General features: G+C 63.6%; 52 protein-coding genes and 2 pseudogenes (2 of these 54 only partly in view). 30 read left to right on the forward strand and 24 right to left on the reverse strand.

The genetic code is table 11. The features are described 5' to 3' along the window. Together AD664_RS23440 and AD664_RS23445 are read right to left on the reverse strand one after the other, a co-directional pair. Positions 1-646 carry the 5' portion of an MFS transporter gene (locus AD664_RS23440; protein ID WP_053150261.1) on the reverse strand. It extends 497 nt beyond the left edge of the window, so 646 of the gene's 1,143 nt are visible here — the first part of the coding sequence; it begins with the start codon at positions 644-646; the stop codon falls past the left edge of the window. 274 nt (positions 647-920) lie between these two features. Continuing rightward, a complete protein-coding gene (locus tag AD664_RS23445) occupies positions 921-2,414 on the reverse strand; it encodes an aldehyde dehydrogenase (RefSeq protein WP_042728986.1) in 1,494 nt (497 codons plus the stop codon). A gap of 239 nt (positions 2,415-2,653) precedes the next feature. On the opposite strand from AD664_RS23445, the gene AD664_RS23450 reads away from it, so the two are divergent. Further along, positions 2,654-3,016: a cupin domain-containing protein gene (locus AD664_RS23450; RefSeq protein ID WP_042728985.1), complete on the forward strand. Its 363-nt coding sequence runs from the start codon at positions 2,654-2,656 to the stop codon at positions 3,014-3,016. Positions 3,017-3,181: 165 nt separating this feature from the next. Beyond that, a complete protein-coding gene (locus AD664_RS23455) occupies positions 3,182-3,400 on the forward strand; it encodes an I78 family peptidase inhibitor (protein ID WP_053150266.1) in 219 nt (72 codons plus the stop codon). A gap of 81 nt (positions 3,401-3,481) precedes the next feature. Here AD664_RS23455 and rpmG read toward each other — a convergent pair whose 3' ends face one another. Then, positions 3,482-3,637, reverse strand: a complete 156-nt coding sequence (rpmG, locus tag AD664_RS23460) for a 50S ribosomal protein L33 (protein WP_003177274.1) — start codon at positions 3,635-3,637, stop codon at positions 3,482-3,484. Between the two features lie 11 nt (positions 3,638-3,648). Then, positions 3,649-3,882 (reverse strand): 50S ribosomal protein L28, encoded by a 234-nt coding sequence (rpmB, locus tag AD664_RS23465; protein ID WP_007921114.1) that lies wholly within the window; start codon positions 3,880-3,882, stop codon positions 3,649-3,651. Between the two features lie 437 nt (positions 3,883-4,319). Between rpmB and AD664_RS23470 the strand changes: the two genes are divergently transcribed. Continuing rightward, positions 4,320-5,906: an ABC transporter substrate-binding protein gene (locus AD664_RS23470; protein ID WP_053150269.1), complete on the forward strand. Its 1,587-nt coding sequence runs from the start codon at positions 4,320-4,322 to the stop codon at positions 5,904-5,906. A 138-nt stretch (positions 5,907-6,044) separates the two neighbouring features. On the opposite strand, the gene radC is transcribed toward AD664_RS23470, so the two are convergent. After that, complete coding sequence (gene radC / locus AD664_RS23475; RefSeq protein WP_053150271.1) at positions 6,045-6,719, reverse strand: DNA repair protein RadC; 675 nt, start codon at positions 6,717-6,719, stop codon at positions 6,045-6,047. A 146-nt stretch (positions 6,720-6,865) separates the two neighbouring features. Here radC and coaBC point away from each other — a divergent pair, with 146 nt between their 5' ends. The 4 genes and pseudogenes from coaBC (at position 6,866) to argB (ending at position 11,123) form a co-directional block, all read left to right on the forward strand. Next, positions 6,866-8,074, forward strand: a complete 1,209-nt coding sequence (gene coaBC / locus AD664_RS23480) for a bifunctional phosphopantothenoylcysteine decarboxylase/phosphopantothenate--cysteine ligase CoaBC (protein WP_047735761.1) — start codon at positions 6,866-6,868, stop codon at positions 8,072-8,074. 6 nt (positions 8,075-8,080) lie between these two features. Then, complete coding sequence (gene dut / locus AD664_RS23485; protein ID WP_047735760.1) at positions 8,081-8,536, forward strand: dUTP diphosphatase; 456 nt, start codon at positions 8,081-8,083, stop codon at positions 8,534-8,536. Between the two features lie 251 nt (positions 8,537-8,787). Then, positions 8,788-10,191, forward strand: a pseudogene (locus AD664_RS23490) (phosphomannomutase/phosphoglucomutase); the annotation flags it as partial. 26 nt (positions 10,192-10,217) lie between these two features. Further along, positions 10,218-11,123 (forward strand): acetylglutamate kinase, encoded by a 906-nt coding sequence (argB, locus tag AD664_RS23495; protein ID WP_053150277.1) that lies wholly within the window; start codon positions 10,218-10,220, stop codon positions 11,121-11,123. Between the two features lie 146 nt (positions 11,124-11,269). On the opposite strand, the gene pyrE is transcribed toward argB, so the two are convergent. Then, on the reverse strand, positions 11,270-11,914 hold the full coding sequence (gene pyrE / locus AD664_RS23500) for an orotate phosphoribosyltransferase (RefSeq protein WP_047735758.1): 645 nt from the start codon (positions 11,912-11,914) through the stop codon (positions 11,270-11,272). An 82-nt stretch (positions 11,915-11,996) separates the two neighbouring features. Between pyrE and AD664_RS23505 the strand changes: the two genes are divergently transcribed. After that, on the forward strand, positions 11,997-12,776 hold the full coding sequence (locus tag AD664_RS23505; protein ID WP_042731262.1) for an exodeoxyribonuclease III: 780 nt from the start codon (positions 11,997-11,999) through the stop codon (positions 12,774-12,776). A 180-nt stretch (positions 12,777-12,956) separates the two neighbouring features. Here the strand turns inward: AD664_RS23505 and AD664_RS23510 are convergent, their stop codons facing one another. Together AD664_RS23510 and rph are read right to left on the reverse strand one after the other, a co-directional pair. After that, complete coding sequence (locus AD664_RS23510; RefSeq protein ID WP_053150280.1) at positions 12,957-13,325, reverse strand: DUF4870 domain-containing protein; 369 nt, start codon at positions 13,323-13,325, stop codon at positions 12,957-12,959. Positions 13,326-13,355: 30 nt separating this feature from the next. Beyond that, entirely contained in the window at positions 13,356-14,078 is a 723-nt protein-coding gene (gene rph, locus AD664_RS23515; protein ID WP_042731264.1) for a ribonuclease PH, read from the reverse strand. Positions 14,079-14,327: 249 nt separating this feature from the next. On the opposite strand from rph, the gene AD664_RS23520 reads away from it, so the two are divergent. From AD664_RS23520 to AD664_RS23545, 6 genes are all read left to right on the forward strand, one after another. Next, on the forward strand, positions 14,328-15,191 hold the full coding sequence (locus AD664_RS23520) for a YicC/YloC family endoribonuclease (RefSeq protein WP_053150284.1): 864 nt from the start codon (positions 14,328-14,330) through the stop codon (positions 15,189-15,191). A gap of 12 nt (positions 15,192-15,203) precedes the next feature. Then, positions 15,204-15,824: a guanylate kinase gene (gene gmk, locus AD664_RS23525; protein ID WP_047735756.1), complete on the forward strand. Its 621-nt coding sequence runs from the start codon at positions 15,204-15,206 to the stop codon at positions 15,822-15,824. A 166-nt stretch (positions 15,825-15,990) separates the two neighbouring features. Next, complete coding sequence (gene rpoZ / locus AD664_RS23530) at positions 15,991-16,254, forward strand: DNA-directed RNA polymerase subunit omega (RefSeq protein WP_003177259.1); 264 nt, start codon at positions 15,991-15,993, stop codon at positions 16,252-16,254. Positions 16,255-16,311: 57 nt separating this feature from the next. Next, positions 16,312-18,417: a bifunctional GTP diphosphokinase/guanosine-3',5'-bis pyrophosphate 3'-pyrophosphohydrolase gene (spoT, locus tag AD664_RS23535; protein WP_042731267.1), complete on the forward strand. Its 2,106-nt coding sequence runs from the start codon at positions 16,312-16,314 to the stop codon at positions 18,415-18,417. Between the two features lie 24 nt (positions 18,418-18,441). Then, on the forward strand, positions 18,442-18,822 hold the full coding sequence (locus tag AD664_RS23540; RefSeq protein ID WP_014340863.1) for a RidA family protein: 381 nt from the start codon (positions 18,442-18,444) through the stop codon (positions 18,820-18,822). A 55-nt stretch (positions 18,823-18,877) separates the two neighbouring features. Further along, positions 18,878-19,618 (forward strand): hypothetical protein, encoded by a 741-nt coding sequence (locus AD664_RS23545; RefSeq protein ID WP_053150287.1) that lies wholly within the window; start codon positions 18,878-18,880, stop codon positions 19,616-19,618. 132 nt (positions 19,619-19,750) lie between these two features. Here the strand turns inward: AD664_RS23545 and AD664_RS23550 are convergent, their stop codons facing one another. Continuing rightward, the gene (locus tag AD664_RS23550; protein WP_053150290.1) at positions 19,751-20,608 is read right to left on the reverse strand and encodes an NAD-dependent epimerase/dehydratase family protein; all 858 of its coding nucleotides are present in this window, start codon (positions 20,606-20,608) and stop codon (positions 19,751-19,753) included. A gap of 186 nt (positions 20,609-20,794) precedes the next feature. On the opposite strand from AD664_RS23550, the gene exbB reads away from it, so the two are divergent. The 6 genes from exbB to AD664_RS23580 all read left to right on the forward strand — a co-directional run bounded on the left by exbB (position 20,795) and on the right by AD664_RS23580 (position 27,774). Continuing rightward, entirely contained in the window at positions 20,795-21,790 is a 996-nt protein-coding gene (gene exbB / locus AD664_RS23555; protein WP_053150293.1) for a tonB-system energizer ExbB, read from the forward strand. A gap of 6 nt (positions 21,791-21,796) precedes the next feature. Beyond that, on the forward strand, positions 21,797-22,225 hold the full coding sequence (gene exbD / locus AD664_RS23560) for a TonB system transport protein ExbD (protein WP_042731271.1): 429 nt from the start codon (positions 21,797-21,799) through the stop codon (positions 22,223-22,225). Further along, the gene (locus AD664_RS23565) at positions 22,222-22,980 is read left to right on the forward strand and encodes an energy transducer TonB (RefSeq protein WP_042731272.1); all 759 of its coding nucleotides are present in this window, start codon (positions 22,222-22,224) and stop codon (positions 22,978-22,980) included. The genes exbD and AD664_RS23565 overlap by 4 nt, the downstream gene beginning before the upstream one ends. A 313-nt stretch (positions 22,981-23,293) precedes the next feature. Next, positions 23,294-24,214 (forward strand): hydrogen peroxide-inducible genes activator, encoded by a 921-nt coding sequence (locus tag AD664_RS23570; protein ID WP_042732563.1) that lies wholly within the window; start codon positions 23,294-23,296, stop codon positions 24,212-24,214. Positions 24,215-24,222: 8 nt separating this feature from the next. After that, complete coding sequence (gene recG / locus AD664_RS23575; RefSeq protein WP_053150680.1) at positions 24,223-26,298, forward strand: ATP-dependent DNA helicase RecG; 2,076 nt, start codon at positions 24,223-24,225, stop codon at positions 26,296-26,298. Between the two features lie 78 nt (positions 26,299-26,376). Next, positions 26,377-27,774: an aminoacyl-tRNA deacylase and HDOD domain-containing protein gene (locus AD664_RS23580; protein ID WP_042732564.1), complete on the forward strand. Its 1,398-nt coding sequence runs from the start codon at positions 26,377-26,379 to the stop codon at positions 27,772-27,774. A gap of 130 nt (positions 27,775-27,904) precedes the next feature. On the opposite strand, the gene AD664_RS23585 is transcribed toward AD664_RS23580, so the two are convergent. The 3 genes from AD664_RS23585 to AD664_RS23595 form a co-directional block, all read right to left on the reverse strand. Beyond that, positions 27,905-28,207: a delta-60 repeat domain-containing protein gene (locus tag AD664_RS23585; protein ID WP_083454244.1), complete on the reverse strand. Its 303-nt coding sequence runs from the start codon at positions 28,205-28,207 to the stop codon at positions 27,905-27,907. A 60-nt stretch (positions 28,208-28,267) separates the two neighbouring features. Beyond that, positions 28,268-29,263, reverse strand: a complete 996-nt coding sequence (locus AD664_RS23590; RefSeq protein WP_053150299.1) for a delta-60 repeat domain-containing protein — start codon at positions 29,261-29,263, stop codon at positions 28,268-28,270. A 127-nt stretch (positions 29,264-29,390) separates the two neighbouring features. Continuing rightward, positions 29,391-29,774, reverse strand: coding sequence for a hypothetical protein (locus AD664_RS23595; protein WP_053150305.1), 384 nt, complete (start codon positions 29,772-29,774; stop codon positions 29,391-29,393). A 499-nt stretch (positions 29,775-30,273) separates the two neighbouring features. On the opposite strand from AD664_RS23595, the pseudogene AD664_RS23600 reads away from it, so the two are divergent. Further along, positions 30,274-30,653, forward strand: a pseudogene (locus AD664_RS23600) (DUF6124 family protein). 590 nt (positions 30,654-31,243) lie between these two features. Here the strand turns inward: AD664_RS23600 and tagQ are convergent. The 12 genes from tagQ to tagH form a co-directional block, all read right to left on the reverse strand. After that, entirely contained in the window at positions 31,244-32,188 is a 945-nt protein-coding gene (tagQ, locus tag AD664_RS23605; protein ID WP_053150308.1) for a type VI secretion system-associated lipoprotein TagQ, read from the reverse strand. A gap of 85 nt (positions 32,189-32,273) precedes the next feature. Continuing rightward, complete coding sequence (locus AD664_RS23610) at positions 32,274-34,019, reverse strand: SUMF1/EgtB/PvdO family nonheme iron enzyme (RefSeq protein WP_053150311.1); 1,746 nt, start codon at positions 34,017-34,019, stop codon at positions 32,274-32,276. Continuing rightward, positions 34,012-35,208: a hypothetical protein gene (locus AD664_RS23615; RefSeq protein ID WP_053150313.1), complete on the reverse strand. Its 1,197-nt coding sequence runs from the start codon at positions 35,206-35,208 to the stop codon at positions 34,012-34,014. Before AD664_RS23615 ends, AD664_RS23610 begins: the two co-directional genes overlap by 8 nt. Continuing rightward, on the reverse strand, positions 35,208-35,924 hold the full coding sequence (locus tag AD664_RS23620) for an ABC transporter ATP-binding protein (protein ID WP_053150316.1): 717 nt from the start codon (positions 35,922-35,924) through the stop codon (positions 35,208-35,210). Before AD664_RS23620 ends, AD664_RS23615 begins: the two co-directional genes overlap by 1 nt. Further along, entirely contained in the window at positions 35,924-39,019 is a 3,096-nt protein-coding gene (locus AD664_RS23625; protein ID WP_053150319.1) for a serine/threonine-protein kinase, read from the reverse strand. Before AD664_RS23625 ends, AD664_RS23620 begins: the two co-directional genes overlap by 1 nt. Further along, positions 39,016-39,747, reverse strand: coding sequence for a PP2C family serine/threonine-protein phosphatase (locus tag AD664_RS23630; RefSeq protein ID WP_042731534.1), 732 nt, complete (start codon positions 39,745-39,747; stop codon positions 39,016-39,018). The genes AD664_RS23625 and AD664_RS23630 overlap by 4 nt, the downstream gene beginning before the upstream one ends. Continuing rightward, on the reverse strand, positions 39,748-40,401 hold the full coding sequence (gene tagF / locus AD664_RS23635) for a type VI secretion system-associated protein TagF (protein WP_053150321.1): 654 nt from the start codon (positions 40,399-40,401) through the stop codon (positions 39,748-39,750). It abuts the gene before it with no gap. Then, positions 40,398-43,898, reverse strand: a complete 3,501-nt coding sequence (tssM, locus tag AD664_RS23640; RefSeq protein ID WP_053150324.1) for a type VI secretion system membrane subunit TssM — start codon at positions 43,896-43,898, stop codon at positions 40,398-40,400. Before tssM ends, tagF begins: the two co-directional genes overlap by 4 nt. Beyond that, positions 43,895-45,199, reverse strand: coding sequence for a DotU family type VI secretion system protein (locus AD664_RS23645; RefSeq protein WP_053150327.1), 1,305 nt, complete (start codon positions 45,197-45,199; stop codon positions 43,895-43,897). The genes tssM and AD664_RS23645 overlap by 4 nt, the downstream gene beginning before the upstream one ends. Positions 45,200-45,205: 6 nt before the next feature. After that, entirely contained in the window at positions 45,206-46,540 is a 1,335-nt protein-coding gene (gene tssK / locus AD664_RS23650) for a type VI secretion system baseplate subunit TssK (RefSeq protein ID WP_053150330.1), read from the reverse strand. A gap of 15 nt (positions 46,541-46,555) precedes the next feature. Continuing rightward, the gene (tssJ, locus tag AD664_RS23655) at positions 46,556-47,062 is read right to left on the reverse strand and encodes a type VI secretion system lipoprotein TssJ (RefSeq protein ID WP_053150333.1); all 507 of its coding nucleotides are present in this window, start codon (positions 47,060-47,062) and stop codon (positions 46,556-46,558) included. A 68-nt stretch (positions 47,063-47,130) separates the two neighbouring features. Next, complete coding sequence (gene tagH, locus AD664_RS23660) at positions 47,131-48,603, reverse strand: type VI secretion system-associated FHA domain protein TagH (RefSeq protein WP_053150335.1); 1,473 nt, start codon at positions 48,601-48,603, stop codon at positions 47,131-47,133. A 416-nt stretch (positions 48,604-49,019) separates the two neighbouring features. Here tagH and tssA point away from each other — a divergent pair, with 416 nt between their 5' ends. From tssA to tssG, 9 genes are all read left to right on the forward strand, one after another. Next, entirely contained in the window at positions 49,020-50,060 is a 1,041-nt protein-coding gene (tssA, locus tag AD664_RS23665) for a type VI secretion system protein TssA (RefSeq protein ID WP_053150338.1), read from the forward strand. Between the two features lie 80 nt (positions 50,061-50,140). Next, positions 50,141-50,647 carry a type VI secretion system contractile sheath small subunit gene (gene tssB, locus AD664_RS23670; protein WP_003177230.1) on the forward strand — a complete coding sequence of 169 codons (507 nt, stop codon included), beginning with the start codon at positions 50,141-50,143 and terminating at the stop codon, positions 50,645-50,647. A 2-nt stretch (positions 50,648-50,649) separates the two neighbouring features. Further along, complete coding sequence (gene tssC, locus AD664_RS23675) at positions 50,650-52,146, forward strand: type VI secretion system contractile sheath large subunit (RefSeq protein WP_047735743.1); 1,497 nt, start codon at positions 50,650-50,652, stop codon at positions 52,144-52,146. Between the two features lie 208 nt (positions 52,147-52,354). Next, entirely contained in the window at positions 52,355-52,843 is a 489-nt protein-coding gene (locus tag AD664_RS23680) for a type VI secretion system tube protein Hcp (protein WP_053150341.1), read from the forward strand. A gap of 81 nt (positions 52,844-52,924) precedes the next feature. Continuing rightward, positions 52,925-53,380 carry a T6SS effector amidase Tae4 family protein gene (locus AD664_RS23685; protein WP_024776799.1) on the forward strand — a complete coding sequence of 152 codons (456 nt, stop codon included), beginning with the start codon at positions 52,925-52,927 and terminating at the stop codon, positions 53,378-53,380. Beyond that, positions 53,380-53,805: a hypothetical protein gene (locus tag AD664_RS23690; protein WP_053150344.1), complete on the forward strand. Its 426-nt coding sequence runs from the start codon at positions 53,380-53,382 to the stop codon at positions 53,803-53,805. Before AD664_RS23685 ends, AD664_RS23690 begins: the two co-directional genes overlap by 1 nt. Further along, positions 53,799-54,311, forward strand: coding sequence for a type VI secretion system baseplate subunit TssE (gene tssE / locus AD664_RS23695; RefSeq protein WP_053150347.1), 513 nt, complete (start codon positions 53,799-53,801; stop codon positions 54,309-54,311). Before AD664_RS23690 ends, tssE begins: the two co-directional genes overlap by 7 nt. Beyond that, the gene (gene tssF, locus AD664_RS23700) at positions 54,308-56,167 is read left to right on the forward strand and encodes a type VI secretion system baseplate subunit TssF (RefSeq protein WP_047735741.1); all 1,860 of its coding nucleotides are present in this window, start codon (positions 54,308-54,310) and stop codon (positions 56,165-56,167) included. The genes tssE and tssF overlap by 4 nt, the downstream gene beginning before the upstream one ends. Next, positions 56,131-56,893: the 5' portion of a type VI secretion system baseplate subunit TssG gene (gene tssG / locus AD664_RS23705; protein ID WP_042731850.1), read on the forward strand. 290 nt of this gene lie beyond the right edge of the window; the window shows 763 of its 1,053 coding nt (coding positions 1-763); its start codon is at positions 56,131-56,133; the stop codon falls past the right edge of the window. The genes tssF and tssG overlap by 37 nt, the downstream gene beginning before the upstream one ends.

Consider the following 56,893-nt stretch of genomic DNA (forward strand, 5'->3'; position numbering starts at 1 on the left):
TCATCGCTTCGAAGGCGGCGAACAACGACACCGCCCAGCCAATCGCCGGCAAGCTTCGGCAGAACGCCCACAGGTCGCCCAACGTGACACTGCCGGCCTCGCTGCTGGGCGCGCCGCTGCGCCCCAGCAGCAACAGCGGTGCAACCAAGAGCAGGCCGACGCCCACCCAGAAGCCATAATCGTGATCGGTCCCCAGTACGCCGAGCAGCAGCGGCCCGGACAACTGGCTCAAGGCATAGCTGCAGCCGTACAACGCCACCAGCCGTCCGCGCCATTGTTCAACGACCAGTTGGTTGATCCAGCTCTCACCGAGGATGAAGACCAGGGTCAGCACCACGCCAATCAACAGGCGCAGCACCAGCCAGACCGGATAACTGGGCATCAGCGCCAGCAAGCCGATCGACAGCGCGCCGCCCCACAGGCACAGGCGCATCAACGCTGCAGTGCCAAAGCGCGCGGCCAGCCGGCTCGACACCTTGGCCCCCAGCAACACGCCCACCGCCGGCATGGCGGCCATGACGCCGATGGCGAATGAACCATAGCCCCAGCCTTCCAGGCGCAACGACACCAGCGGCATGCTGACGCCCAAGGCCAGGCCGACGCTCAGGACAGACGCCAACACGGCGAAGTAAGTCGCCCAACGCATTTCCACGCTCCTGTGGAGGGTTATCGCTGCAGGTATCACTCAAAATATTGTGGGAGCGGGCTTGCTCGCGAAGGCGGAATGTCAAACAACTAGCTGTTGAATGTTAAACCGCTTTCGCGAGCAAGCCCGCTCCCACAGGGGATGTGTCTACCGCAAATCTTGCGTTCATCCTCGACCAATGTGGGAGCGGGCTCGCTAGCGAAAGCGGGGTGTCAGTCAACTTAGCCGTTGATGTTAACCGCCTTCGCGAGCAAGCCCGCTCCCACAAAAGGGGTCAGAGCTTGATCCAGGTCGCCTTCAGCTCGGTGTATTTGTCGAAGGCATGCAGCGATTTATCACGACCGTTGCCCGACTGCTTGAAGCCACCGAACGGTGCAGTCATGTCGCCGCCATCGTACTGGTTGACCCAGACGCTGCCAGCGCGCAGGGCCTTGGCGGTCAGGTGTGCCTTGGAAATGTCCTTGGTCCACACCGCTGCCGCCAGGCCATACGGCGTGTCGTTGGCAATCTGGATCGCTTCTTCGGCAGTGTCGAAGGCAATGACCGACAGCACCGGGCCGAAGATTTCTTCCTGGGCGATTTTCATCGCGTTGCTCACGCCGTCGAAAATCGTCGGCTCGACGTAGGTGCCGCCGGTTTCCTCGAGGATCCGCTTGCCGCCCGCCACCAGCTTGGCGCCGTCACTGTGACCGGCCTCGATGTAGGACAGCACGGTGTTCATTTGTTGGGTATCCACCAGGGCGCCGACGTTGGTGGCCGGATCCAGCGGATTACCTGGCTTCCAACCCTTGAGGGCCTCGATCACCAGCGGCAGGAAGGTGTCCTTGATGGAACGCTCTACCAGCAGGCGCGAACCGGCGGTGCAGACTTCACCCTGGTTGAAGGCGATGGCGCTGGCGGCGGATTCGGCGGCGGCCTGCAGGTCGGGGGCGTCGGCGAACACGATGTTCGGGCTCTTGCCACCGGCTTCCAGCCAGATGCGCTTCATGTTGGATTCGCCGGCGTACACCATCAACTGCTTGGCGATTTTGGTGGAGCCGGTGAACACCAGCGTGTCCACGTCCATGTGCAGGCCCAAGGCCTTGCCGACGGTATGCCCGTAGCCGGGCAGCACGTTCAGCACGCCCTTCGGAATACCGGCCTCGACCGCCAGGGCAGCGATACGCAGGGCCGTCAGCGGGGATTTTTCCGACGGTTTGAGCACCACCGAGTTACCGGTGGAGAGGGCCGGACCGAGCTTCCAGCAGGCCATCATCAACGGGAAGTTCCACGGCACGATAGCGCCCACGACCCCGACCGGCTCGCGTGTCACCAGGCCCAGTTGATCGTGGGGCGTCGCCGCCACTTCGTCGTACAGCTTGTCGATGGCCTCGCCGCTCCAGCTCAACGCCTGGGCCGCGCCAGGTACGTCGATGTACAGCGAATCGCTGATCGGCTTGCCCATGTCGAGGGTTTCCAGCAGGGCCAACTCTTCGGCGTTCTGCTTGAGCAGGCTGGCGAAACGAATCATGGTGGCTTTGCGCTTGCTGGGGGCCAGGCGCGACCAGACGCCGGAATTGAAGGTTGCGCGGGCGTTTTCCACGGCACGCTGGGCGTCGGCCACATCGCATGCGGCAACCTTGCCCAAGAGGCGGCCATCGACCGGGCTGAGGCAATCAAAGGTTTCGCCGGACACTGCATCCGTGTATTCACCGTTGATGAAAGCGCGGCCTTCGATCTTCAGGTCGCGGGCGCGTTGCTCCCAGTCGGCACGAGTCAGGGTGGTCATACGAGTGTCCTCCTCTTATTAAGTCAGAACGCCGCGCAACGCAGCGCTCAAAGAATTCTGCCCGGCCAGCCTGTTCGGCGCTGTTTTCGGCAGAGGGCACCCGCCACCCTAAACCAGCGGCCGGTGAAGTTTCAATATATTTGACATAGCGGTGGCAAACCGCCTTGCGATGTTCGTTTTAATAAACATAGACTCTGACTCTTCCAGCCATTCGTGCCGTCATTCACGGGGTTTACCGCATGAGCATCCAGGACATCGTCGATTTCAGCCACGCCACCACTGCCGCCGACCGCTACCGTCCGGACCCGGCCAAGGTACTCAAGGGCGATCCCGAACAGGCGGTGTACAACCACTACAACAGCCCGTGTGGCCAAATGAATGCCGGGGTCTGGGAAGGCGCCGTGGGCCAGTGGACAGTCAACTACACCGAGCATGAATACTGCGAAATCGTCCAGGGTGTTTCCGTGCTGCGGGACAACGATGGGAACGCCAAGACCCTGCGCGCAGGCGACCGCTTCGTGATCCCGGCGGGCTTCAAAGGCACCTGGGAAGTGCTGGAGCCGTGCCGCAAGATTTATGTGGTGTTCGAACAGAAGGCTTGAGCCCGCGCCGAAAAGGACGCTGACACTCTTTCGCTGGTCAATCACCCGTCAGGCAACCGAGACTGCCTGCGGCGCCACGAACACTATCGTCGCACCGGGTTCGCACAGGATGTGCAACCAGGCCGGCAAATGAGCGCCCTAACTGACTAATCGCAAGGAGGCAACATGCCCGTCTTACCCGATCAATGCGATCTCGCCATCGCCCAGTACACCATCGGCCAGAAATGCACCCCTGAGTTGCTTGAGGAGGTTCGCGCCCTGGCCAATGGAGCGCCCGTCCGTGCTACGGGTCCGAAATACGCGACGACTTATGACCTGCGCCCCCGGCGCATCAATCTGCAAACCAACGCCGACAGAATCATCATCGGCGTGAGCTGCGGCTGATCCACGCCGCCACCCACCAAGCGGCAACAAAAAAGGCCCGTATCTCGCGATACGGGCCTTTTTTGTAAGAAGGAAAATCAATTACTTGATTTTGCCTTCCTTGTAGATCACGTGCTTGCGAACAACCGGATCATATTTCTTGATCTCGATTTTGTCCGGGGTAGTACGCTTGTTCTTGTCGGTAGTGTAGAAGTGACCAGTACCGGCGCTCGAGATCAAACGAATCAATTCACGCATGATTAGCTCCCTTAAACCTTGCCATCGCGGCGAAGTTCGGCCAGCACGACATCAATGCCGCGCTTGTCGATGATACGCATGCCTTTGGCAGATACGCGCAGACGTACAAAACGTTTCTCGGACTCAACCCAGAAGCGGTGATGCTGCAGGTTCGGCAGGAAACGACGACGGGTTTTGTTGTTTGCGTGGGAAATGTTATTCCCAGTCACCGGACCCTTACCGGTAACTTGACAGACTCTCGACATGCCTCAGCCCTCTAAAACCACATGCCCAACCCGGCATGGGTTGGCCGCTTAATCTCTCAGTCATTTGGCGCCAGGCGCCGCGTTTCTTTAAGGGTCTTACCGGCTACACCTACAGTGAAGGAACCGGGCCCCTAGAAAAGAGCGCTGCTTTATACCAGAAAGACCACGGTGCAACAACAACCGATGTGATTTGTCTTTGCGGCAGAACACCACCCAACCGTCCGGGACGGCTGGGGCAAAGGCCGGCGCAGCCCGTGACCGCTCGTCGCTGCGCGCAGGTTTTTTTCACCTACGCCAGGTTTGAGCCCCTCACGCACCGCCACAGGGTGCCGGAAAATGCAAAAAGGGGATAGTCATTTGCCAGCGAGCCCACTAGGGTAGGCCTTTTCCAGACTGCACTCGCAGATGGGCCTTCGACTTGCACAAGGAAACTGCTCATGCGCCTCGCTGCCCTACCATTGTTGCTCGCCCCTCTGTTGATCAGCCCATTGGCCCAGGCGGCCGCCCTGAGTGTTTGTACCGAGGCGAGCCCGGAAGGGTTCGACGTGGTCCAGTACAACTCGCTGACAACCACCAACGCCTCTGCCGACGTGCTGATGAACCGCCTGGTGGACTTCGACACCGCCAACGGCAAGGTCGTCCCCAGCCTTGCCAAGAGCTGGGAGATCTCGACCGACGGGCTGACCTACGTGTTCAAGCTGCGCCCGCAGGTCAAGTTCCACCACACCGACTACTTCACGCCGCGTCGCGACCTGACCGCCGAGGATGTGAAATTCAGCTTCGAGCGCATGCTCGACCCGGCGAACCCCTGGCACAAGGTGGCCCAGAGCGGCTTCCCCCACGCCCAGTCCATGCAACTGCCCACGCTGATCAAGAAAATCGACGCGCTGGACCCGCTGACCGTGCGCTTTACCCTCGACCATGCCGATTCGACGTTCCTGGCAACGTTGAGCATGGGCTTCGCTTCTATCTATTCGGCTGAATACGCCGACCAACTGATGAAGGCCGGCACCCCGGAAAAGCTCAACAACCAGCCGGTCGGCACGGGCCCGTTCATTTTCAACCGGTTCCAGAAGGACGCGACGATCCGCTACAAGGCCAACGACGCTTATTTCGACGGCAAGCCGCAAGTGGACCCGCTGATCTTCGCCATCACGCCGGATGCCAACGTGCGCTTGCAGAAACTGCGTCGCAATGAATGCCAGATCGCCCTGTCGCCCAAGCCACTGGACGTGCAGGCCGCGCGCCAGGAACCGACGCTGGCCGTGACCCAGACCGACGCCTTCATGACGGCCTTCGTGGCGATCAACAGCCAGCACCCGCCATTGGACAAACCTGAGGTGCGCCAGGCCATCAACCTGGCGTTCGACAAGGCCAGCTACCTCAAGACCGTCTTCGAAGGCACTGCGCAGGCCGCCAACGGGCCCTATCCACCCAACACCTGGAGCTACGCCAAAAACCTGCCCGGCTACGCCCACGACCCCGCCAAGGCTCGCGAACTGCTGGCCAAGGCCGGTTTGAAGGAAGGCTTCCAGACCACCCTCTGGACCCGCCCTTCCGGCAGCCTGCTGAACCCGAACCCGAGCCTTGGCGCCCAGTTGCTGCAATCGGACCTGGCGGAAATCGGCATCCAGGCTGAAATCCGGGTGATCGAATGGGGCGAGTTGATCCGTCGCGCCAAGGCCGGCGAACACGATCTGCTGTTCATGGGCTGGGCGGGCGACAACGGCGACCCGGACAACTTCCTCACGCCGCAGTTTTCCTGCGCGGCGGTCAAGTCCGGCACCAACTTCGCGCGCTACTGCAACCCCGACCTGGACAAGCTGATCAGCGCCGGCAAGACCACCGGCGAGCAAGGCGTGCGCGCCAAGCTCTACGAGCAGGCCCAGGCACAGATCCAGCAACAGGCCCTCTGGCTGCCCCTGGCTCACCCGACGGCCTTCGCCCTCACCCGCAAGGAAGTGCAGGGTTATTCGGTCAGCCCGTTCGGTCGCCAGGACTACGCCAAGGTCACCCTCAAGTAACCCCAGCCCACAGCGCCCTCCGGTGGGAGCGAGCTTGCTCGCGATAGCGGTGTGTCAGTCAAAGTCGATGTGACAGACCTGTCGCCATCGCGAGCAAGCTCGCTCCCACAAAAAAGGTTTCGTATCGTCAGATCGCGGCTACATCCACCCGTACTCCACCATCGACAGCGGCTCCCCATCGCCAACGATGAAATGATCGAGCACCCGCACGTCAATCAACTCCAGCGCTTGCTGAAGGCGCCCGGTGAGCAGCCGGTCGGCCTGGCTCGGCTCGGTATCGCCGGAAGGATGGTTGTGACACAGGATCAGCGCCGCGGCATTGTGAGCCAGGGCGCGCTTGACCACTTGCCGGGGATAGACGCTGGCGCTGTCGATCGAGCCGCGAAACAGCGCCTCATAGGCCAACACCCGATGCCGGGAATCCAGAAACAGGCAGCCGAATACTTCATGGGGTTCATGGCGCAACACGGCCTTGAGGTAGTCGCGTACAACCAGCGGGCTCTCCAGCACCGACTCTCGTCGCAGGTCCTGGGCCAGATGTCGGCGCCCCATTTCCAGGACTGCTTGCAACTGCGCGAACTTGGCCGGCCCCAGGCCCAGTTGCATGCTGAATGTACGCAGGTCGGCGTCCAGTAAACCGCGCAGGCAACCGAATTGATGCAGCAGGTGTCGAGCCAGGTCTACCGCACTCTTCCCGCAAACCCCGGTTCGCAAGAAGATCGCCAACAGCTCGGCATCCGAAAGACTCGCCGAACCCAATTGCAACAACTTCTCCCGCGGGCGCTCGGCCGCCGGCCAATCTCGAATACTCATAGGACCTCCTGGTCTGTGGCGCACCGCTGTTCCATAGCGGTCGCTGTGATATCGTAGCCCATCTTTTTTGCAGGCGATTTTCACCCTGGCAGGCTGTTGCCGAAGGGTTCGCACTGCACTGACCACTGAAATCGAAAGGCAGGCCTATGCAGCGGCTGTATCGGAAACGCATCGTTCTGGGCGTCGGCGGCGGCATTGCTGCCTACAAGAGCGCCGAGCTGGTTCGCCGACTCATCGACCAGGGCGCGGAAGTACGGGTCGTCATGACCCGCGGCGGCAGTGAATTCATCACCCCGCTGACCATGCAGGCACTGTCCGGCCACCCGGTTCACCTGGACCTGCTCGACCCCGCGGCCGAGGCAGCCATGGGCCATATCGAACTGGCCAAGTGGGCCGACCTGGTGCTGATCGCCCCGGCGACCGCCGACCTTATCGCCCGCCTGGCCCAGGGCATCGCCGACGACTTGCTCACCACCCTGGTGCTCGCCACCGACGCCGTGGTGGCCGTCGCCCCGGCCATGAACCAGGCCATGTGGCGCGATCCGGCCACCCAGGCCAACCTGCAATTGCTCGAAAGCCGTGCCCTGAAGGTCTTCGGCCCGGCCTCCGGCAGCCAGGCCTGCGGCGATGTCGGCATGGGCCGTATGCTGGAAGCCACCGACCTGGCCCAATGCGCCGCCGACTGCTTCCAGCGCCAGGCCCTGACCGGCAAACACGTGCTGATCACCGCCGGCCCGACCCAGGAAAACATCGACCCGGTGCGCTACATCACCAACCACAGCTCCGGGAAAATGGGCTTCGCCCTGGCCGAAGCCGCAGTGGAAGCCGGCGCCCGGGTGACCTTGATCACTGGCCCTGTGCACCTGCCCACGCCGGACCGGGTTACGCGCATCGACGTTGTCAGCGCCCGGGACATGCTCGCGGCCTGCGAAGCCGCCATCCCCTGCGACCTGTTCATCGCCTCGGCAGCGGTCGCGGACTACCGCCCCGAAGTCGTCGCCCCACAGAAATTGAAGAAAGACCCTACGAGTGGTGACGGCCTGCTGCTGCAGATGGTGCGCAACCCGGACATCCTTGCCAGTATCGCCACCCGCCCCGACCGGCCGTTCAGTGTCGGCTTCGCCGCCGAAACCGAACACCTGCTCGATTACGCCGCGCGCAAGCTCAAGGACAAGAACCTCGACTTGATCGTCGCCAACGACGTCGCCAACCCGAGCATCGGCTTCAACAGCGAGGAAAACGCCTGCAGCGTGATCGATCGCCAGTTGCACGCCACCCTTTTCGCCCAGACCAGCAAGGGCAAGATTGCCCGCCAGCTGATCACCTTCATCGCCGAACGTCTGAACCAGGTTTAAATCTCCATGCACGCTCTACAAGCCAAGATCCTCGACCCACGCATCGGCAACGAATTCCCGTTGCCGCAATACGCCACGCCCGGCTCCGCCGGCCTCGACCTGCGGGCGATGCTCAAGCAGGACACCCTCCTGGAACCGGGCCAGACCCTGCTGATCCCGACCGGCCTGTCGGTGTACATCGGCGACCCGAACCTGGCCGCGCTGATCCTGCCGCGCTCGGGCCTGGGCCACAAACACGGCATCGTGCTGGGCAACCTGGTGGGCCTGATCGACTCCGACTACCAGGGCGAGCTGATGGTGTCGTGCTGGAACCGTGGCCAGACGGCCTTCAACATCGCCGTGGGCGAACGCATTGCGCAACTGGTGCTGGTACCAGTGGTGCAGGCTCATTTCGAACTGGTCACGGAATTCGACGAGAGCCAGCGCGGCGCCGGCGGTTTCGGCCACTCCGGCAGCCACTGATCCCGCGGTTCGTGGCCGGGCGTGCTGCCCGGCCCGTTTATTAAGCTTCTGTTTCAGGGCGAAAAATGCGCAATGGCTTTCTGCTAGGTTTCCCATCCGGAATCAATGTATTAGGCGACCGAGGTCGGGATAACGCTGTCTCATGGCATTTTCCCACCACGAACTCTCTGTCAAAAACGCCGTCATACCCTTCAGCTTGAGCCTGCCGACGCCCATCGTCGGCCTGTCCAGTCACCCCCTGATAGAGCGCCCCGCCCATGAACACCCCAGCTGCAATCGCCCCGATCTTCCCTGACAGCATCTTCCGCGCCTACGACATCCGTGGCGTGGTACCGGAAACCCTCACCGCCGAAACCGCCTACTGGATCGGCCGCGCCATTGGCTCCCAGAGCCTGGCCCAGGGCGAACCGAACGTGTGCGTCGGCCGCGACGGCCGCCTGTCCGGCCCCGAGTTGGTCGCGCAATTGATCAAGGGTATTGCCGACAGTGGCTGCCACGTCAGCGACGTGGGCCTGGTGCCGACGCCGGCGCTGTACTACGCCGCCAACGTCCTGGCCGGCAAGTCCGGCGTGATGCTCACTGGCAGCCACAACCCGTCGAACTACAACGGCTTCAAGATCGTCATCGCTGGCGACACCCTGGCCAACGAGCAGATCCAGGCCCTGCACACCCGCCTCAAGACCAACGACCTGAGCAGCGGCAAAGGCAGCGTGACCCAGGTCGACATCCTTGGGCGCTACAACGATGAGATCGTCAAGGACGTGAAGCTCGCCCGCCGCCTGAAAGTAGTGGTCGACTGCGGCAACGGCGCCGCCGGCGTGATTGCCCCGCAACTGATCGAAGCCCTGAACTGCGAGGTCATTCCGCTGTTCTGCGAGGTGGATGGCAACTTCCCCAACCATCACCCGGACCCGGGCAAACTGGAAAACCTGCAAGACCTGATCGCCAAGGTCAAGGAAACCAACGCTGACCTGGGCCTGGCCTTCGACGGCGATGGCGACCGCGTCGGCGTGGTCACCAACACCGGCAACGTCGTGTTCCCCGACCGCCTGCTGATGCTGTTCGCCAAGGATGTCGTGGCGCGCAACCCGGATGCCGAGATCATTTTCGACGTGAAGTGCACCCGTCGCCTGGTGCCACTGATCAAGGAGTACGGCGGTCGCCCGCTGATGTGGAAGACCGGTCACTCGTTGATCAAGAAGAAAATGAAACAGAGCGGCGCCCTGCTGGCCGGGGAAATGAGTGGCCACATTTTCTTCAAGGAACGCTGGTTCGGTTTCGACGACGGCATCTACAGCGCCGCGCGCCTGCTGGAGATCCTCAGCAAGGAGTCATCCAGCGCCGAAGACCTGTTCGCGACCTTCCCGAACGATATTTCTACGCCGGAAATCAATATCCATGTGACCGAAGAGACCAAATTCAGCATCATTGATGCACTGCACGACGCTCAATGGGGCGAAGGCGCCGAACTGACCACCATCGACGGTGTGCGGGTCGACTATCCCCAGGGTTGGGGCCTGGTGCGCGCGTCCAACACCACGCCGGTGCTGGTCCTGCGCTTCGAGGCCGACAACGAAGCCGAACTGCAGCGCATCAAGGATGTGTTCCACACCCAACTCAAACGTGTTGCACCTAATCTTCAACTACCGTTCTGATTTTTGAAGCACCACCGGAGCCCTGAATGACCCTCGAACGCGAAGCCGCCGCCAATACCGCCAAGGTCCTGTCCGAAGCGTTGCCTTACATCCGACGCTATGTCGGCAAGACCCTGGTGATCAAATACGGCGGCAACGCGATGGAAAGCGAGGAGCTGAAAACCGGCTTCGCCCGCGACATCGTGCTGATGAAGGCCGTGGGCATCAACCCGGTGGTGGTGCATGGCGGTGGCCCGCAGATCGGCGACCTGCTCAAGCGCCTGGCGATCGAAAGCCATTTCATCGACGGCATGCGCGTCACCGACGCGCAGACCATGGATGTGGTGGAAATGGTCCTGGGTGGCCAGGTCAACAAGGACATCGTCAACCTGATCAACCGCCATGGCGGCAGCGCCATCGGCCTGACCGGCAAGGACGCCGAACTGATCCGGGCGAAGAAGCTCACCGTCACCCGCCAGACCCCGGAGATGACCCAGCCGGAAATCATCGACATCGGCCAGGTGGGCGAAGTGGTGGGCATCAACACCGACCTGCTGAACCTGCTGGTCAAGGGCGACTTCATCCCGGTCATCGCGCCTATCGGCGTGGGGGCCAACGGTGAGTCTTACAACATCAACGCCGACCTGGTGGCCGGCAAGGTGGCCGAGGCACTGAAAGCCGAGAAGCTGATGCTGCTGACCAACATCGCCGGCCTGATGGACAAGTCGGGCAAGGTCCTGACCGGGTTGTCGACCCAACAGGTCGACGACCTCATCGCCGACGGCACCATCTACGGCGGCATGCTGCCGAAGATCCGCTGCGCGCTGGAAGCGGTACAGGGCGGCGTTGGCAGCTCGCTGATCATCGATGGCCGGGTACCGAATGCCATTTTGCTGGAAATCTTCACCGATACCGGCGTGGGCACCTTGATCAGCAATCGCAAGCGGTCGTAAGCGACACCCAAAAAAAAGACCCCGCTAAGCGGGGTCTTTTTTTATGCCATTTTTCAGGTGGGTACGTTGTGGCATTCAAATGAGTGCTGGTGTGGCGAGGGAGCTTGCTCCCTCGCCACAAGAAAAGCACCCTACCAAAGGAGCTATCAAACACCGAACTGCGCCCGATAAGCCTCGACCGCCGGCAAATGCTGCTTGAGCTGGGGGTCATCAGCCAAGAATTCCAGCACCTGGGTCAGCGAGACAATGCTGATCACCGGAATGCCAAAGTCGCGCTCTACCTCCTGGATCGCCGACAACTCACCGTTGCCACGCTCCTGGCGGTTCAGCGCGATCAGCACGCCGGCGGCCTTGGCGCCGTCCTGAGAAGCGATGATCTGCATCACCTCGCGAATAGCGGTGCCGGCGGTGATCACGTCGTCAATGATCAGGACGTCGCCGGTCAGCGGCGCGCCCACCAGGCTGCCGCCTTCACCGTGGGCCTTGGCTTCCTTGCGGTTGAAACACCAGGGCAGGTCGCGCTCGTGATGCTCGGCCAGGGCGACGGCCGTGGTGGCGGCCAGCGGGATGCCTTTGTAGGCCGGGCCGAACAGGACGTCGAACGCAATACCGCTCTCGACGATGGCCGCTGCATAGAAACGCCCCAGCTGCGCCAGGGCCGAACCGCTGTTGAACAGGCCGGCGTTGAAGAAGTACGGGCTGGTGCGTCCGGACTTGAGGGTGAACTCACCGAAGCGCAAAACCCCGCGATCGATGGCAAAACGAATGAAATCGCGCTGATACGCCTGCATGAAAAAAGCCTCAAATACCGCGGATTTAGCTAAATAGGTACACGCCGTGTATCATACACGCACGTGATTTTTGGGGCCATTTATGCGGATCATCAGTGTGAACGTCAATGGTATTCAGGCTGCAGTGGAGCGTGGTTTGCTCAGTTGGCTGCAAGCACAGAATGCCGACGTCATCTGCCTGCAGGACACCCGCGCCTCCGCCTTTGAACTGGACGATGCAGCCTTCCAACTGGATGGTTACTTCCTTTATGCCTGCGATGCCGAAGTCCCCGCCCAGGGTGGCGTGGCTTTGTACTCGCGGCTGCAACCGAAGGCTGTCATCAACGGTCTCGGTTTCGAGACGGCGGACCGCTACGGGCGCTACCTGCAAGCCGATTTCGACAAGGTCAGCATCGCGACCTTACTGCTCCCTTCGGGGCAGAACGGCGATGAAGATTTGAATCAGAAATTCAAGTTGATGGACGATTTCGCCCGTTACCTTGATAAACAGCGACGCAAACGTCGCGAGTACATCTATTGTGGCTCGCTGTACGTGGCGCAACAGAAGCTGGATATCAAGAACTGGCGCGACAGCCAGCAATCTCCTGGCTTCCTGGCGCCCGAACGGGCCTGGATGGACGAGATCATTGGCAACATGGGCTACGTCGATGCCCTGCGCGAAGTCAGCCGCGAAGGCGACCAGTACAGCTGGTGGCCGGACAGCGAACAGGCCGAGATGCTCAACCTCGGCTGGCGTTTCGACTACCAGTTGCTGACGCCTGGCCTGCGCCGCTTCGTACGCAGCGCTCGCCTGCCGCGCCAGCCTCGGTTCTCGCAGCACGCGCCACTGATCGTGGACTACGACTGGACGCTGACGATCTGAGTGTCGTTTCGCAGCCACAAAAAAACCGACAGGCAATGTCGGTTTTTTTGTGGCCACTGCAAAATCTACTGTGGGAGCGAGCTTGCTCGCGATGACGGTGGATCAGCCAGCATCAATATTGAATGAACAGCCGCGATCGCGAGCAAGCTCGCTCTCACGAGGCAAGGCGCCAGCTGATCGTTATTTGACCAGTCGCCAGGTAAACGGATACCGATACGGCTGCCCTTCATTGGCCTTGACCCCAGCGATGATGGTCAACACCAACGCACCAATGGCCACCAGACCGAACAGGAAGAAGCCAATCACCACGATCATCAGCAGCAGGCTGATCGCCGAAGCGATCGCCACGGTGATCTGGAAGTTGAGCGCTTCTTTGCCCTGGGCATCGATGAACGGGTCGGACTCGCGCTTGAGCTGCCAGAGCACCAGCGGCCCGATCAGCGTACCGAACGGGATCCAGATCCCCAGCAAGGCGGACAGGTGACAAAACATTGCCCATTGACGCGCCTCTTTACTCGGCTGGGGCAGCAGGATTGGCTCATCACTCATGTCGCTCTCCTTGTCTGAAGCATGAATCGGTCAGTCAGCCAGGGCGGCCTTCTGCAATTCGAAGATCTGACTCATGCCGTTCTTCGCCAGTTCCAGCATAGCGTTCAATTCTTCCGGCTGGAACGGCGCGCCTTCGGCGGTGCCCTGCACTTCGATGAAGCCGCCGGCGCTGGTCATGACCACGTTCAGGTCGGTCTCGGCAGCGGAGTCTTCCAGGTAGTCCAGGTCCAGGACCGGCTCGCCCTGGTACATGCCCACGGACACCGCGGCGATCATCTGCTTGAGCGGGTCGCCGCCCTTGAGGCCACCGCGCTTCTTGATCACTTTCAAGGCATCGACCAACGCAACCATCGCGCCGGTGATGGACGCGGTGCGGGTGCCGCCGTCAGCCTGGATCACGTCGCAATCGACGTACAAGGTAACGTCGCCCAGCTTGGACATGTCCAGCGCGGCGCGCAGCGAACGGCCGATCAGGCGCTGGATTTCCAGGGTGCGCCCGCCCTGCTTGCCACGGCTGGCTTCGCGCTGGTTCCGCTCGCCGGTGGCCCGCGGCAGCATGCCGTACTCGGCGGTCAGCCAACCCTGGCCCTGGCCCTTGAGGAACCGCGGCACGCCGTTCTCGACGCTGACGGTGCAGATCACCTTGGTATCACCAAATTCGACCAGTACAGAGCCCTCGGCGTGTTTGGTGTAGTTGCGGGTAATGCGGATCGAGCGGAGCTGATCGGCAGCGCGACCACTTGGACGTTTCATAGGGAACACCTGTACTGAGGACGGAAAACTGCCGGCATTATAAAGCCGTGTGCCGCGCGAGGGCAGTTCTAAAAAGCCGGCGCGACGAGTGCAGCCTCTCAAACGCCCGGCCGACGGGCTGCAGCGCTTTGTCACAGGCACGGTTTGGGGGCACACGCTTCACTGCGCTACAATCCTGCGCCTTTGCTGCCCGCCGGGCTCAATCCACAGATTCTCAGGTCGTGTCGGCCTGCAATGCGAGGAACCTCCATGGTGCACAGCATGACCGCCTTCGCCCGCGTCGAAAAAGCCGGGGCTCAAGGCACGCTGAGCTGGGAACTGCGCTCGGTCAACAGTCGCTACCTGGAACCGCACCTGCGCCTGCCCGAATCCTTCCGCGACCTGGAAGGCGGCGTGCGTGAAGCGCTGCGCCAGGGCCTGTCACGGGGCAAGCTGGAATGCACCCTGCGCTTTACCGAAGAAAGCACCGGCAAACCCTTGCAGGTGGATCGCGAACGCGCCGCGCAACTGGTGGCTGCCGCCGAAACCGTTGCCAGCCTGATCAGCAACCCCGCCGCCCTGAACCCGCTGGAAGTACTGGCCTGGCCCGGCGTGCTGGTGGGTGACGCCAGCGATCCGCAGGCACTGAACGCCGAGGCCCTGGCGCTGTTCAACCAAGGTCTGAAGGAACTCAAGGCCGGGCGTGAGCGCGAAGGCGCGGAACTGGCCCGGCTGATCAACGAGCGCCTCACTGCCATAGAAGAAGACGTCAGCACCCTGCGCGAACTGGTTCCGCAGATGCTCGCCACCCAGCGCCAGAAAGTCCTCGACCGCTTTGCCGACATGAAGGCCGAGCTGGACCCGCAGCGCCTGGAACAGGAAATGGTCATGCTCGCGCAAAAAAGCGACGTGGCCGAAGAACTGGATCGCCTGAGCACCCACATCATCGAAGTCCGCCGGGTGCTCAAGTCCGGTGGCGCGGCCGGTCGCCGCCTGGACTTCCTGATGCAGGAACTCAACCGCGAAGCCAACACACTGGGCTCCAAGGCCTTCGACCCGCGCAGCACCCAGGCTGCGGTCAACCTCAAGGTGTTGATCGAGCAGATGCGCGAACAAGTACAGAACATTGAGTAAGGCTAACCCGACATGACCCACAGCACCGGCACCCTGTACATCATTTCCGCGCCTTCGGGCGCCGGCAAGACCAGCCTGGTCAAGGCCCTGATAGACGCCGAGCCGCAGATCCGCGTCTCCGTGTCCCACACCACCCGCGCCATGCGCCCGGGCGAAGTGAACGGGGTGAACTATCACTTCGTCGACCGCGAAGAGTTCGTGAGAATGGCCGAGCACGGCGACTTCCTCGAGCGCGCCGAAGTCTTCGGCAACCTGTACGGCACCTCGCAGAGCTACCTGCAGCAGACCCTGGACGAAGGCCACGACCTGATCCTGGAAATCGACTGGCAAGGCGCCGAGCAGGTGCGCAAGCTCATGCCCCAGGCCCGCTCGATCTTCATCCTGCCGCCAAGCCAGCAAGCCTTGCGCCAGCGCCTGACCAACCGTGGCCAGGACAGCGACGAGATCATCGAAGGGCGGATGCGTGAAGCGGTCAGCGAAATGAGCCACTACGTCGACTACGATTACCTGATCATCAACGACGATTTTGCCCACGCGCTGGACGACCTGAAGGCGATTTTCCGCGCCAGCCAGCTGCAACAGAAACGCCAGCAGCAGCGTTTCGGTAAACTGCTGGCCGAACTGCTGGGCTGAGAAGCCCTTCCCAAAACCGCTGCGACAGCTTTACATTGGTACTCGCAGCGCGCCGAGGGCTTGCTCAAAAAATCAGCGCTTCCCTAAACGCTGGTGTTTTTTTAAACTGTCGAGTCCGCTCGCCCAACCGGGCAGCGCGCATATTGCATTCGCTCCGAGGAATACCATGGCCCGCGTAACCGTTGAAGACTGCCTAGAACACGTGGAAAACCGCTTTGAGCTGGTCATGCTCTCTACCAAGCGTGCCCGTCAACTGGCCACCGGCGGCAAAGAGCCATTGGTCCAGTGGGAAAACGACAAGCCTACCGTGGTAGCGCTGCGTGAAATCGCCGAAGGCCTGATGAGCTACGAGTTCATCGCCAACGCTGAAATCGTCGAGGACGAACCGCTGTTCGCAGCGTTCGAGGACGAGTCCAACGAGGCGGTCTAAGCCTATGCCTGGTCGACGTAGCACGGCGCGGGGTCACAGCAGACGGCAGGAGTCATCATGCCGAGCATAGACGCCCTCGCCGATCGCTTATCGGCCTACCTCGGCACGGACCAGGTCAACCTGGTCCGCCGAGCCTATTTCTACGCCGAACAAGCCCACGACGGCCAGCGCCGCCGCAGCGGCGAGGCGTACGTCACGCACCCGCTTGCCGTGGCGAACATCCTGGCCGACATGCACATGGACCATCAGAGCCTGATGGCGGCCATGCTCCATGACGTGATCGAAGACACCGGTATCGCCAAGGAAGCGCTGCAGGCGCAGTTTGGCGAAACCGTGGCCGAGCTGGTCGACGGGGTCAGCAAGCTGACCCAGATGAACTTCGAGACCAAGGCCGAGGCCCAGGCCGAGAACTTCCAGAAAATGGCCATGGCCATGGCCCGCGACATTCGCGTGATCCTGGTCAAGCTCGCCGACCGCCTGCACAACATGCGTACGCTGGAAGTATTGTCCGGCGAAAAACGCCGCCGCATCGCCAAGGAAACCCTCGAGATCTATGCGCCCATCGCCAATCGCCTGGGCATGCACGCCATCCGTATCGAGTTCGAAGACCTGGGCTTCAAGGCCATGCACCCGATGCGTTCGGCGCGGATCAACCAGGCCGTCAAGCGCGCCCGGGGCAACCGCAAGGAAATCGTCAACAAGATCGAAGAGTCCCTGAGCCATTGCCTGGCCATCGACGGCATCGAAGGCGACGTCAGCGGTCGGCAGAAACACCTCTACGGCATCTACAAGAAAATGCGCGGCAAGCGCCGGGCCTTCAACGAGATCATGGACGTCTACGCGTTCCGGATCATCGTCGACAAGGTCGACACCTGCTATCGCGTATTGGGCGCCGTGCACAATTTGTACAAGCCGTTGCCGGGGCGCTTCAAGGACTACATCGCGATCCCCAAGGCCAACGGCTACCAGTCGCTGCACACCACGCTGTTCGGCATGCACGGCGTACCCATCGAGATCCAGATCCGCACCCGCGAAATGGAAGAGATGGCCAACAACGGCATCGCGGCCCACTGGCTGTACAAGTCCAGCGGTGACGAACAGCCCAAGAGCACCCACGCCCGGGCCCGGCAATGGGTCAAGGGTGTGCTGGAAATGCAGCAGCGCGCCGGCAACTCCCTGGAATTCATCGAGAGCGTCAAGATCGACCTGTTCCCCGACGAGGTCTATGTCTTCACGCCCAAGGGCCGGATCATGGAGCTGCCCAAGGGCTCCACGGCCGTGGACTTTGCCTACGCAGTGCACACCGACGTCGGCAACAGTTGCATCGCCTGCCGGATCAACCGCCGCCTGGCCCCGTTGTCCGAACCGCTGCAAAGCGGCTCCACGGTGGAAATCGTCAGCGCCCCCGGCGCCCGGCCAAACCCGGCGTGGCTCAACTTCGTCGTCACCGGCAAGGCACGCACGCACATCCGCCACGCCTTGAAACTGCAACGCCGCTCCGAATCGATCAACCTCGGCGAACGCCTGCTGAACAAGGTACTGAACGGCTTCGACAGCTCGCTGGACAAGATCCCGACCGAGCGCGTGCAGGTGATGCTCCACGAATACCGCCTCGAACTGATCGAAGACCTGCTCGAAGACATCGGCCTGGGCAACCGCATGGCCTACGTCGTCGCCCGCCGCCTGCTCGGCGAAGGCGAACAGTTGCCAAGCCCCGAAGGCCCGCTGGCGATTCGCGGCACCGAAGGCCTGGTGCTCAGCTACGCCAAATGCTGCACACCGATCCCGGGCGACCCGATTGTCGGCCACTTGTCCGCCGGCAAGGGAATGGTGGTGCACCTGGACAACTGCCGCAACATCAGCGAAATCCGCCACAACCCGGAAAAATGCATCCAGCTCTCCTGGGCCAAGGATGTCACCGGCGAATTCAACGTCGAGCTGCGGGTCGAGCTGGAGCACCAGCGCGGCCTGATCGCCTTGCTGGCCAGCAGCGTCAACGCCGCCGACGGCAATATCGAGAAAATCAGCATGGACGAGCGCGATGGCCGCATCAGCGTCGTCCAACTGGTGGTCAGCGTCCACGACCGCGTGCACCTGGCCCGCGTGATCAAGAAACTGCGCGCCCTGACCGGCGTCATCCGCATCACCCGGATGCGCGCGTAGCCTGTTCATTACAAGGAGTCATTCATGACCAAGACCGTTATCACCAGCGACAAGGCCCCGGCCGCCATCGGCACTTACTCCCAGGCGATCAAGGCGGGCAACACCGTGTACATGTCGGGCCAGATCCCCCTGGACCCGAAAACCATGGAGTTGGTGGAAGGCTTCGAAGCCCAGACCGTGCAGGTCTTCGAAAACCTCAAGGCCGTGGCCGAGGCCGCTGGCGGTTCATTCAAGGACATCGTCAAGCTGAACATCTTCCTCACCGACCTGAGCCACTTCGCCAAGGTCAACGAGATCATGGGCAAGTACTTCGACCAGCCCTACCCTGCCCGCGCGGCCATCGGCGTGGCAGCCCTGCCGAAGGGCGCCCAGGTTGAGATGGACGCGATCCTGGTCATCGAGTAATCAGGCCGGCGCAGCGTCCCCCGCTGCGCCGTTTTCGTCTTGAAAGGATTCCACCATGCGCAATGCGCTTGCTCTTTCGCTGGTCGCCCTGTTCCTGGGCGGCTGCGCCAGCGACCCTGCCGACCGTGACATCAGCGGCACCTGGATCAACCAGGCCGCCATCGACGCTGCCGCCAAGGGCGGCCCGCTTCGCGAAGCGCTACAGGCTTATGGCCCGAACCTGGAATGGGACATCAACACCCGGGCCGGCCAGGCACGCTACACCAACGGTTTTGAAAACGTCGAAGGCAAGTTGCTGGGCGAAGAAGACGGGGCTTGGAAAGTCGACTTCTACGGCAGTTCCGCCAGCGAACTGAAACGCGATGGCGACCAGTTGAACCAGGCCGCCAACGAGAACGAACCGCAGCAGGTATTCGACCGCGCACAAGTCCAGGTACCGGACGGTGCCCCCATCGGCGCCAGCTTCGAGCGGGCGCTGTACGCCGCCTACCTCGGCGGCACCTGGCACATCGTCAACGGACCCGGCCAAGGCGCGACCGTGCAGTTCCAAGCCGATGGCCAGGTCAGCGGCCTGCCGGGCGCCGATCGCTACGCCCTGTGCCTGGCGGGCGATTGCGCCTCCATGAGCGGCGGCAACGACAACATCTGGCTGCAACAGAACGGCCAGGGCAACACCTGGATCTTCGCCCGCGACGGCAAGAAACTGGAAATCTTCCAGACCATCAACGCCGCGCTGGCCGATGAAATGCCGTCGTTCACGCCCGGTGACCGGCGCTGGGTGCTGGAAAAGCAGTAGCCCGACCCAGCAGCAACAACCCTGTGGGAGCGGGCTTGCTCGCGAAGGCGGCATGACAGTCAACGAAGACGGTCGATGCCAGGCCCCTTCGCGAGCAAGCCCGCTCCCACAGTTATTCTGGGGGTATGGAATTCAGCAGCGCCCTTCCAGGATCGCCGCATACCCCTGGCGAAAACTCGGATACTGCGGCGTCCAACCCAACGCCTTCGCCCGGGCATTGCTGCAGCGCTTGCTGCCGGCACGCCGTACGCTGGCGTCTTCGGCCCATTGGGTGACGCCCATGTACTCACGCAACCAGCCCACCACCTCGGCCAGCGGCGCCGGAGCGTCGTCGACCCCGATATAGCAGTCGTCCAGCCTTTTGCCCTGGCGATCGGCTTCCAGCAGGAATGCCAGCAAACCCGCTGCATCGTCGGCGTGGATGCGATTGGCGTACAAAGGAGGGTCGACGACAACGCGATAGCCTTGGCGCACCTGGCTCAACAGCCACTCACGGCCCGGGCCGTAGATGCCGGTCAGGCGCACGCGACTGGCGGGAATGCCGCTGCCCAGCGCCACTTGCTCGGCTTCAAGCATCAGCCGGCCGGAATACCCCCCCGCCTCGGTGGGCGAGTTTTCGTCGACCCACTCGCCCTTCTGCTGCCCATAGACACTGCTGCTGGAAACAAACAGCAGGCGCCGTGGTTGCTGGCCGTGCTGCTTCAACCACCCCAGCACATGCTCAAGCCCCTCGATGTAGGCCGCTCGATAGCCGGCCTCGTCATGGTCGGTGGCCGCGGCACTGTACACCAGGTAATCCAGCGGCCCGGTGGGCCAGTCGGCCGGGCACTGCGCGCTGAACAGATCACCGGCCACCCCGTTCACCCCGGCGGGCAGGTGCGCGACCGTACGTCGCAGGCCATGGACCTGCCAGTTTTCGGCCACCAGCCGGCGAGCCAACCGGCCGCCGATATCGCCGCAGCCGGCGATCAAAACAGAAGGCGCGGACATCAACATCTCCTTTAGTAAAGCCGCAGACTAGCCTCGCAAAGGGATGAGCGGCTAGCAATGAAGGAAAAAAAGATACTCTATTACTTTTGTTAACAAGAATTACTTGCAATAATGCACGCCACTTTTGTTCTCGGCCCCACGAGGCCTGGAAGAACATCCATTTTTTTCCTCTCAGGTCCGGCCAGCATGAAACACGCCCTATTACCCGCTTCGCCAACCAACCGACCTCGCGCCTGGCGCGCCATGGCAGCCCTGCTGCTCGGCCTGCTGCTGGCACCTGCCGCCGCCTTCGCCGATCAGGCCGCCCCTGCGACCGTCAATGAGCCCGCGGCCAATACCCAGGCAGACGTGCCGAGAAACCCCGACGGCAGCGTCGACACTTCATCCCTGCCGCCTGAAGTGCAAAAGGCTCTGGCTGGGCTCGGTGAAGCCGCCAAGCAGATGGAAGAAGAGCAAAAGGCCGACAACTCCCTGGGCATGGCCCATGACCTGTCGCCCTGGGGCATGTACAAGAACGCCGACATCATCGTCAAGATCGTGATGATCGGCCTGGCCATCGCCTCGATCATCACCTGGACCATCTGGATCGCCAAAGGCTTCGAGCTGCTGGGCGCCAAGCGCCGCTTGCGGGGCGAGATCGCCGCGCTGAAAAAGGCCACCACCCTCAAGGAAGCCAGCGCCACCGCCGCCAAGGAAGGGACGCTGGCCAACCTGCTGGTCCATGACGCGCTCGAAGAGATGCGCCTGTCGGCCAACAGCCGCGAGAAGGAAGGCATCAAGGAACGCGTGAGCTTCCGCCTGGAGCGCCTGGTCGCCGCCTGCGGTCGTAACATGAGCAGCGGCACCGGCGTGCTCGCCACCATCGGCTCCACCGCACCGTTCGTCGGCCTGTTCGGCACCGTGTGGGGCATCATGAACAGCTTCATCGGCATCGCCAAGACCCAGACCACCAACCTCGCCGTCGTGGCCCCCGGCATCGCCGAGGCTCTGCTGGCGACCGCCCTGGGCCTGGTCGCGGCAATCCCGGCCGTGGTCATCTACAACGTCTTCGCCCGCTCCATCGCCGGCTACAAGGCCCAGGTCTCCGACGCCTCGGCCGAAGTCCTGCTGCTGGTCAGCCGCGACCTCGACCACCTGCCACCCGAGCGTGGTTCGCAACCGCACATGGTGAAAGTGGGGTAATCGGCCATGGGCCTGCATTTGAAAGAAGGCGCAGACGACGATCTGGCCGAGAACCACGAAATCAACGTCACGCCGTTCATCGACGTGATGCTGGTCCTGCTGATCATCTTCATGGTGGCCGCTCCGCTCGCCACCGTGGACATCAAGGTCGACCTGCCGGCCTCCACGGCCAAGCCATCGCCGCGTCCGGAAAAACCGGTGTTCCTCAGCGTCAAGGCCGACCAGCGCCTGTTCCTCGGCGAAGACGAGGTCAAGACCGAGAACCTCGGTGCGACCCTCGACGCCAAGACCCAGGGCAAGAAGGACACGACGATCTTCTTCCAGGCCGATAAAGGCGTGGATTACGGCGACCTGATGAGCGTGATGGACGCCCTGCGCGGTGCCGGCTACCTGAAGGTCGGCTTGGTCGGACTCGAGACGGCGCCGAAGAAATGATCACAACGCGCCAAAAGCTGACGCGTTACAGCGGTAGCCTGGCCGTGGTGCTGGGCGTGCATGCGCTCGCCATCGCGCTGACGCTGAACTGGACGTCCCGTCCGCCCATCGAGCTGCCGCCCCAGGCGATGATGGTCGAGCTGGCGCCGGTGCCTGCGCCCCCCCCGCCGGCGCCGCCGAAAGTCGTCACCCCGCCAAAACCGCCAGAGCCGGTAGAGGAACTGCCGCTGCCCAAGCTTGCCGAAGCGCCGAAGGCGGAAATCGCCGTGCCCAAGCCGGTCAAGCCCAAGCCCAAGCCGCAACCGCCCAAGCCGAAACCGGTGGAAGAGAAGAAACCCGAACCGCCGAAGGAACAACCGTCGGAGCAGAAGCCGAGCGACACCCAGCCAACCCAGGCGCCGACCGAGAAGTCGGCGCAACCGGCCCCTGGTCCTTCGCCGGCGCAAATGGCGGCCAAGGCCAGTTGGCAAGGCACGCTGCTGGCGCACCTGGGCAAGTACAAGAAGTACCCGCCGCGGGCCCAACAGATGAACAAGGAAGGCACCAACCGCCTGCGCTTCGTGGTGGATGGCAACGGCAACGTGTTGTCCTTCGAACTGGTGGGCAGTGCCGGCACGGAATCGCTGGACCGGGCCACCCTGGAAATGATCCGCCGCGCCCAGCCACTGCCCAAGCCACCGCCTGAGCTGCTGACCAACGGCACCATCGAACTGACGGCCCCGTTCGTGTACTCCATCGACAAGCGCCGGCGCTGATCAGAAGACACGCCAAACCCCGTGGCGAGGGAGCTTGCTCCCGCTGGGCCGCGAAGCGGCCCCAAAACCGCCGGATGCGCGGGCATCAGCCAGAGCGCATCCAGCCGACCAGGGCCTGCTGCGCAGTCCAGCGGGAGCAAGCTCCCTCGCCACAGTAGGTACAGCCAGCAGAACAGGCACTGAAGGTGCCTTTCTCATATCCGGCAACGACCACACCCACATTAGCCAGTGTCCCACCGCGCCCGCAGTCTGATAACGTGCGTCTATCGATTGCAGCCGGTATGCTTGGCTCGCAACTTCACGGACGCTCGCCATGACCCTCACAGAATTACGCTACATCGTCACCCTCGCCCAGGAGCAGCACTTCGGCCATGCGGCCGAGCGTTGCCATGTCAGCCAGCCGACGCTGTCGGTGGGCGTGAAGAAGCTCGAAGACGAGCTCGGCGTGCTGATTTTCGAGCGCAGCAAAAGCGCCGTGCGCCTGACGCCGGTGGGTGAAGGCATCGTTGCCCAGGCGCAGAAAGTGCTGGAGCAAGCCCAAGGCATCCGTGAACTGGCCCAGGCCGGCAAGAACCAGCTGACCGCCCCGCTGAAAGTCGGCGCGATCTACACCGTCGGCCCCTACCTGTTCCCGCACCTGATTCCACAACTGCACCGGGTCGCCCCGCAGATGCCGTTGTACATCGAAGAGAACTTCACCCACGTACTGCGCGACAAACTGCGCAATGGCGAACTGGACGCGATCATCATCGCCCTGCCGTTCAACGAAGCCGACGTGCTGACCCTGCCGCTCTACGACGAGCCGTTCTACGTCCTGATGCCGGCCCAGCACCCCTGGACCCAGAAGAAAACCATCGACGCCGGCCTGCTCAACGACAAGAGCCTGCTGCTGCTCGGCGAAGGCCACTGCTTCCGCGACCAGGTGCTCGAAGCCTGTCCGACGCTGACCAAGGGCGGCGAAGGCGCCAAGCACACCACGGTGGAGTCCAGCTCCCTGGAAACCATCCGGCACATGGTGGCTTCCGGCCTGGGCATCTCGATCCTGCCGCTGTCGGCAGTGGACAGCCATCACTATGCACCGGGCGTGATCGAAGTCCGGCCGCTGTCGGCGCCCGTGCCGTTCCGCACCGTTGCCATTGCCTGGCGTGCCAGTTTCCCGCGGCCCAAGGCCATCGAGATCCTCGCTGACTCGATCCGCCTGTGTTCCGTGGCCAAGCCGCCTGCGGCCAAGTAAGCCGTGCCATGACTGAGCTGTCGAACGTACCGGTCACGGCACTCAAGGGTGTCGGTGAAGCGATGGCCGAGAAACTGGCCAAGGTCGGCCTGGAAAACCTCCAGGACGTGCTGTTTCACCTGCCGCTGCGCTACCAGGACCGCACCCGCGTAGTGCCCATCGGCCATTTGCGGCCGGGCCAGGACGCCGTGGTTGAAGGCACGGTCAGCGGCGCCGACGTGGTCATGGGCCGCCGTCGCAGCCTGGTGGTGCGCTTGCAGGACGGCACCGGCGGGCTCAGCCTGCGCTTCTACCACTTCAGCAATGCCCAGAAGGAAGGCCTCAAGCGCGGCACGCGGATTCGTTGCTACGGCGAAGCACGCCCCGGTGCTTCGGGGCTGGAGATCTACCACCCGGAATACCGCGCCATCACCGGCGACGAACCGCCGCCGGTGGATGAAACCCTGACCCCGGTCTATCCGCTCACCGAAGGCCTGACGCAGCAGCGTCTGCGCCAATTGTGCATGCAGACCCTGACCCTGCTGGGGCCCACCAGCCTGCCGGACTGGCTGCCCACCGAGCTGGCCCGGGACTATCAACTGGCGCCGCTGGCCGACGCGATCCGCTACCTGCACAACCCGCCGGCCGATGCCGATGTCGACGAACTCGCCCTGGGGCACCATTGGGCCCAGCATCGCCTGGCCTTCGAAGAACTGCTGACCCATCAACTGTCCCAGCAGCGCCTGCGCGAAAGCATGCGTGCCTTGCGCGCACCGGCCATGCCCAAGGCCATCGAGCTACCGCCCAAGTACCTGCGCAACCTGGGTTTCAGCCCTACCGGTGCGCAACAACGGGTCGGCAACGAAATTGCCTACGACCTCAGCCAGCCCGAACCCATGCTGCGGCTGATCCAGGGCGACGTCGGCGCCGGCAAGACCGTGGTGGCCGCCCTCGCCGCGCTCCAGGCGCTGGAGGCCGGCTACCAGGTGGCGTTGATGGCGCCCACGGAGATCCTCGCCGAGCAGCATTTCATCACCTTCCAGCGCTGGCTCGAACCGTTGGGCATCGAGGTCGCCTGGCTGGCCGGCAAGCTCAAGGGCAAGAACCGCGCCGCCGCCCTGGCGCAGATCGCCGAGGGCGCCCCCATGGTGGTCGGTACCCATGCGCTGTTCCAGGACGAAGTGCAATTCAAGAACCTGGCCCTGGTGATCATCGACGAACAGCACCGCTTCGGCGTACAACAGCGCCTCGCCCTGCGGCAGAAAGGCGTTGGCGGGCGGATGTGCCCGCACCAGTTGATCATGACCGCCACACCGATCCCGCGGACGCTGGCCATGAGCGCCTACGCCGACCTCGACACCTCGATCCTCGACGAACTGCCGCCTGGGCGCACGCCGGTCAACACCGTACTGGTGGCCGACACCCGGCGGATCGAGGTGATCGAACGGGTGCGCAGCGCCTGCGCCGAGGGTCGACAGGCCTATTGGGTGTGCACGTTGATCGAAGAATCGGAAGAGCTCACCTGCCAGGCGGCCGAAACCACTTACGAAGACCTCACCGCCGCCCTTGGCGAACTGAAGGTCGGGCTGATCCACGGCCGCATGAAACCCGCCGAGAAAGCCGCCGTCATGGCCGAATTCAAGGCCGGCGCCCTGCAACTGCTGGTGGCCACCACGGTGATCGAGGTCGGGGTCGACGTGCCTAATGCCAGCTTGATGATCATCGAGAACCCCGAGCGGCTGGGCCTCGCACAGTTGCACCAGCTGCGCGGTCGAGTTGGCCGGGGCAGCGCCGCCAGCCATTGCGTCCTGCTGTACCACCCACCGCTGTCGCAGATCGGACGCCAGCGGCTGGGCATCATGCGCGAAACCAACGACGGCTTCGTCATCGCCGAAAAAGACCTCGAATTGCGCGGCCCTGGCGAAATGCTCGGCACGCGCCAGACCGGTCTGCTTCAATTCAAGGTAGCCGACCTGATGCGCCACGCCGACCTGCTCCCCGCCGTGCGTGACGCCGCACAGGCGTTGCTGGAACGCTGGCCCGCTCACGTCAGCCCGCTGTTGGACCGTTGGCTGCGACATGGGCAGCAATACGGCCAAGTGTGAGCACGCTCTCAGTTTCCGGACCCGCGTGCCGGACAAGCTGGTTATACTGACCAACTTGTAGGAAAACGGATACAGACCATGACAGAAGCTGCCCTAGCCCCCGAATCCCCGCACGCTCCGTCTGTTATTCGGCTGCTGCTCGAGAAATTGGGCATTGGCTATGACGAAGTCCTCGAACGGCCCGGCCTCAACCCGGCCCGCAAGGTGCAAGCGGTCCTGTTGCACGATGCCGTTGGCGCGCTCATGGTGCTGTTCCCCCAAAACCAGTTGCTGGACCTCAATCGCCTGGCAGAGCTGACCGGCCGCAAGCTCACCGCAGTGCCCACCGAGCGCCTGGAGAAGATGCTCGGCAAACACAGCCTGAGCCTGCTGCCCGGCCTGCCGGCGCTGACCAGCTCGCCCTGCCTGTACGAAGAAAGCCTGCTGCGCGAGCCCAAGCTGCTGATCAACTCGGGCGAGCCGGGGCTGCTGCTGGAAATCACCAGCGAAGCCTTCAAGACCATGCTCTCCAAGGCCAGCGCCGCGGCATTCGGCGAAGCCACGAGCAACATCACCCCCAACCTGGACCGCCCACACGACGACCGCGCGGAAATCACCCAGGCGGTGCAAGCGTTCACGGCGCGGCGCATCCAGCAACGGCTGGAAGAAACCATCGAGATCCCGCCGCTGGCCGAAACCGCGCAAAAAATCATCAAGCTGCGGGTCGATCCTGACGCCACCATCGATGACATCACCGGCGTCGTCGAGACCGACCCGGCCCTGGCCGCACAAGTGGTGAGCTGGGCCGCGTCGCCGTACTACGCTTCGCCAGGCAAGATTCGCTCGGTGGAAGACGCCATCGTCCGGGTACTGGGCTTCGACCTGGTGATCAACCTGGCCTTGGGTTTGGCGCTGGGCAAGACCCTGAGCTTGCCCAAGGACCATCCGCAACACACCACGCCGTACTGGCAACAGTCGATCTACACCGCGGCCGTCATCGAAGGCCTGACCCGCGCCATGCCACGCGCCCAGCGCCCTGAAGGCGGGCTGACCTACCTGTCCGGCCTGTTGCACAACTTCGGCTACCTGTTGCTGGCCCACGTGTTCCCGCCGCACTTCTCATTGATCTGCCGGCACCTGGAGGTCAACCCGCACCTGTGCCACAGCTACGTGGAACAGCACCTGCTGGGGATCAGCCGCGAACAGATCGGCGCCTGGCTGATGCGCTACTGGGACATGCCCGACGAACTGGCCACCGCCCTGCGTTTCCAGCACGACCCGCACTACGACGGTGAGTACGCCGCCTACCCGAACCTGGTGTGCCTGGCGGTACGTCTGCTGCGCGCCCGCGGCATCGGCTCCGGCCCGGACGAAGAGATTCCCGATGCGCTGCTCGAGCGCGTTGGGCTGACGCGGGAGAAGGCCAACGATGTCGTCAGCAAGGTGCTGGAGGCTGAGGTGTTGCTGCGGGAGTTGGCTTCGCAGTTTCATGGCTGAACACTGCGCCTGAGCCAACCTGACGATTGCAGGTGATGAGCTTCTGTGGCGAGGGAGCTTGGGGTGGCTACGCCACCCAGCGGGAGCAAGCTCCCTCGCCACAAAGCTGGACCTGTCTTTTCCTCGTGGCTCAAGCCAGATAGCGAATCACCCAGCCGCCCGTTATACCAGGCCATAGATCCGTGTCTATCCAGGTTAACCCGCACTCCACGATCCGCCCGTCTGCCATCATGGTCATGTCCTGCATACTTTCAAACGTCACTTCTTCGTCGAAAACAGTAAAACCGTTGCCATTGAATGTCGGATCCAGGGAGCCATCAGGAAGAAGGCGCGCAGTCAGCACCTTCGCGTCTTCGGTGGCGAAGCCGTTGCCGGTAGTTCCGGCGGCGATGATCGAACCATCTGCCTGCAATACACAACGCCACCATTCCATGCCTTGAGGCACCAACCTGGAGAACAATGGCTGCCCGCGGTTGAAGTTGAAGTCGAAGAATCAACCCTCGGTTATAACGAACATCACTCCATTGCGAACACCATCGCGCATCGCATCGCCTACTGCGACAATACTGCCGTCGGCCTCCCTAACCTCAATAGCCCTCAAGGAAATACCGCCGGCATTACGAACAGTTACGGTCCCGCCATTGAAGGTTCTATCGAGGCGTCCCATGGCGTCGAAACGCGTCACGTACACACTCCTGTAGTTCTGACCTGCCAATCTAAAATCCCCAGCGACCAGAACCTTGCCGTCCGCTTGAACGGCCAAAGCCCCAGCGGAGTTGTATTCGTAGTCAATGCCTTCGAGCTCGACAAGCACAAAGCCCCGTTCGTTGAACGTGTAGTCGGTCGAACCATCTGAGTTAAGACGCAGTACGATTCCTTTCCTCTGGCCAGTTTTGGTTGTAACCACATGGGTTAAAAAGATCTTTCCGTCCAATTGCTGGAGCCCAGTGGCTCCCTTACTGCCCGAGACTCGTGGCGCACCCGCGGAGGGTTCTTCTTCACTCGACCCAGCTGTCTCCTCGCCTATCCCGACATCCGTGGGGTTGCCCATGCTGCTGTAAGGAACCAGAAGCACGCCCTCCTGCCCAAAGGCCTCGTCCAACTGCCAATCCTCGCGATACCTTACAAGATACAGGCCTGAATCTGAGGGAATACGGAACTGCCCCATTACCAGGTAACCGCCATCGCTCAACCCATAGAGTTTCCTGATATCCAGTTCGGCCCCCGCTATGGGAATTTCGATCAGACCGGTTCCATTTCCACCAAAGTCGGTGTCGATTGAACCGTCCTCATTCAATCTCACTATTACAGTTGGGCGGCCGGGTCCCCCCATTAATGTCATGCCAAGAAGGATCCTATTGGCGGGTAACGCCAGGACGGCTTCCGTGTAGACGCCGGATATTTCGGGTGTTGGGAACTTCAATACCCCCTCATCGGCAAAGCTCGGATCCAGAGTGCCTGCTTTCGTGGTGTGTGCTGGTTGAGTCATGGTGGGAGCTCCTGAGGTGTTTGTATCCTCATGGAGCGCTCAAACAGGCACGCTTGCACCTGTCAGGAATGACAGTTCAGACGACTGTTAGGAGATAAGACACTGCCTTGTTAGACCAAGCCATTACTCAAGCCTTGGGCTTGGCCTTCTTCGGCTTCAGATACCGGGTCAACCCCTGGAACCAGATCACCAGCGCGGGGTTGCCCTTGATCTGGATCGACTTGTCCTGAATCCCCGTCATGAACGCCAATTGCTTGTTCTTGGCCTGCATCGTCGCGAAACCATAAGCCGCGTCCTTGAACGCAATGGCGAACGCCGGCGCTGGGTAAGTACCGGACTGGCTGGTGATACGCTGGTTCTTCACCGTGAAATGCCGAGCCACCTTGCCGTCCAGGGTTTGCAACTGGAACACCAGCTCCTTATCGCCCAACTGCTGCTGGAACGCCGGGTTGGTCCGGCTGGCCTTGCCCATCAGCAAGCCCAGCATCCACAGCAGGAAACGAAATTTCATCGACAGCGCCTCGTAAAGAAAGATGAATGCAGGCGCAGTTTAGCGATTCTTTGGCGGAACGCCATCATCGGATCGCTTTAGCAGGAGATCAGCCTTTTTTTCCGCATGATGACTACCAAGTCACGAAAATACTCGCATGTAAGAGGCTTCTGTAGGTGCTGCCGAACAATGCGAATTTTCGGTCCTTTCCCGTCCTGGTTCTCGGACATTTCCTGCAAGACGCCGGGCTATCGATGAACTAGGCAGCCTTTCGGAGGCCCGCTAACCTTTGGCCGTCATCGCAAAAAACGGTGGCACGGACGTGCAAGTCCGGTTTGGTACGCAATTGGTTATGGCTATTGACCGAGCATTTTTCTATGCTCGCGTCCCGTTATGGCGATTGTGCGTGGGAGACCTTCGGGTCTGCCGGCGGTACCGGACCGGTCTTGCACACCTACGCACAGTTGCCACCTCTTCGAATGCAAGCGAATGGTCGGCAGCCCAACTCTGGTACATGGATATGGTCAAGCATTCCCCCAATCCGCCGCAAAGCGGCCATAAATCCCGCGTCGAAGCCCTCGAAACCAAAAAAGACGAAGACGCCGCCACCCGCGCCCTCGACTACTACCTCAACCCCAAACCCTCTCCCCCACCTGAAGCCGATAAAAGCCAACTCTTCATCGTCGCCCCCCACGTCGACACCGAAACCCTGCTGGCCAACGCCTCCGAAGACCTGCTCTCCATCAGCACCCTCGCCGCCGACCTGGCCGATGACGTAGAAGACTCACGCCGCAGCGTCGCCCTGGGGCGGATGGGGTTCAGTTGCTGGTTGAACGGGCGCTGGATCGTCTGGAAGCGCAGGAAGCGCAGGAAGCAGTGGCGCTGGCAGGCAAGGGGTAATTGCAAGCCGGGCCGCTCCCACAAGTGGATGAAGTACAACCGGGAGAGGTAGGTCGGCTATAAGGCCGCCTTCGCGGGCAAGCCCGCTCCCACAATGGATCGGCGTACACCCGAGAGAGACAAGCCGGCCGTAAAACCGCCTCGCTTTGGCTTTGGCTTTTGATCTTGAGGCCCCGTTAACCACGATGGCCGAACGCAGGTGTTGCGCAGTGGGCACCTCGGCATGGATGCCGAGGTAGCCGCGCTGGGCCATGGATGGCCCTTCGCGGCGGGCCCCACGGAGCAATGCCGGAGTGAGGGAACACCGAGCCTTAGGCGAGGTGCCAAGTGGTGGGGCAAGCCTTTTTTGCTTACTTTTTTTGGCGTCTGAAGAAAAGTAAGCCGCTGTAAGAGCGGAACCCTAAGTGGCCGTTACCGCAGCAATGGATCTGTACCCGGTCAACAAAACCGTGCCCGACAATTAGGCCGCCTTCGCGGGCAAGCCCGCTCCCACAGGGGATCGGGGGATGACCCAAACATCGAGCCTGCTCCCACAGACTTTTCATGCGGTGATCACGCCGCAAAAGACGTGATCACCAGCAACCACTCCATCAAACGTTCGGGCAAGGCACCGGTGCCCAGTCGCCCAGGTCCGGGTTCTTGCACATGCTGTTGACCTGGCTGGTACCCGCGCTGGCAACCTGCTTGCTTTCAGCCTGCTTGGCCTTGGCATCCTGCAGGGTCTTCTCGGTGGCGACGGCTTCCTTCGGCACCGCTGGCAGGGCTTTCTTCTTCGCCGGCTGAACCTTGGCCTTGGTCTTGGTCTTGGTCTTGGTCGGTGCCACGGCTGGCGTGGTGTCGGCGGTGGCCACGGTGACAACGTCGGTACGCTGTACGCCTACCTGCTGCAGGTCTTTCTCGTAAGCCTGGGTGTAGTTGTTCAGGTCTTCAGCCGCCTTGCCGTTGACCGCGACGATCAGGTCGTTGGACTCTTTCAGGCCGGCGACGATTTCCGCCAGGCGCTTGCGGCCTTCGGTGTCGTTGACGGACTTGGCCTTGCGGTCGGCCACCAGCTTGGTGAACGCGCTCTGGTAGCACTGTTGCGAAGCCTTGGCGTACGCGGTGCTGCGGTCGATGTCCGAAGCGCTCTTGTTGACGTCAGCGGCGTAGGACGCGATGCGCTGGTTGTCATCGGCGATCTGCTTCTGGCGCTCGGTGTAGTAACCGGCGGCGCCGCCGGCCAGGGCACCGCCCGCGGCACCGATGGCAGCGTTGCGGCCACGGTCTTCCTTGTCGGCGGTCAGGGCGCCCAGCAGCGCACCGCCCACGGCACCGACGGCCGCGCCGGTGACCACGGACTTGGTCATGTCACCCTCGGTGGAACGCAGGTGCTGCACCGGCTCGTAGCAGTTCGGGTAGTACTCGACCTTGGTGCTCGACGCGACCTTGGACGTCGGCGAAGTCGCGCAACCGGTCAATACAGTGCTGAAGCCAACAGCGACCAGCAGCAAGTGACGCTTGGAAACCGAAGCAAAAGGTTTACGGGAGAAAAGCATAGTTGTGTTCTCGTTTAAGTTTTGACCAGCTCAGCGCGGCCCCATCGCCGCCTGAGTCCCTTCCAAGCTCGCTAACAACGAACGCTCAAGACCGCTGAGCGCTCGATGCGAGCAATTCCTTCAATATCGCCGCCGGGTCGGCTCGTTTTTGCTGACGATAATCCCCGACATGGCGAACGAATAACGTGGCACGCGCCACCAGGCTCTTGCCCAGTACCGGTTTGCGCTCCAGCTCTTCCTTGACGCGCTGGAATTGCGCCTGGATCACCGCATCGGTGTAGCGCGTGCCGGTGGCCAGGTTGTCGATGTAGATCGCCACGGCGCCCTCCAGTGCGCTGCGACCGTTGTCGATGGCCGTGGCGAACAATTGCGCACTGGCGTCGTCCCTGGCATCCAGGGCCGCCTGGCGACTGTTCTGCAGATTGGTCAGGCGGATGTTGTAGTTGTTGACGGTCTCGGCCACCAGGGCCGACGACTGGATCAGGTTGCCGGCCGCTTCCTCGCGCTGCTGGGCGATGAGCGAGACGTTGCGCTTGAGCTCTTCGTTGACCAGCCCCAGCTCGGCTTGCAGGCGCGGGTCGACGCTGGCGGCGATGATGCTGTCCAGGCGTTTGGTCGGGTCTTCGGCATCGTCGATGGCGTCGGTCAGGGACGCGAGGCGCCCTTCTTTCTGCCATTGGGCAAACAGTTCCTTGTAGCGCGAACGCGGCGCCGACAACGCCCCGACCGCCACCCGGAAGCCGGTGGTTTCGTTGCTCTGCTCGGTGCCGTCGGCGGCGAACAGCGGGTACTCGCGACGCATCCCGGTGAACAGCGTGCCCTCGCCTTCCAGGTAGTTGCCACCCTTGACCACGAAGCCGCCATAGGCACCCTGACGACGCCCGGCGTGCACCAGTTGGAAAGACTCCTGGACCATTTCGGCGGCGTTGCCCACCACATCGAACAAGCCGATGGGGTTGGGCAGCTTGGTGCCGATCGGCATCAGCCGTGCGGCCTGGCCGGTGCCGCCGGCGACCTGGTTGAACACCGCCCAGTCGGCCAGCGGCCCGTCGCTCTCGCTGCCTTCCAGGCGCCGGGGGAACAGCCGTCCCTCCAGGTCCTGGCGGCTGACGGCTTGCCCGCCACGGGCGGCGAACTCCCACTCGACTTCGGTGGGCAGGCGCACGAAGCCCAGCCCACCGTCCTCAGCGGCAGTGCCGCGCCCACTCACCGGCAGCAGGTCCTTGTGGTACTTCATCAGCCAGGCGCTGTACACCGCCGAGAAACGCTCAGCCTCGAACTTCGACAGTTTCACCTTGGGCAGCCGACCGGCCACGCCCTGGGGCAGGTCGGCCTGCAAGGCCTCGCAGGCCGGTGCCGGTTCGCCGCTGGCCAGCGACTGGGCCTGGGCCATGACCTGGGCGTACTGGCGCGCGGTGACTTCGTACTTGCCGATGAAGTACAGCATCGGCTTGAGCGGCGTCTTGGCGTCGGTCTTGGGCATCAACGGCGTGATGGTCTTGTTCCAGTCCTTGGGCAGGTCCTTGAGGGTGAACTGGCCGTTGATGAAATCGCGCCGGTAACCGGAAATGAACGACTGCTGGTAACCGGCCTCGCCCTCGCTGAACGGGTAGCCGAGGCTGATCTCGCGGTCGTCGAGGGTGCCCTGGGCCAGGATGTAGACGTAACGGAACACCATCTGCCCTTCACAAGGCAGCGGCAGGCTGACGTCATCCGGCAACGGCTTGGGGTTGTCCAGCTTGTCGCTGGCCTCGTCGGCACTCGCCGAATGAGGCAGGGCAACCAGGCCCGCCAGGCTCAACGCCACGGCAGCGGCTAATAACTTATACATCTCGGATTCCTTCACTGGCCTGGATGCGCGCCACACGCCAGCCACCGCATGCCGCCGCCACGGCGCTGACGCCGAGCACGGCCACCAGGGCCAACAGGTAGTGACGCAGCAGCAGATGGCTGGCGTATTCGCCCGGCAGCTGCGCAAATAGATAATTCAGCCCCGACTGCGCCAGGCCATACAGCCCGGCGCTGAGCAGGGCCGCAAGCCCGGCACTGTAAAGCGCCTGCAACACCACGAACAACAATAGCGCAGTGGTGGACACCCCCAGCAGGCGCAACACCGACAATTCCCGGCGCTTGCGCTCGACCGCCGCCAGGGCCCCGGCGAAGATGGCCGCGAAGGCGCCGGCCAGGGCCAGCCCGGCGATGATCCAGAAAACGATCGACAGATTGCGGCTCAGCGACTGCACCTGGGCGATGGTCTGGGCCTGGGTCGACACCAGCAGGTGCTGCGCGGCGAAATACTGGCGCAGCGGCTCGACGTCAGCGAGGCCGCGGGCGTACAGCCGGAACGCCGGGTACACCCGTTGCCCCGCCACACCCGGCACTTCGCCGGGCCAGTTGAACGCCGGCACCGCGCGACCGTCGCGATAGTCCTCGGCCGCCTCCAACAAGGCCAGCGGGGCGAACAGGCCGTCCCGGGCGAAGGCTTCCAGCGGCAGCACGTGCAGCACCTGGACCTGCGTGCGCTGCGCCTCGCTGCGACCGGCCACCTGGCGGCCGAAACTGGCCTGCAACCAATCGCCCGCCTTGGCCCCGAGTTTTTCCGCGGCGGTCTGGCTGAGCACCACCTGGTCCAGCCCCTGCGGCACCGGCAGACGCTGGAGCAAAGGGTCATCGGCTGCCGTGGGGATCATTTCCACGGTGACCGGCGAAGCGTCGCGGCTCAACTCGGCGGTCGCGGCGATCTGTCGGGTGCGCGGCAAGGCGAAGGCAACGTCGCCACGCTGACCCAACTGCTCGATGAACTGGGCGCTGAAGCGGCCACCGCCCAGGGGGATGATCTCGCGGGTGGCCGGGTCGTTCTGCAACCGCTCGGTGAGGCTGCTGACCAGGCCGAACTTCAGCCCGAACAACACCAGCAAGGGCGCCACCACCGCCACCAGCGCCAGCACCGAGCACGCCGACAGCCACGCATCGTTGCGGTAATCCTGCCAGGCCAGGGAAGCCACCAGCGTGCTGCGCATCAGCAAGCCTCCCCAAGCGTGGCGGTGACGCCGCCGTCGGCATCGCGACGGCAACTGATGCGACGCACCTGCAAGCCGCTGGCACGGGCCAGCGCCTCGTCGTGGGTGGCGACGACGCAGCAGACACCGTACTCGCGGGCCTGGGCCACCAGCAGGTGCATCACGCGCTCGGCGTTCAAAGGGTCGAGGGCGGCGGTCGGTTCATCGGCCAGCAACAGCCGAGGACCATGGGCCAGGGCCCGAGCACAACTGACGCGCTGGCGCTGGCCGACGGACAAGTCCGCCGGTTTCTTGTCCAGTTGGTCGGCAATGTCCAACTGCCCGGCCAGGCGCGTCACGCTGCCGTCGTCCTTCAAGCCGAGCAGCTTGCGCGACAGCTCGATGTTGCCGCGCACGTCCAGAAAACCCAGCAGGCCACCGGTTTGCAGCACGTAACCGAGGTGCTGGCTGCGCAACTGCGCCAAGGCGCCCTGCCCGGAACCGCGCCACAACCGGGCGATGTCCAGTGGCGTGTTGGCGGGCGTGAAGTCGAACCGCCCGGCCTGGTCCGGCGCCGACACCAGGGCCAGCAGGTCGAGCAGCGTGCTCTTGCCGCACCCACTGGGGCCGACCACCGCCAGTTGCTCACCGGCGCGCAATTGCAGCCGTGGGATCACCAGGCTGTAGCGCTGGCTGCCAGCGCCTCGGCTTTTGTGCACCGCGGTCATGTCGAGCATCACGGCAGCGTCGACAACGGAACGCGGTACAAGGCATCACCCGGCTCGGCATCGCCGAAACGCACCCAGTTCGCCAGGTCGTTGTGGAAGGTTTCGTAGAGACGGATTTTCGAATCCAGCTCGTCGATGAAGTCTTCCTGCTCGGCCACGCTCAAGGACAACCACAAGTCCTGGGTCATGTTCAGCGACTTGCTGCGGTACGGCAGCCCTTCCAGGTATTCGCCGAGGATCCCGCCGTCGGCGAGGTTGCCGCCCTTGCGCAAGGCCGACGGGTCGCGACTCATGTAGGCACTGGCGCTGGCGATTTCCTGGAAGAAATCCTTCGGCGAGCTCTGGGTCTTGCGGGCCGCGTCGACGATCAGCTTCAGCGATTGCTGCAGGTCGTTGAGTTGCAGCTTGGTCAGCATCACGCACACCTGGAACGCCGGCAGCGCCGGGTTGGTCAGGTCGCGATCGGCGGTCCAGGCGCTGACCAGTTGCGGCGCCTGGCTGGCGCTCTTGCGCCCCAGGAAATCCATGTGCATCGCGTAGCCGACCGCCGCCGACTTGTCGGCCAGGCTCGGCGCGGCGCTCAACTGCGGCACGCTCTGTTCCTTGTTGCTGCGCACTTGATGCACCAGGTCGGCGAACACCGTGCCGATCTCGTCGACGCGCTCGCCGAACTTGCGCACATCGGCGCCCGGCACCGGAATGTACAAGTCGCCGATCTGCGGGTTGGCGTCGGCGGTCAGGGTGCGGTACTGGCTCTGGGCACCGGCGTGGGTCTTCTTGCCGGCGTCGCTGAGCAGGTGCAAGGCGTAGATCTTGATCTGCTTGCCCAGCGCCGCCTGGCGCACCTCGGCTTCGTTCATCTGCGTCGCGGCGAAGGGATCGTTCTTGCGCAGGGCGCCGGCGTCGGTGACGAGCAGAATCAGGCGCCCGCCATAGCCGGACCAGTCCATGCCCTCCACCGCCTCCATGACGCCGGCAAACGCATCTTCGTTGAACGAATGGCTCGACACCGTGGACGCCTTGACCTGGCGCGCCAGGTCCATGAAGCGCTGCGGGTCGCGGCCCTGGTCCAGGGTGATCAGGGTCTTGGCCACGTACTCCAGGCCTGGGGTTTTCTTGACGCTGCTGCGAAAACCGACCATGCCGAAACTGACACTGTCCAGCTCGCCACGCTCGGCGATCCGGGCCTGCAACTGGTGCACCACGTCGCGCACCTGGTCGATGTACGGCTGCATGGACACCGTGGTGTCCACCACCAGCACCACGGCGGTGCGAAACGCGTCGGCGTTGGCATTGAGGATCGGCGTGTTGCCGGACGCCGCCTTGGCCGTATTGCCCGGGTCGATGGACGCCACGTTCAGCAATTGCACCGGCTGGCCGTTTTCGTCGAGGCTCTCGCGGGAGTCGAAGATCGGCAGCAGGTAGAACTGTTTCTCCGGCACGGCGCTGGCGGCCGGCTCCAGGGCCAGCACCTGCTGGTTGTCGGACGGGCTCTGCTGGGCCTTGAGCAGCACATTCCTGGCGGCGGAGGGGTTTGCCAGCAGTTTCTCCACTTCGCCAGGCTGGCGCAGGAACATCACCGGCGCGCGGCCGGAACGTTCGGTGAACTTGAGCACCAGGCTCTGCTTCCAGTCGCTGACCTGGGCGGCCGGCAACCAACCGTCGCTGCGACCATCGGTGGCGGCGCCCACACGCACCCACGGGCTGCCGTCGACATCCTTGCGCTGATAGACGTACAGCACCGAGAACGCCGGCAGGTCCTTGCCGGGCGCGGCACCCGGCGCATCGGCCAGCTTTGCCCCCGGCTTGGTCAGCACCCGCTGGAACAAGGTTTTCTTGCCGGCCATCAACAGCGGACGCTGGCCACCGTCGGCCTCAGTGGCCACGGGTGGGCTCACCGGCGGCTTGGCCGCTGGGGTTTCGGGCGTCTTCACCGGGGGTGTTTGCGGCGTCTTCACCGGGGGCTTGCTCGACGAAGGCGTGGAGGCCACCGGGGGCTTCGCCGCTTTGCCGTCATCACCGGACAACCACCAATAACCCGCGCCGCCCAGCGCCAGCGCCACGGCCACCGCGACGGCGGCCAGGGCGAACACCGGGGTCTTGCGGGCCGATGCCACGGGCGGGCGCGGCGGCGGGCTCACCGGCGGTGGCGTCGGTGTCGGCTGGGGACGGGACTGCGGCTGCGCGGGGCCGCTCGGGATGTCGATGGACACCGGCGTCAATCCCGCCAGGTCCTCGCCCACGGGCTTGGTCGTCACCGGCAGCGGCAACGGCCGGATCAGCGTCGCCTCGTTCGAATCCGCGGGCAGGTTGTCCAGCGCCCGTAGCAGGGCCGCCGCATCCGGGAAGCGCTCCGCCGGATCCTTCGCCAACAGCTTGCGCAGCACGTCCTGGTAACGGCCGTGGTGCACCGGCAACTCCGGCAACGGTTCGGTCAGGTGGGCCAGGGCCGTGGACAATGCGTCGTTGCCGGTATACGGCAGCTTGCCGACGAGAATCTCATAGAGCACCACGCCCAGGGCATACAAGTCGGCGCGACCGTCGATATCCTGCCCGCGGGCCTGTTCCGGGCTCATGTAGCTCGGCGTGCCGACGGCGAAGCCGGCCTGGGTGAACTGGGTGCGGTCGTCCAGGGACTTGGCGATGCCGAAGTCCGAAAGCACCGCCGTGCCGTCGGCACGGAACAGGATGTTCGCCGGCTTGACGTCGCGGTGCACCAGGCCCAGACCATGGGCGTAACCCAGGGCCGAGGCGATCTGGCGGATGTAGACCAGGCCCTGCTCCGGCGTCAGGCCCGCGGCGATGCGTTCCTTGAGCGTGCCATTGGGCAGGTATTCCATCGCCATGTAGTACAGCTCACCGACATTGCCGATGTCATGGATGGTGACCGTGTGCGGGTGCGACAGCCGCGCCAGGGTCTTGCCTTCACGCAGGAAGCGCTCGCAGAACGTCGGGTCGGCGGCCAGGGCGGCGGCCATGACCTTCAGCGCGACCTTGCGTTCCAGCGAGCGCTGGGTCGCCAGGTAGACACTGGCCATCGCGCCTTCGCCGATCTCGCCCTCGATGTCATAGCCGGGGATCTGGATGTTCAGGGCAGGGTTCATGACGGCACCTTCACGACCACCACGGTGATGTTGTCCGGCGCACCGCGCCTAAGGCCCAGGGACACCAGGCTGCTGGCGATTTCGCCGGGGTCGTCATGGCTCAGCACTTCGCGGATCTCTTCGTCTTCGACGGTCTTGGTCAACCCGTCGCTGCACAGCAGGTAGCTGTCGCCGGGCACCAGCAGCAGTTCGACCATCGCCAGGTTCAACTGCGCCTCGACGCCGATGGCCCGGGTGACGATGTTGGCCCGTGGGTGCACCCGGGCCTCGGCTTCGCTAAGCAATCCGCTGTCCTGCAGGTCCTGGACGTAGCTGTGGTCCCGCGAGATGCCCTCCAGCACGCCGTCGCGCAGGCGGTACAGGCGACTGTCGCCGGCCCACAGGCACATGCCGCGCAGGTCGCGCGTCGCCAGCACCACCACGGTGCTGCCCATCATGGTCACGCCACGGTTGGCGGTTTCTTCACGCACGGCCGCGTTGACCCGCAACAGGTCGCTCTGCAACGCCGCGACGTACTCTTCCAGCGAACGGCCCACGGCAATGCCACGCAGGCTGTCGACGATCAGGCTGCTGACGTAGTCGCCCGCCGCGTGCCCGCCCATGCCATCGGCGACCACCCACAAGCCGTGCTCCGGCAGGTCCAGGCAGGCGTCTTCGTTGACCTGGCGGACCATGCCGACATGGCTCTTGCTCGCAGACTTGAATGCTTTTCCGGCACTTGGACGCATCTACACAACACCTTCTTGGCCAAGCAAAAATTGCGCAAAATCAGCGGCGGCCGGCAGCCCCTGGCAGCGCATCAGGCCAGGCGCGATGCGCTCGGAACCCTGGCCCCACCACAGGCTCGCGCCTTCGCAGGCCGACTCGGCCAGGGCGCTCATGCGCCGCTGCGGGTCGGTGGCATCGAAGCGATGCAGGCTGGCGAACCGGCCGCCCGGGGTGCGCGGCAGGTACATCGGGCTGCCGAGGCTGTCCAGCTCGGCGCCGAACGCTTCGAAACTGGCTTCCACGTTCAACGTGCTCAGCAACAGGTTTTCCACCCGTTCAAACCAGTCGTCCGCACCGCCGACCACGGACGCAGGGTCCGCGTCGGGCTCCAGCAACACCGCGACCGTCAACGGGAAATACCGTCCGACCCGGTCGATACTCGGCATCACCACCCCGGCCGCGGCGTCCGGCCCACACACACCGGGCGCCACCAGGAACCGCCATAGCGGGCTGACCAGATAAGCATCCAGCCAGCGCTCGCCGAGGTTGCTCTGGCTGGCGAGCAGGCCCGCCGCCAGCCACGAATCCCACGGGCCGATGAAGCTCTGGGGCAAGCCACGGCTGACGAAATCCCCACGGCTGGCCAACTTTCCATAGAAGCCCGGCGTACTCATAGCCGCTCCGGCAGGCTGAAGCCGCTGAGCACCCGGCTCTTGAACGGGTTGAAGGCGCTGTTGGCCCGCAGCTCGTAGGAAGCACTGGCGTTATCGACCCGCAGCCGCAGGTTGAAGCGGTCCGGCGAGTTGCCGGCGGTCAGGTCCGATTGCTCCAGCAGCCGGAACCAGGCCCACGGCCCGTCCAGGGTGATGCCGGAGCGGCCGCTGGAGGACGGCGGCATGATCGAGATCCGCACCACGCCGATGCTGCCCGGGTTCGGCCATTGCATGGCGGTCGGGCGGCTCGGGCCGTGGTCGTAGCTCAACTGCTGGCCATCGAGGTCGAGCAAGAATTGGGTGATGGTCGAATCCATCGCCACCGGCTTGAGCTCGAAGCGCACCATCGGCTGGGTCCCGCCGGAACGGAAGAACGCATCGCGAATGGCCGCCGCGCGCTGGAAGGTCTGCAGCACGCCCGGGGCGATGCCCAGTTTCTGCGCCGCGCCCGGCTGCCAGCGCCAGGTTGGGGTGGAGGTGTCCACGTAGGGTTGCAGGTACTTGCGGAAATAGTTGTCCATCACCCCGCCGACGCCGAAGAACTGGCCGAAGTCGTCGAGGGTCGCGTCCCGCGCACTGCCCGGCGACATCGGGTACCGGCCGGCCAGGGACTGGCGATAGATGTTCACCACTTCGCTGGTCCAGGCAGCGTTCAGTTGGTTGCGCACCCCGCCCATCATGCTGTTGGTGGTGGAGTTGACCACCGACTTGACCAGCCCCTGCACCAGCGGTGGCTGGCGTTCGGCATTGAGACTGACCCGAGTAGCGGCCGCCTGGGCCTGGTTCTTGGCTTCGCCGAGCAAGGCGTCGCCGCTGGCGCCCACCATGGCGCTGACCTGCACGTACAGCGCGTTCATGTCGGCCAGCAGGCCATCGATGGCCGCCGGTTCGCCTTCTTTCTTGCTGACGATGCTGTTGAGCTCGGCAAAGTGCGCCGTAATCGGATCGTCATTGGCCTGGGGCGCGTCCTGCGGTGCCTGCTCCTGGCCGAGCAAACTGCCCAGGCGCTCCTTGAGCTTGTCCACCCCGCCCTCCGCTGGCGCGCCCTGGGCGGCCAGCAGGCGCTCATCCTGTTGCAGGTCGGTTTCCTTCGCCACCGCCACCAGCAGCTTTTTCAACGGCGAGGTCGGCCCGGAAATCACCCGCAGCACATCGGCGGCCTGGGCCACGCTGGTGATCGGCACGAAGTCGATATCGGCCAGCAGGGCGTCCCATTGGCGCTGGTAGTCCTGGAAGTACAGGCGCCGCACGTCCGCCGCGAGGCTGGCGACGTTCTGCTGGTCGGCCTGCTCAAAGCCCAGGACCCACTGTTCCTCAGCCAGAGTCCCGGCCTGGCTGAGGCCTGTGAGCAGAAAGCCCTGGCGGTAGCCCTTGACGGTGAAGAATCCGCTCAGCGGCTCGCCCAACGGCTTGCCGCTCTTGCGGCTGAACACCAGCGCAGCATCACGTCCGGCGGCTTCATTGATGCGGAAATCCGGGATGCCGTCGGGCAGCTTCTGCCGCTTGATCCGGTCGTAGACCCGTTGCGCCACGGGCAGTTGCTGCAACTGGCGACGCAGGTCTTCGATCAGGCGCGGGTCCAGGCGCGCCGTCGGCGGACGTCGCTCGAACAACGCCTGCAAGTGCTCGTTCAGGGCCGCACGCTGTTCGGCCGGCAGGTCACGCGGCAGGGTGCGGTCCCAATCCAGGGCGATCCAGGCCTTGATGAAGTCGGCATCGTAATGTTCGGTGTCGGCGAGCATCAGGTAGGCCTTCAGGCCTTCGTAGAGGAAATCCGAATTGCCGCCGCTGTGCAGTTGCTCTTCGATCCGGGTCAGCAGGCGCGGCCCGAACACGGCGATCAGCAGCTTGCGGTACACGCTGCCAGACTCGGCTTCGAGCATGTCGCCCTGGTACAGCCCCAGGCCCTCGGCCCAGTCGGGAGCATCGTCGGCCAGGTGCTTGACCGCGTTGAGCAGCGGCAACACCGCCAGCACATCGCGTTGGGCCGGGCTGAGGTTCTGCACGGTCTGGCCCAGCGGCGCGACCTTCTGGTCGACCTGGGCAATGTACGCCTGGTTGGCGCGGTAGCTGACCCACCACAAGGTCCCGACCACCAGCACCAGGACCACGGTGGAGGCCAGCACGCCTCGGGCGATCCACTTGCGCCGCCGTTCGACCTTGGGATCGACGCCCACCAGCCCACGCTCGGCGAAGGCCACGGCGGTGAACAGTTTTTCGATGAAATAGCTGCGCCCGGTACCGGTCTGGCGCGCCAGGTGCTGGCGGTCCAGGTTCATGCTCTGGGCCATCGAACCGATCAAACGGTCGATCGGGCTGCCTTCCTGGGTGCCGCTGGTGAAATACACGCCACGCAGCAACACTCGCTCTTCGAAAGCGTTGGGCTTGAACACGCCCTCCAGGAAGCTTTGCAGGCAATCTTTCAAGGCGCCGAACTGCTGCGGGAAACCGTAGATCAGGTCACGCCGCGCCGGGTCGCGTTCTTGCTGCAGGCGCTCCACCAGGCGGTCGTTGAGACGCTGCTCGAGGCCGGCGAACTCGCTTTGCAGGTGCGCCAGCGGGCTGTCGTTGCCCTTGCCATCGTCCAGGGCGAAGGTCATGCCCCAGACCTGGGCGCGCTCTTCCTTGCTCAGGGTATCGAAATACTCCATGAACCCCGGCACCAGGTCGAGCTTGGTCAGCATCAGATAGATCGGGAACCGCACGCCCAGTTGGGTGTACAGCTCCTGGATACGCAGACGGATCGCCGCCGCATGGGCGGCGCGCTCGGCCTCGCTGCCCAGCAGCAGGTCGGAGAGGCTGATGGCGATGAACGCGCCGTCGATCGGGCGACGGGCGCGCTGTTTCTTCAACAGGCCGAGGAAGCCCAGCCACGCGGCCTTGTCCACGGTCGCGTCGCTGTCCTGGGTGGTGTAGCGGCCGGCGGTATCGAGCAGCACGGCCTGGTCGGTGAACCACCAGTCGCAGTTGCGCGTGCCACCCACGCCACGGACCGCACCGGCGCCCAGTTGCGCGGCCAGCGGAAAATGCAGCCCGGAGTTGACCAGCGCCGTGGTCTTGCCTGAACCCGGTGGGCCGATGATCACGTACCACGGCAGTTCGTAGAGATTGCGACGTTCGTCACCGCCCAACTTGGCTTTCTTGAGCAGCGCCAGGGCTTCATCCATGCGTTGGCGCAGGGTTTCCAGCTCTTCGGCGGTGGCGATGCTGGTGGGGTCGGGCGGTGTCTGCTCGGCCAGGCTGCGCATGACTTCGGCAGCCTGGCGACGGGCCTGGATGATGCGGAACACGCGGTAGGCGATCCACACCGCGAACACCAGAATGATCAACGCCCAGCGCCGGCCTTCGGGCACCAGCCAATCCAGCAGCGGGCCTACGAACCAGATGATCAGGCTCAGGGCGATCAGCCCCAGCAACGGGATGACCCAGCGGATCATAAAACTGAAAAACGCCTTCACTCGACCCCCTCCGCCAATACGGTGATTTCAACCCGACGATTGCGCGCACGGCCCTCTGCCGTGGCGTTGGACGCCAGCGGCTCGGTGTCGCTGCGGCCTTCGGCGCTGAAGCGCTCGGGCTGGCCAGTCTTGGCCGAAAGAATGTCCAGCACCGAGCGCGCCCGTGCTTCGGACAGTGCCCAGTTGGACGGGAACCGCAATGTGGCGATCGGACGGTTGTCGCTGTGGCCGGTCACCAGGACCTGGCCCTTGACCTTGCGCACGGCATCGGCGATGCGCAGCATCAACGGTTGGAAATCGTCCTTGATGCTGGCGCTGCCCGAGGCGAACAGCTCATCACCCCGGATGGTCACCACCGAACGGTCGACGGCGTCTTCCACGGCAATCCGCCCGGCCTTGATCTCATCGGCCAGGAACCCGGCCAGGCGTGGTCGCTCGATCAGTTTCGGCTGCACCACGGGACGGTCGATGGTCTGCACCGGGATTTCGCCCAGCAAGTGAATGTTCTTGAACACCGGCTCGGCGTCGGAGGCCAGCTTCATGCGCAGGCCGAACAACAGCGCCAGCAGCAGCGCCGCGCCAATGGCCACGGCGATCCATGGAGGCATGAACTGCGCCAGTCGATCACGGGCCACGGTGACACCGCGCCAATGGGGCGACAGCTCGCGTTCATATTCGCCACGGGCGCTGCGGATCACCGCGCTGGTGCGCTCGCGCAACGCTTCCAGTTGGCTGCGACCGTCGTTCATCACCCGGTAGCGCCCCTCGAACCCAAGGCACATGCACAGGTACAAAAGCTCCAGCAGGTACAGGCGTTCCCGCGGGCTTTGCAGGCAATGCTCCAGCAGTTGGAACACCTTCTCGCCGCCCCAGGCTTCGTTGTGCACAGTGATCAACAGGCTTTGCTTGCCCCAGTCACTGGTGCCGCCCCACGGCGTACTCAGTACGGCTTCATCCAGCGCGGTGCACAAGGCGTAGCGCGCCAGCAGCACGTCGTTGCGCACCACGCCGGCGGCCTCGGCGCGCTCTTCGAACTGACGCAGGTAGGCCAACAGTTGCGCGCGCAAGCTGGCCGGGGCCGGGTGGGCGATGGTGTTGCGCAGGCGCGTCAACAAGGCCAGCAGCGGGCCAGCGGCGCTTTCCAGCGGGTTGAGCCCCTGGGCCTTGCCGGTCAGCACCGGCGCGGCCGGCATCGACAGGGGCGCGGGGGCCGGTTGCGGGCGTCCCGGGTCCTGGCGGAAGGGGTCCGCGCCACGGCCACCGGGCGTCGGCATGAACTGGGTACGATCGTCGTTGCTCATCGCGTTTTATCCTCGGATCGCCCAGAAAGCCAGGTTCAAGCCCGGGAACTGACCGGCGATGTGGAACGCAAAGCCGCCGGAGTTGCTCAGTTGCTGCCAGTGGTCGCTGCCGCGGTCGAGCTCGTAGTAGGTGGAACCGGCGTGATACGGCAATTGCCGTGGCGCCACCGGCAACGGCAGCAGGCCGATGCCCGGCAGTTGCAGGTTGACCAGGTCGCGGATGTGTTCCACCGAACCGACCTTGCTCTGCTGGCCGAAACGGCTGCGCAGGGTTTCGGCGGGGACATCGGCGCGCACCACCAGGATGAAGCTGGCGCTGTCGAGCAGGGTCTTGTCGGCCAGCATCGCCACGTGGATGCCGTAGGCTTTCTCGACAATCGGAATCGGCGTCGCCTTGCTGTCGATCAGCATCGACAAGGCTTCGCGCAGCGCTTGCATCACCGGGGCGAAACTCAACGCCAGGTCATCGTGCTGGTACTGCGGGTATTCCTGCGGTCGGCGACCGGAGGCGGTGAAGGTCGAGAACTCCCCGGCCAGGGCCACCAGTTCGCTGTAGAACCGCTCGGGGTGCAACGGGCTCACCTGGCTCAGGTGCTGGATCAGCGGTTGGGCACGGTTGACCAGTTGCAACAGCATGAAGTCGGCGATCTCCGAGGCGCCACCGGCGCCGGATGCCACCACCCGCCCGGCCAGGGCTTCGCCACGCTGATGCAACAAGCCCAGCAACTCACTGCGAAACGCCGCCAGGGGCTTGGAGGCGACCACATCCAGCAGCGGCGGGATGTATGTGTCGTCGAGCACCAGCGCCCGGTCGGCGCGTTTTTCCTTGATGCGCACCACGCCGATGGCCGCGTAGTCGCCGATGCCATCCTCGGCGGTCAGCAAGCGCAGCGCGCGGGCACCCAGGGCCACCGGGGCACGGTTCTCGAAGGGTGCGTTGTCGTCGCGCACTTCACTGACCTGGCTGATGTAGCGCGCGGCGCCCAGGGCCTCGCCTTCATCGACGGTGTCACGGGCACCGGCACGCTTGAGCGGCAAGGCCAGGTACACCAGGCCATCGCGCAGGTTGTCGTCGATGTTCAGCGGGGTCGGCGCCAGGTCATCGTGGGGGATGTTGAAAGGCGTGCCGTCCGGCAACAGGCCCCGTGCCGAGATGATCGCCAGCTTGCCCTGGGCCAGCAGGCCCTGGTCGATCAGCAATTCGGAAAACCCCCAGGCGCCGGCCGACAACGGTCGGCTGCGTGCGTCGATGAGGTTTTCCAGGTAACGGTCGTGCTGTTGGAAGTGCTGCGTTCCAATGAACATGCCTTCCGACCAGACCACGCGATTGTTCCAGGACATGGGGGCTCCGATTGCTTATTGGGCAGGGCTGGATGGGGGGACGACGACGCTGCTGCGCACGGCGCGCACGTCGAGGCTGATCTGGTATTCGGTGTATTGGCGCGGCGGGACATTCAACACCGTGCGCCATAGCGACTGATCCAGTTCGCGATAGCCCACCAGGATGCCGATGTGGCGCGTGGCCGGGTCGAGGTCGCGTTGCAGGCTCAGTTGCTGATCGGGCTGGATCAGCACCTCGTCCTGGTCGATGAGGTCGGCGCCCAGCGTCGCCTGGGCCCGTTCGGCCAAGGCGAAATAATCGGCGCGGGCAAAGGTGGCGGCATTTTTCAGTTCGAAAATGCGCACCCGCACCGGGGCCGGCTGGCCGGTGGCGCCGGGGTTGAGGCCGGCAATGGCATGCAAGTGCAGCTCGACGGCGGCGGTGTCGGCTTCAGCCTCGTCGGGCTGGGACTTGGCCCCATCCTTGGCGCACGCCGTCAGCAGAAGCGCGGTGGCGACTGCGAGTAAAAACCTGGGAATCATCCTGCGTCCTCAATGACGTTTGAGCTATCCGTTGTGTGCTTGTGAGTATTGTTATCGAACGGCGACGCTCAACGGCGTCGCTGTCGTGTGCTGTGTTCTTCGTAGGCGCGGCTGAATTCACGGCCGAACAAGTCCTGGAAATCCTCCTGGGCCTCCCGGGAAATATTGCTGTAGAGCTCGGTGAACTGCTGCCAGTACTGGGCCTGCCGCGAGCCGCTGAAAATACCCGAAAGCCCGCCGGGCTTGCCCATGCGTTCTTCCAGTTGCGCCGGCTCGAAACGCGCCAGCAGATGCTTGATGGCGGCCTCCACCCCGGCCATCACCGCCAGTTGGTGCGCACGCAGGTCATCGAAACTGTCCCGCACCGCCGCGTCCGGCGCCATGAACGCCTGATTGCCATGGCGCAACAGCAACAGCATCGCTTCATCGACGTTGGGGGCGAACTTCAGCGGGTTGTTTTCCACCGGCTGGATCATCGTCTGCTGGATACGGAATTCACCCTTGAGGCTGCTGCGAGCGCGCAAGACATCGATCAGCCCTTCGACCATCAACCGGTAGCTGCGACCGATGCTTTCCATCTGTGCCTCGGCCTGGGCCTTGTCCAGGCGCAACTGGTCCAGCCCGGCGCCACGCAGGAACGCTTGCAGCAGATCGGGCTGGAGGCTGTCGACCGGGGCCGCCGGCGCTTCAGCACGGGGCACCGGTGCGTCTAAGCGAGTGACCGGCGCTTCAGGCAGCGGCACGGGCTCGACGGCTACGGCCACCGGCGGGACCGGCACGGGGGCGACGGGGATCGGTATCGGCTCGATGATCGGCGGCGCCACAGGCGGCGGCGCGACGGCGACAGGGGGCACCGCCACGGGTGCCGGCTTGTCGCTGAACAGGTCCCAGTCTTCCGGGATCACCGAGCCAGGGTTGACCGCCACCGGCTCGACCACGGGCGGCGGCGCAGGCCGTGGAATCGGCGTCGGGGGACGGAAATCGTGCTGTTGGGCGGGCACATGATCGGGCTGGGTGGCCGGCGGAACACTGGAGGGCGCCAGGAAATCGAACAGGTCCGGCAGGGTGTCCATGGCCGACCCGCCCTGGAAATGCGCAGGCGACGTCATCGGCATCGACACCGGCATGGGGGCAGGCGCCGCGGCGCCCTGGCGCCCCATCAAGGCTTCGAAGCTGCTGGGCGATTCGGCAAACGGGTTGCTGTCGGTGACCGGCAGATTGAAGTCGACGCGCACCTGGATTTCATAATCGCCGATGCGGATCACTTCGCCATCCTGCAATGGCTCGCTGTTGCCTTTGCGCAAGCGAACGCCAGCCTTGACCAATTCCACACCATTAGTGCTGTTATCGGTCAAATAATAGCGCCCGTCCTTGTATTGAATAACGCAATGTTTGCCGGATACCAGGCGCTCCGGGTCCGGCAATACCCAATCATTATCGGAATTACGGCCAATTGCCATCACCCCCTGGTCCATGGACTTTTCAGAACACTGACCCGGGGTAATCTTGTGATAACTAGTGATAGTCAAACACAGCGGCATCTCGCCTCCTTGCTGAATACTTCTGCGCACGTCTTCGCGCGTGGGCGAGCCGGCGGAGAACCACCCCGGCGACACGCCAAAAACCTTGCAAAGCACCGCGAAACGGCTTTTTGCCAGCATGATGGCTGATCTTAACCGGCCTGCATGACAAAAAACCGCTCTCGGTACCTACCTCGACCTGCCAGTCGCGTGGGTTGTTAAGCGCCTCACAACTGTAACAGAGTCGAAATAGCTTACCTTGACAAGCGATAAGTACTACACCAAAAATGCACAACTTCTTGAATATCAATGATGGCACTTTAAGATCATAGCGCATCTATCGGGCCATTACCGTCAAGAGACATGTGAAGTTCCATCCGGAACTTGCGTGAACTGCCCGACTTCATTGTGCACGGGCGATAGGGAGATCGATCCAAGTGGATGTGCCTTTGCTGCTCGCCGCCGTTTCCGCGAACTCGCCTTGCGGTGAAGACCTGGAATATGACGCGGATTTCTTGCGCCTGGAACGCGATTCCCGAGGCCAGCCCGAGCGCAGCATGGGCGACTCGATCCTGCCTGCCGAACCCCCTGAATGGCGCAGCATCCAGCAACAGAGCCTGGACTTGCTGCAACGCAGCAAAGACCTGCGCATTACCCATTTCCTGCTGCAAAGCTCCCTGGCCCTCGAAGGCCTTCCGGGGCTGGCCAGCTCGCTGACCCTGATCAGCGAATTGCTCAAGCAATACTGGGCCGACCTGCATCCGCGCCTGGACGCCGATGACGACAACGACCCCACCGTGCGCATCAATGCCCTCGCCGGCCTGACATCCGACACGACCATTCGCCTGGTGCGCGAAAGCATCCTGGCCCGCTCGCGCACCTTCGGTGCCGTCAGCCTGCGCGCCGCCGCCAACGCCAGCGGCCTGCAAAGTTTCGCCGACGAAACCCTCGGCGCCGAACAGCTGGCCGGCGCCCTGCGCGACAGCGATGCCGAGCAACTGGAGATCACCCGTGCGGCCTTGTCGCAAGCCCGCAGCGCCGCCGAAGCCATCGAACAGCAGGTCAGCGACCAGGTGGGTTCGGCCCAGGGCGTGGACCTCGGCCCACTGAAGCAGCCGCTCAAGATGGCCTTGCAGATCCTCGGTCAGTTCGCCCCGAAGAACGACGACAGCGCCGCGCCAGTCGACGAGGACAGCGCGCCCGACGAGCTAGATGGCGCTCCTTCCAGCGGCGCGGTCACCAGCGTGCCAGGCGCACCGCGTGCCGCCAGCGGCGAAATCGCCAACCGCGACGACGTGCTGCGCAGCCTTGATCGGATTCTCGCTTACTACACCCGTCACGAGCCCTCCAGCCCCCTGCCGGTGCTGTTGAACCGGGCCAAGAATCTGGTGCACGCCGATTTTGCGGCAATCGTGCGCAACCTGATTCCCGACGGCATGAGTCAATTTGAAAACCTGCGCGGCCCAGATAGCGAATAAAAGCGAACGGATCACGCAGTCACGTCACCGGTACCACCGATGACGCCAACACCGTCGCTCAAGCGACCAGGAGCAGCAACGTGGCGAAGCAAAGTTCTCAGAAATTCATCGCGCGCAACCGCGCGCCTCGAGTGCAGATCGAGTACGACGTCGAGCTCTACGGCGCCGAGAAAAAGGTCCAGTTGCCCTTCGTCATGGGGGTAATGGCTGACCTCGCCGGCAAGCCCGCCGAGCCTCTGGCACCGGTGGCCGATCGCAAGTTCCTCGAAATCGACGTCGACAATTTCGACTCGCGCCTCAAGGCCATGCAACCGCGCGTGGCGTTCCATGTGCCCAACGAACTGACCGGCGAAGGCAACCTGAGCCTGGACCTGACCTTCGAAAGCATGGACGACTTCAGCCCCGCCGCCGTGGCGCGCAAGGTCGACTCGCTGAACAAGCTGCTCGAAGCGCGCACCCAACTGGCCAACCTGCTGACCTACATGGACGGCAAGACCGGCGCTGAAGAAATCATCATGAAGGCGATCAAGGACCCAGCGCTGTTGCAGGCCCTGGCGAGCGCGCCGAAGCCAGCACAGGACCAATGATCATGACTGACAATACCGCCCGCGAAGGCGTCCAGAACCTCGGCGCAACCGAAGAGACCAGCGAATTCGCCTCCCTGCTGCTGCAAGAGTTCAAACCCAAGACCGAACGTGCCCGCGAGGCCGTCGAGACGGCCGTGCGCACCCTGGCCGAGCAGGCCCTGGCGCAGACTGACCTGGTGTCCAACGACGCCATCAAGTCGATCGAATCGATCATCGCCGCCATCGACGCCAAGCTCACCGCCCAGGTCAACCAAGTGATCCACCACCCCGACTTCCAGCAGCTGGAAAGCGCCTGGCGTGGCCTGCACTACCTGGTCAACAACACCGAGACCGATGAGCAGCTCAAGATCCGCGTGCTCAACATCTCCAAGACCGACCTGCACAAGACCCTGAAGAAGTTCAAGGGCACCGCGTGGGACCAGAGCCCGATCTTCAAGAAGATGTACGAGGAAGAATACGGCCAGTTCGGCGGCGAGCCATACGGCTGCCTGGTGGGCGACTACTACTTCGACCAGTCGCCACCGGACGTGGAACTGCTGGGCGAACTGTCGAAAGTCTGCGCGGCCATGCACGCCCCGTTCATTTCCGCCGCCTCGCCGACCGTGATGGGCATGGGCTCGTGGCAGGAATTGTCGAACCCGCGCGACCTGACCAAGATCTTCACCACGCCCGAGTACGCCGGCTGGCGTTCGCTGCGTGAATCGGAAGACTCGCGCTACATCGGCCTGACCATGCCACGCTTCCTGGCGCGCCTGCCATACGGCGCCAAGACCGACCCGGTGGAGGCCTTCGCCTTCGAAGAAAACACCGACGGCGCCGACAGCTCCAAGTACACCTGGGCCAACGCCGCCTACGCGATGGCCGTGAACATCAACCGCTCGTTCAAGCACTTCGGCTGGTGCTCGCGCATCCGTGGCGTGGAGTCTGGCGGTGAAGTGGAGAACCTGCCGGCCCACACGTTCCCGACCGACGACGGTGGCGTGGACATGAAGTGCCCGACCGAAATCGCCATTTCGGACCGCCGTGAAGCGGAGCTGGCGAAGAACGGTTTCATGCCGCTGCTGCACAAGAAGAACACCGACTTCGCGGCCTTCATCGGCGCCCAGTCGCTGCAGAAGCCAGCCGAGTACGACGACCCGGACGCCACCGCCAACGCCAACCTGGCCGCGCGCCTGCCGTACCTGTTCGCCACTTGCCGTTTCGCCCATTACCTGAAGTGCATCGTGCGCGACAAGATCGGTTCCTTCAAAGAGAAGGACGAGATGCAGCGCTGGTTGCAGGACTGGATCCTCAACTACGTCGACGGGGACCCGGCGCACTCCACCGAGACCACCAAGGCCCAGCACCCTCTGGCGGCGGCCGAAGTGATCGTCGAGGAAGTCGAAGGCAACCCGGGTTACTACAACTCCAAGTTCTACCTGCGTCCGCACTACCAGCTCGAAGGGCTGACCGTGTCGCTGCGCCTGGTATCGAAACTGCCGTCGGCCAAGGGCGCGTAAGCAACAGTATTTGTCGGCGGGCCTGTTCCTTGTGGGAGCGGGCTTGCTCGCGAAGGCGTCGGATCAGTCGACATCAGCGTTGGCTGCCCCACCGCATTCGCGAGCAAGCCCGCTCCCACAGGTCCGGTGTTTCGGCTGACATCCAACGTAATTTCGCAAGGTCAGCGTCAACCAAACAATGTGGTTAGAAACCACACAGGGAGAAAACATGGCTGTTGATATTTTCATCAAGATCGGCGACATCAAGGGCGAGTCCATGGACAAGGCCCACAAGGACGAAATCGACGTCCTGAACTGGAGCTGGGGCATGTCCCAGTCCGGCAACATGCACACCGGCAGCGGCGGTGGTGCGGGCAAGGTGAACATCCAGGACCTGTCGTTGACCAAGTACGTCGACAAGGCCTCGCCGAACCTGATGATGCACTGCGCCAGCGGCAAGCACATCGACAAGGTCAAGCTGACCGTGCGCAAGGCCGGCGGTGAAAGCCAGGTCGAGTACATGATCATCAACCTGGAAGAAGTGCTGATCACCTCCCTGAGCACCGGCGGCTCGGGCAGCGATGATCGCCTGACCGAAAACGTCACCCTGAACTTCGCCAAGGTACTGGTGGACTACCAGCCGCAGAAAGCCGACGGCACCAAGGAAGGCGGTCCGGTCAAGTTCGGCTGGAACGTGCGTCAGAACGTCAAGGTGTAATCGAACACGCCCCCGGTGCCCTGCGCCGGGGGTGTTTGGTGCTTGCTCGAATCCAATCCTTTTGCGCGCGGTATCTGAGTCATGGCCAAGCCTTCGTTTATCAATTTGTGGAAAGCCTATTCCGACCTGCTGGTTGCCCATCCTGACGCAAAACCCTGTGACGGTCCGTGGGCAAACCAATGCGCCATACGCATGAGCCTGACGCTCAATGCGGAGAAAACCATCAAGGTCAACAAATCCACCTACACCAAAGACCCGCTGTGCAAGCATGAACACGCCAGGGGCGCCGAGTCATTGGCCAATTGGTTGTGGAAACATCATCTGGGCCGTCCAACTATTCTCAGTAACAGCCCCGAAGACCGAAAGACATTGATGGGCAAGACCGGCCTGATTTTCTTCAAGGACTGCTTCCAGCAATCCGGAGAGACTGCCGAAGGTCGTAGCGGCGACCATATCGATCTATGGAATCGTGGCCTGACCCAAACCAGCGACCTTTTCTATCGATCCAAGAAGGTCTGGTTCTGGGAGCTCACTTAATGAACAAGGCCCTGTTCGCCCTATGCCTGACGACTAGCCTGATCAGCCTGAGCGCATGCGCCGAGCATGCCGGGACGCTGACGACCCAGGCGGTTTTCGAGGGCCAGCCACTCAGCCTGGTTGACGATCAGGGTCAATGCACGCTGGTCAAACCCGACCAGAGTCGCATGAAGCTGGACATGGAATGGCCGTGCGGTTTCAGTTTGGATAAACAGCAGAAACTGCGCGTGGAAATGTTCAACAACATCCCGATTTTTGCGGTCTGGCGCAGCGAACACATGCCCGCCCCCAGCCGCGACTGTCTGAGCAAAATGCAGGCTGTTCGTCAGTTGCCGGAAGGTTTCGAGGCGGGAACGGTCAGCCTGTATGCAGCTTGCGGCGCCGGCGGAGACCAGAAAATGTACGTGGCACCCTTTACGTGGTAACCGAAATCGCCGCCCGCGATCGCCTGCAACCGTCCCTGCTGGATCGGTTGACTGACGACGATCCGACCAATCCCAAGGAAAGCGCCGACAAACGCGTGCTCTCGCTCACCCAGCTCAAGGCCTCGGTGCTGCGTGACCTGGCGTGGCTGCTCAACACCACCGCCCTGCTCGACGCCGATGCCACGCTGCACACGGCGGCCGGCACCTCGGTGGTGAACTTCGGGTTGCCGGCACTGGCCGGCAACAGCGCCTCGAACGTCGATGTCTCGGCCCTGGAAACCCTGATTCACCAGGCCATCGCCACGTTCGAGCCGCGGATCCTGCGCCACACCCTGCGCGTGCGTGCTCGGGCCACCGCCGAGATGAACCACAACGCCCTGAGCTTCGAGATCGAAGGCGACCTCTGGGCTCAGCCGGTGCCCCTGCGCCTGATGTTGCAAACCGACCTGGACCTGGAGACCGGCCACGTGCGGGTGGTCAATGCCGACCAGCGGAGACGTTCATGAACCCGCGTTTGCTGGAACTGTACAACCAGGAACTTCACCACGTGCGCGAAAGCGCGGCGGAGTTCGCCAAGGAATACCCCAAGATCGCCAGCCGGCTGACGTTGTCCGGCATGGACTGCGCCGACCCGTACGTGGAACGCCTGCTCGAAGGCTTCGCCTACCTGACGGCGCGGGTACAGCTCAAGCTCGACGCCGAGTACCCGACCTTCACCCACAACCTGCTGGAAATCGCCTACCCCCATTACCTGGCGCCCACGCCGTCGATGACCGTGGTGCAGTTGCAGGCCGACCCGGACGAAGGCTCGTTGAGCAGCGGCTTCCCGCTGCCCCGCGACAGCGTCCTGCGCGCCGCCCTGGGCCGTGAAACCCAGACCTGCTGCGAGTACCGCACCGCCCACGCGGTGACGTTGTGGCCGTTGCAGGTCAGCCACGCCGAATACTTCGGCAACCCGTCCACGGTGCTCGGGCGCCTGGCCGCCAGCGAGCCGAAGGCCAAGGCCGGCCTGCGCCTGACCCTGCGCACCGGGGCCGAACTGCCGTTCAACAGCCTGGCCCTGGACAACCTGCCGCTGTACCTGAGCGGTGCCGACGAGCAACCGTTCCGCCTCTATGAGCAACTGCTGGGCAACGCCTGCGCAGTGTTCGCGCGCAAGCCCGGCGGCGACTGGGTCGAGCGCCTGCCCCAGGACGCGCTGCGTTCGCGCGGCTTCGACGATGCCGACGCGGCGCTGCCCGTGGTGTCGCGGGCCTTCCAGGGCTATCGCCTGTTGCAGGAATACTTCGCCCTGCCCCAGCGTTTTCTGTTCGTCGACTTCACCCAGCTGGGCCGGGCGGTCAAGCGTTGCGACGGCCAGGAACTGGAGCTGATCGTGCTGTTCGACCGCCACGACCCGAGCCTGGAAGGCAGCGTCGGGGCCGCGCAGTTCCTGCCGTTCTGCACCCCGGCCATCAACCTGTTTCCCAAGCGCCTGGATCGCATTCACTTGTCGGAGCGGGTCAACGAACACCACGTGATCGCCGACCGTACCCGGCCGATGGATTTCGAGGTGCATTCGCTGACCGGCCTCACCGGCCACGGCACCGGGCCGGAACAGCCGTTCCTGCCGTTCTACGCCGTGCGCGATCCGTCGCGCTATGGGCGCGACAAGGCGTACTACACGGTGCGTCGTGAACCGCGGGTGCTCTCCAGCGACCAGCGCCGCAACGGCCCGCGCTCGACCTACATCGGCAGCGAAACGTTCGTCAGCCTGGTGGACAGCCAGCAGGCGCCTTATCGCCATGACCTGCGCCAACTGGGCGTGACGGCGCTGTGCACCAACCGCGACCTGCCGCTGTTCATGAGCGTGGGCAGCGGCAAGACCGACTTCACCCTGGCCGACAGTGCCCCGGTCGGCGCCGTGCGCTGCGTGGCCGGGCCCAGTCGTCCACGGGCCAGCCATGCCCACGACGCCAAGGCCTGGCGGCTGATCAGCCAGTTGTCGCTGAACTACCTGTCCCTCAGTGAACAAGGCCAGGGCGCCGCCGCACTGCGCGAGCTGCTGCGCCTGTACGGGGACAGCAACGATGCGGCGCTGCAATTGCAGATCGAAGGCCTGCGGGAAGTCAGCAGCAAAGCCTGCACCCGACGCCTGCCGATGCCCGGCCCGATCGTCTTCGGTCGCGGCCTGGAGATCACCCTGGAGTTCGATGAAAACGCGTTTCGCGGCACCGGCGTATTCCTGCTCGGCGCGGTGTTCGAGCGCTTCCTGGCACGCTACGTGTCGATCAACAGTTTTACCGAAACGGTGATTCGTACCACCGAACGCGGCGAGATCATGCGATGGAAAGCCAAGCCCGGACGTCGTCCGACCCTGTGAGTACCCTGGAAGCGATGCACCAGGAGCCCTGGGAATACGACTTCTTCCAGGCCTTGCGGCGCATCGAGTGTGAATCCCCCGAGCTGCCGCGCCTGGGCCATTCGCTACGCCTGGCCGATGACCCGCTGCGCCTGGGCCAACAAGCCGACTGCACCTTCGCGCCGGCGACATTGGCCTCGGTGCAACCGGGCAGCGACGGCGCGCCCGCGCGGCTGGAGCAATTCTTCTTCGGCCTCGGCGGCCCCAACGGGCCGATGCCGCTGCACATCACCGAATACGTGCGCGAACGCCAGCGCAACAACGCCGACAGCACCAGCAAGCGCTTTCTCGACGTGTTCCACCATCGCTTGCTCAGCCTGTTTTACCGGGCCTGGGCCGAAGCGCGGCCGACGGTCAGCCACGACCGCCCGGACGACGACTACTGGTCGGCGCGCCTGGCGTCCTTGAGCGGACGCGGCATGCCCAGCCTGCTCAAGCAGGGGCTGATTCCCGACACGGCGAAGCTGCACTACAGCGGCCACCTGGCGGCGCAAACCCGCTACCCCGATGGTTTGAAGGCGATCCTGGGCGAGTATTTCGGCCTGCCGGTGGAAATCGAAGAGTACGTCGGCCAATGGCTGGAGCTGCCGGAACGCAGCCGCGTCGGCGTCAGCGCTCATCAACTGGGCGTGGACTTCTGCCTGGGTCGCTACGTCTGGGATCGCCAGCACAAGTTCCGCATTCGCC

It is taken from the genome of Pseudomonas sp. P97.38 (assembly GCF_001269745.1).
In the GTDB taxonomy this organism is placed as follows: domain Bacteria; phylum Pseudomonadota; class Gammaproteobacteria; order Pseudomonadales; family Pseudomonadaceae; genus Aquipseudomonas; species Aquipseudomonas chlororaphis_E.

Coding starts and splice junctions, on each gene's coding strand:
- AD664_RS23445 (WP_042728986.1), bottom strand. CDS start 2,414: ATGACCACCCTGACTCGTGCCGACTGGGAGCAACGCGCCCGCGACCTG.
- AD664_RS23450 (WP_042728985.1), top strand. CDS start 2,654: ATGAGCATCCAGGACATCGTCGATTTCAGCCACGCCACCACTGCCGCC.
- AD664_RS23455 (WP_053150266.1), top strand. CDS start 3,182: ATGCCCGTCTTACCCGATCAATGCGATCTCGCCATCGCCCAGTACACC.
- rpmG (WP_003177274.1), bottom strand. CDS start 3,637: ATGCGTGAATTGATTCGTTTGATCTCGAGCGCCGGTACTGGTCACTTC.
- rpmB (WP_007921114.1), bottom strand. CDS start 3,882: ATGTCGAGAGTCTGTCAAGTTACCGGTAAGGGTCCGGTGACTGGGAAT.
- AD664_RS23470 (WP_053150269.1), top strand. CDS start 4,320: ATGCGCCTCGCTGCCCTACCATTGTTGCTCGCCCCTCTGTTGATCAGC.
- radC (WP_053150271.1), bottom strand. CDS start 6,719: ATGAGTATTCGAGATTGGCCGGCGGCCGAGCGCCCGCGGGAGAAGTTG.
- coaBC (WP_047735761.1), top strand. CDS start 6,866: ATGCAGCGGCTGTATCGGAAACGCATCGTTCTGGGCGTCGGCGGCGGC.
- dut (WP_047735760.1), top strand. CDS start 8,081: ATGCACGCTCTACAAGCCAAGATCCTCGACCCACGCATCGGCAACGAA.
- argB (WP_053150277.1), top strand. CDS start 10,218: ATGACCCTCGAACGCGAAGCCGCCGCCAATACCGCCAAGGTCCTGTCC.
- pyrE (WP_047735758.1), bottom strand. CDS start 11,914: ATGCAGGCGTATCAGCGCGATTTCATTCGTTTTGCCATCGATCGCGGG.
- AD664_RS23505 (WP_042731262.1), top strand. CDS start 11,997: ATGCGGATCATCAGTGTGAACGTCAATGGTATTCAGGCTGCAGTGGAG.
- AD664_RS23510 (WP_053150280.1), bottom strand. CDS start 13,325: ATGAGTGATGAGCCAATCCTGCTGCCCCAGCCGAGTAAAGAGGCGCGT.
- rph (WP_042731264.1), bottom strand. CDS start 14,078: ATGAAACGTCCAAGTGGTCGCGCTGCCGATCAGCTCCGCTCGATCCGC.
- AD664_RS23520 (WP_053150284.1), top strand. CDS start 14,328: ATGGTGCACAGCATGACCGCCTTCGCCCGCGTCGAAAAAGCCGGGGCT.
- gmk (WP_047735756.1), top strand. CDS start 15,204: ATGACCCACAGCACCGGCACCCTGTACATCATTTCCGCGCCTTCGGGC.
- rpoZ (WP_003177259.1), top strand. CDS start 15,991: ATGGCCCGCGTAACCGTTGAAGACTGCCTAGAACACGTGGAAAACCGC.
- spoT (WP_042731267.1), top strand. CDS start 16,312: ATGCCGAGCATAGACGCCCTCGCCGATCGCTTATCGGCCTACCTCGGC.
- AD664_RS23540 (WP_014340863.1), top strand. CDS start 18,442: ATGACCAAGACCGTTATCACCAGCGACAAGGCCCCGGCCGCCATCGGC.
- AD664_RS23545 (WP_053150287.1), top strand. CDS start 18,878: ATGCGCAATGCGCTTGCTCTTTCGCTGGTCGCCCTGTTCCTGGGCGGC.
- AD664_RS23550 (WP_053150290.1), bottom strand. CDS start 20,608: ATGTCCGCGCCTTCTGTTTTGATCGCCGGCTGCGGCGATATCGGCGGC.
- exbB (WP_053150293.1), top strand. CDS start 20,795: ATGAAACACGCCCTATTACCCGCTTCGCCAACCAACCGACCTCGCGCC.
- exbD (WP_042731271.1), top strand. CDS start 21,797: ATGGGCCTGCATTTGAAAGAAGGCGCAGACGACGATCTGGCCGAGAAC.
- AD664_RS23565 (WP_042731272.1), top strand. CDS start 22,222: ATGATCACAACGCGCCAAAAGCTGACGCGTTACAGCGGTAGCCTGGCC.
- AD664_RS23570 (WP_042732563.1), top strand. CDS start 23,294: ATGACCCTCACAGAATTACGCTACATCGTCACCCTCGCCCAGGAGCAG.
- recG (WP_053150680.1), top strand. CDS start 24,223: ATGACTGAGCTGTCGAACGTACCGGTCACGGCACTCAAGGGTGTCGGT.
- AD664_RS23580 (WP_042732564.1), top strand. CDS start 26,377: ATGACAGAAGCTGCCCTAGCCCCCGAATCCCCGCACGCTCCGTCTGTT.
- AD664_RS23585 (WP_083454244.1), bottom strand. CDS start 28,207: ATGGAATGGTGGCGTTGTGTATTGCAGGCAGATGGTTCGATCATCGCC.
- AD664_RS23590 (WP_053150299.1), bottom strand. CDS start 29,263: ATGACTCAACCAGCACACACCACGAAAGCAGGCACTCTGGATCCGAGC.
- AD664_RS23595 (WP_053150305.1), bottom strand. CDS start 29,774: ATGAAATTTCGTTTCCTGCTGTGGATGCTGGGCTTGCTGATGGGCAAG.
- tagQ (WP_053150308.1), bottom strand. CDS start 32,188: ATGCTTTTCTCCCGTAAACCTTTTGCTTCGGTTTCCAAGCGTCACTTG.
- AD664_RS23610 (WP_053150311.1), bottom strand. CDS start 34,019: ATGTATAAGTTATTAGCCGCTGCCGTGGCGTTGAGCCTGGCGGGCCTG.
- AD664_RS23615 (WP_053150313.1), bottom strand. CDS start 35,208: ATGCGCAGCACGCTGGTGGCTTCCCTGGCCTGGCAGGATTACCGCAAC.
- AD664_RS23620 (WP_053150316.1), bottom strand. CDS start 35,924: ATGCTCGACATGACCGCGGTGCACAAAAGCCGAGGCGCTGGCAGCCAG.
- AD664_RS23625 (WP_053150319.1), bottom strand. CDS start 39,019: ATGAACCCTGCCCTGAACATCCAGATCCCCGGCTATGACATCGAGGGC.
- AD664_RS23630 (WP_042731534.1), bottom strand. CDS start 39,747: ATGCGTCCAAGTGCCGGAAAAGCATTCAAGTCTGCGAGCAAGAGCCAT.
- tagF (WP_053150321.1), bottom strand. CDS start 40,401: ATGAGTACGCCGGGCTTCTATGGAAAGTTGGCCAGCCGTGGGGATTTC.
- AD664_RS23645 (WP_053150327.1), bottom strand. CDS start 45,199: ATGAGCAACGACGATCGTACCCAGTTCATGCCGACGCCCGGTGGCCGT.
- tssK (WP_053150330.1), bottom strand. CDS start 46,540: ATGTCCTGGAACAATCGCGTGGTCTGGTCGGAAGGCATGTTCATTGGA.
- tssJ (WP_053150333.1), bottom strand. CDS start 47,062: ATGATTCCCAGGTTTTTACTCGCAGTCGCCACCGCGCTTCTGCTGACG.
- tagH (WP_053150335.1), bottom strand. CDS start 48,603: ATGCCGCTGTGTTTGACTATCACTAGTTATCACAAGATTACCCCGGGT.
- tssC (WP_047735743.1), top strand. CDS start 50,650: ATGACTGACAATACCGCCCGCGAAGGCGTCCAGAACCTCGGCGCAACC.
- AD664_RS23680 (WP_053150341.1), top strand. CDS start 52,355: ATGGCTGTTGATATTTTCATCAAGATCGGCGACATCAAGGGCGAGTCC.
- AD664_RS23685 (WP_024776799.1), top strand. CDS start 52,925: ATGGCCAAGCCTTCGTTTATCAATTTGTGGAAAGCCTATTCCGACCTG.
- AD664_RS23690 (WP_053150344.1), top strand. CDS start 53,380: ATGAACAAGGCCCTGTTCGCCCTATGCCTGACGACTAGCCTGATCAGC.
- tssF (WP_047735741.1), top strand. CDS start 54,308: ATGAACCCGCGTTTGCTGGAACTGTACAACCAGGAACTTCACCACGTG.